Genomic DNA, 57,671 nt, shown 5'->3' with positions numbered 1-57,671 from the left:
TTCACGAACGGTCATGTGTGGGAATAGACCGGTTTGTTGAATGACGTAGCCCATATGGCGTCTCAGTTCAATCGTATCCGTCTTCATGATGTCCTTCCCATTCACTAAAATCGTTCCTGAAGAGGGCTCAATCAAACGGTTGATCATCTTGAGCGATGTTGTTTTTCCACAGCCACTCGGACCGATGAATACAACGAGTTCACCCGCTTTGATTTCTAGCGTTAAGCCTTTTAAGACAACATTGTCCTTAAATTGCTTCCCGACATTTTTAAATTCGATCATCCATATTTCACTCCTTTTACTATTTCCATATATTATGTTTTCCCTATTTTTTTTGAATTCAAACAATATTTTTCGTTTTTTTGTTTAAATCTCGAAATAAACGGGAATTGTTCTGTTTTTTTGTTAAAAAAGGGTAATGATAAGTAAAGCGTTTGCGGAAGTGTCAGCGGACTGAAAAGGAGGAAATCATAATGCGAAAAAAATGGCTTCGGTTACTTGTTGTCTTGTTACTGATGTTCATTCCATTATCCAGTTATCAGCTACCAGTCGAAGCAGCTAGCTCAACATTCATCACGAAAGGTTCGACAACGAACAAAGTGGTGGCATTGACGTTCGATGACGGGGCGGATGGTACAAACATCGGTAAAATTCTCAGTATCTTAAAAAGTAACAATGTCAAAGCAACCTTCTTCCTGACCGGTGCCGGTGCCGCGAATCACCCACAGTCGATCAAAAATATCGCGAATGCAACACCGACGCATCAAATTGGAAATCACTCCTACAGTCACCCCGATTTTACGACTTTGTCTGCAAGTCAGATGACAAGTGAATTGACACGGACGGAAAGTCTGCTTAACTCATTAACGGGACAGACAACAAAACCAATTTTCCGGGCTCCATTTGGTGCAAGCAACAGTGCTGTTTTAGCAGCCGTCGGTAATGCAGGTTACACGAAAACGATTCAATGGAACATCGATACGACGGACTGGAAAGGAATCAGTTCTACCGCAATCTTGAACCGCGTCATTCCGAACATCGTTCCGGGATCGATTGTCTTAATGCATACGGGTGCCGGTGCATCCGGAACCCCAACCGCCCTTCCTTCAATGATTACGCAACTGAAAGCTAAAGGGTATACGTTCGTTACGGTTTCTGAATTACTGCAACTCCCGACTTCAGGTAGTAAAACGTATACCGTCAAGTCTGGCGATACGCTCTATAAAATCGCAAACCTCTATAACATTTCTGTCAGCGCTTTAGCTAAAGCAAATAACATCACCAACTTTAACCTGATTTCTGTCGGACAAATCTTGACGATTCCTGGTACGTCGACGACACCTCCCCCAACCTCAACGACTTCTTATACCGTCAAAAGCGGGGATACACTCTATTCTATCGCTCGGAAGTACGACGTTTCCGTCAGTGCACTCGCTTCAGCAAACAACATCACTAACCTCAATTTGATTTCTGTTGGTCAAGTGTTGAAAATTCCCGGTACGTCAACAACACCTCCCCCAACAACGACTTCTTATACCGTCAAAAGTGGAGATACGCTTTATGCGATTGCCCGTAAGTACAATGTGACAGTCAGCTCGCTCGCAGCAGCGAATAAGATTACGAATGTCAGCTTGATTTCAATCGGACAAGTATTGGTCATCCCATCCAAATAATTTGACTTGATGTTCCCTCAAAACGTTTCGAAACACCATCTTTCGGCAGATAAACCTGTCTCCTGAAATTTAAAACAGCAAGCCTTCCTCGTTTCGGTCGACGGGGAAGGCTTGCTGTTTATTAAGATCGTACGTTTTCTAGACCGAGATCACACGTAACGAGATCCGCATATGTTTGGCGCCGGACGACTTCCCGCGCTTCCCCTTGATTGACGAAGACGACTGCCGGACGTAAAAATTGATTGTAGTTGCTCGCCATCGAGAAATTATAGGCACCCGTCCCGAAGACCGCCAGCGTATCCCCGCTAGCCGGTTCCGCCAATTGCGCTTTTTCTGCGACTAAATCGCCGGATTCGCAAGCAGCACCAACGACCGTCACTTCGCGCAGCGTTCCTGTCACCCGATTGGCGATGACTGTTTCGTAGACTGCACCGTACAGCGCAGGACGGATATTGTCTGCCATGCCGCCATCAACAGACAGATACGTCCGAACCCCTTGGACTTCTTTAATCGCCCCGACCGTATAGAGTGTCGTCCCGGCATTCGCGACAACCCACCGCCCTGGTTCAATCCCAATCCGTGGACGTTCGATTCCAAGTCGTGTCGACTCTTCCTCGATGATTGCCATGACGTGCTCCATCGTTTGCTCAAAGTTAAGCGGGACATCGTCTTTCGTATATGCAATCCCGAATCCACCGCCGACGTTGACTTCGCTCGCCGTGAATTCCGTTTCTTGACGAATCGTTTCGACAAACCCCATCATCGTCCGCGCCGTCCGCTCGAACAACGAAAGATCTTGGATTTGTGATCCAACGTGACAATGAATACCGAGCAGGACAAGATGTTCCGACGCTAAGATTGCCCGAACGGCTTCAAGATACGATTCATCATGGGTCGAGAATCCAAATTTCGTATCAACGCCGCCCGTCTGAATTTTAGTATGTGCCCCACCGATGACCTGGGGGACGATTCGAATCAATACGTTTACCGTCTGACAAGCATCTGCTGCAATTTGTTCGAGCTGTGCAATCTCACCGTAATGGTCGATGACGATTTTTCCGACGCCTTCTTCGACGGCATACCGTAAATCCTGCGTCGATTTGTTCGAGCCGTGGAAATAGATCCGTTCTGCCGGTACACCCGCTTGACGCGCGATGTAAAGCTCGCCCCCCGTCACGACATCGATTCCGAGTCCGTGACGTACGACTTGCTGATAGACGGCACCAATCGTCAACGCTTTTGAAGCAAAGGAAGCATACGTATTCGGATATTTCGTTAAGAAACCATCTCGTACGGTCGCTAAACGGTCTGTCAGTTCACGCTCTGCCATCACGTAAAGGGGTGTTCCATATTGTGCTGCTAAATCTGTTGCTGCGACACCATCGATTTGAAGCGTGTTGTCTTGTTCCGTCAAATACGAGCTTCCGTACATAAATAGTTCCTCCTTATAGATAACGGTGTGCCAATCGCCATGAGCGTGCACACATCTGTTCCGAATTATTTGCCGTTCCCGTCCGTGTGATGTCGTCGATTTCAATTCCGTCCCCGTACAAGACGACTTCATCCCCGACTTCGACTGTCGAATCAACGGCAACGAACGTATGGCTCATGAATAATTTACTAATGATTGAATACGGTTTCCCGTGAATCAATACAGGTAAAGCGGACCGCCCTCGGACGACACCATCACCATAACCGACCGGTAAGACGGCGACACGAAGCGGTTGATCCGTCGTGTAAGACGTACCGTATCCGACGTGTTCGTCCGCCCCAACTTCACGGATTTCAACGACTTCTGTCGTCATCCGTAATGTAGGGACTAACCAGTCCATCTTTTCAATCGGTGAATAACCGAACAAAAAGATACCGGGACGAACATAGTTACAAAAGGCGAGGCGCTCGTCATGTTTGACGATCGTCGCACTATTTTCAGCATGCATGTACGTAAATTCATGTTGTGTCTGGACGACGTTCGCAATCGCTAAGAAACGCTCGACTTGTCCATCATGGTCCGCTCCCGGCTCGTCTGCGAGCGGAAAATGTGTATATAGCCCTGTCAAACAGAGCTGTTGCTCCTGCACTACTTCAAGGACTGCTTGCGCTTCTTCAAGTGAACTGACACCAAAACGGTTCATCCCGACATTGACCTTTAAATGGAGTTCGATGTTCGAAAGGTCTGCTTGATACCGCTTCAACCAATCTACCGACGGGATTCCAAGCGCGATGCCATAGTCTCGAGCCGCCTCGAACTGAGTCGCTGGATTCATCGCTAAGACATAACTGTCTGGAAAATTCGTTTTAATTTCAATTGCCTCATAAACTTCAGCGACAGCGAAATGATGCACGCCCGCTTCCATCAATGTCCCGACCATTTCAAGCATACCTAAGTTATAGGCATTATTCTTCACCACGGCGAAAATCTGTTTTTGCGATCGAGCGAAGACCGATGCGACATTTTGTCGCACCGCTTCCCGATCGATTGTTACGCGTGTACGTGTATTCATTCAGCTACCGCTGGTGTGACGTGTGTCAACCAGTCTGCATATTGCGGGAGTTGTCCTGAGACCGTTTGTCGGTAAAGCTCGAGTAATTCATCCGCGACAGCCCGTGTTCCGCCGTTGATTGTAATATGGTCGATTTCACCAACACTCGTGATTTCTGCCGCTGTCCCTGTTAAGAAAATCTCGTCTGCGACATACAGCTCGTCACGCCCGATATGACGTTCGACGACCGGGTACCCTTGATCTTGCGCGAGGCGCATGATGACTTGACGCGTGATGCCGTCAAGGACAGAACAGTCTAGTGACGGCGTGTAGATTGTCCCGTTTTTCAACATGAATAAGTTCGCGACACTTGCCTCACTGACATTACCGTTCATATCGAGTGCGATTGCTTCGTCAAATCCATCACGAAGGGCTTCGCCTTTTAAGAGTTGTGAGTTCATATAGTTCGCAGCGGCTTTCGCTTGCATCGGCATCATCGTTGACGATACCCGACGGTAAGAGGCGACTTTCGCACGAATGCCGACACCTTTATCGAAGTATTCACCAAGTTCCCAACATGAGATGCCGACGTGAACCGTCGTATCTTTTGCCATCAAGGCTTGCCACGGTGTACCGAGGAAAACGAATGGACGGATGTAACAAGACTCAAAGCCATTTTTCGCAACGAGATCAATCGTTGCCTGGACAAGTTCTTCCACTGTATATGGAATCGTGACGTGATAGAACGCGCAACTCCGGAAGAGACGTTCGATGTGTTCCGTCAATTGAAAAATTGCCGGACCGTCAGGCGTCGCGTAAGCACGAATCCCTTCGAAAAAACCACTTCCGTAATGAATCGCGTGTGACATGACGCTCGTATTCGCTTCTTTTGGATCATGAAAAATCCCGTCTAACCAAATCGCTTCACCATACTGTGTATCCACTGCCATGTGTTTTCCTCCTCTTCGACGTCAATCAGAGTGAACGTAAATCATCCACTAGTTGCGTCTTCTCTGCTGTTTTTTCGTCTTTCTGTTTGATGACGCGTGCTGGTGTTCCAGCAACGACGCTACCTGCAGGGACGTCTTCTGTGACGACACTGCCTGCTGCAACGACTGCATCTTTTCCGACACGGACGCCTTCCAAGATGACGGCGTTCGCTCCGATCAAGACACCATCTTCGATGATGACCGGTGTTTTTGAAGGTGGCTCAAGGACACCTGCGACCACGGCACCTGCGCCGACATGAACGTTTTTCCCAATCGTGCCACGTGCTCCGACGACGGCGTTCATATCAATCATTGTACCATCTCCGATCGATGCACCGATATTGATGATTGCACCCATCATGATGACGGCGTTATCGCCGATGACGACATGATCCCGAATCCACGAACCCGGTTCGATTCGCGCATTCAAGTGACGTGTGTCAAGCATCGGTACAGCACTGTTCCGACGATCGTATTCGACGTGGACGTCCGTGATTCGGTCTGAATACTTTTCTAAGAAAGTCGCAGCAAGTCCTGCATCTGCAAAGAAAATTTTTGATTCATCCGATCCGAAAGCTGTCGCCCCTTCAATCGTCAAGCCCGCTAAATCGCCATTGACGTAAAGTTTGACCGGTGTCTGTTTTTTAGCATCTTTAATGAATTTCGCAATTTCGTAAGCATCAGTTAGTAACATGTGAATCCTCCTGTGAGTAGAGCGTCTCTAACGTGTAGAGTCCCGCCGATTTTTGAATGAGTGCTTCGGCTGCTTTAATCGCACCTGAAGCAAATACTTTTTTTGATAATGCCGTGTGCTTGATTTCAATCAATTCATCGACCCCGGCGAACAACACTTCATGTTCACCGAAAATTGTTCCACCACGCATCGAGTGCATGCCGATCTCAGACGCTTGGCGTTTTTCCCGTGTCGATTCACGTTCATAGACCGGCTGGACGTCACGAAGTTCTTGAATCGTCCGCAATAAGAGTTCTGCCGTCCCGCTTGGTGCATCGACCTTTTGATTGTGGTGCTTTTCTAATAGTTCGATATCGAACGAACTGGCGAGTGGTACGAGCACCTGTAACAATTGCTGCATCATCGCGATCCCGAACGACATGTTGTACGACTGAAAAATTGGAATTTCAGTCGAAGCGTCTTTTATCGTTTGTAACTCCGCTTCCGAAAATCCGGTCGTCGCGATGACGAGCGGTGTTTTCGTTTTGAGGCCATACGCCAGTAAATCCGGCAACAAGCTCGGGTGAGAGAAATCGATGATGGCATCGACTTCTTCTGTTAGCTCGGACACCGTTTGATACGAAGGAATTTTCTCCGCTGACTTCGTCTGATCGATAACGGCGACAACTTCAGCGGGTGCCAATTCCTCGACATAATGCCCTGTCGCACCATATCCATGAATGGCAAGCTTCATCGAACCACTCCTTTATAAGCACGCATCGTCTCGAGTAAGTGTGCATGCCCGGCTTCGGATTGGCGAACGAGCGGCAAGCGTGGTGCACCGACTGCAAACCCGACTTCTTCGAGTGCTGCTTTAACAGGAATCGGGTTGACGTCACTAAAGATGGCTGCGATGACAGGCATTAAATCACTTTGAATGCGTCGTGCCGTCACTAAGTCGTTTGCGAGCACGGCTTCAGCAAGCGCTTGTGTTTCTGCCGGGTACGGGTTCGACAGGACCGAGATGACACCTTGTGCTCCCCATGCCATGTACGGCAGGATTTGATCGTCGTTGCCACAGAAGACTGCAAAACCTTCGGGGAGTGCCGTCATCAATTCACCCATGAAACTGACATCCCCGCTCGCTTCTTTGAATGCTTGAATGTTCGGATGCTCCGCGAGTGTTACAGCTGTCTCAACTGCAATCGCGACACCCGTCCGTGAAGGTACGTTGTATAACATGATGGGTAATTCGACAGCATCCGCGACTGCGGTAAAGTGAGCAATCAAACCGGCTTGTGACGTTTTATTGTAATACGGTGTCACGAGCATCGCTGCATCCGCTCCGAGCCGCTGAGCCGTTTTCGTTTTTTCAATCGTCTGTGCCGTATTGTTCGTTCCCGTACCGGCAATGACCGGAACACGACCTGCCGTGACACGGACTGCTGTCTCAAGTAACGTTTCGAACTCTTCGCTCGAAAGCGTCGATCCTTCACCTGTCGTCCCGGCGACGACGAGCGCTTGGATATTGGCTGCAAGTTGCTGTTCAATCAACTGTTCAAAAACGACTAAGTCGAGTTCACCTGCTGAATTGAACGGTGTCGCTAGTGCTGTTCCTGCTCCTTTGAACATGTTAAATTCCTCCTTAGTATGATTAAGAATGGATGCCGTTTTCTAAAGCATGACGCGCGACCTGGACTGCATTTGACGCCGCGCCTTTTCGAATGTTATCCGCGACACACCACAGATGGAATGTGTTCGCGAGCGTTTGATCTTGACGAATCCGCCCGACGTACACTTCGTCCGTCCCGCTTGCATCAAGCGGCATCGGGTACTGATTTCGCGAAACATCATCAACCAGTACGACGCCTGGCGCGTCAGCAAGTGCTGTGCGAATCGCTTCGACCGTCGTCTCGTTTGAAAACGTCACGTTGATTGCAACCGAATGCGAATTTGTGACGGGAACACGGACACACGTCGCACTGACCGGTAAGTTCGGTTGGTTAAAAATCTTCCGTGTCTCGTCAATCATTTTTTGCTCTTCTTTCGTGTACCCGTCTTCTAAGAAGACATCGATATGCGGCAAGATATTATCATGGATCGGGTGCGGATAGTTGACCGGTTCTTCACCGCGGCTGCCTCGCGCCAAGTCCTCAATTCCTTTTTGACCGGAACCGGAGACTGCTTGATACGTCGTATACGTGATTCGTTCAAAACCTAAGTGTTTGAGTGGTGCCAGGGCAACGACGGATTGAATCGTCGAGCAGTTCGGATTAGCGATCAGTCGGTCGGTGCTGCTGACCGCTTCCGGATTGACTTCTGGTACGACGAGCGGAATCGTCTCTTGCATCCGGAAAGCACTTGAATTATCGACGACAAGTGTTCCGTGTTCTGCCAGCAAGGGGGCATACTGTTCACTGATTGCTCCACCGGCTGCGAATAATGCGACGTCGATCCCGTGATGGATGATGTCTTCCGATAAAGCTGTAATCGTCACGTCCGTTCCATTAAACGAAACGACTTTTCCTGCTGATCGTTCTGAAGCATACGCCGACAGTTGACCGACTGGAAAATCGAGTTCCTTCAAGACTTGTAACATCTTTTGTCCGACGGCGCCTGTCGCACCGATGACTGCTACGTGGTACATGTTCATTCCTCCTTACAGGCTAAACGCGTTCGCGATCGCCGCGACCGTTCGTTCGATATCTGCTTGTGCGATTGTATACGAGATACTGATTTCTGATGTCGTGACTTGATAAAACGTGATGTTCTCGGCACGGAACGTCGCAAATAATTTTGATGCGACGCCCGTTGCGTCACGCATTCCGATTCCGACGACCGATAACTTGGCATGCTCGTTATGACGATCGACTTTAACGGTCGGAAAACGATCGATGATATCTTTCAGTGCCTCTTCGAGAAACTCTTCTTCATCGAGTGGACAAGAGAACGAGAGGAACACGTCACTATCAAAGGTCGTTTGACTGATCATGTCGATATTGACATGGCGATTCGATAACAATTCAAAAATGTCGGCGACTGCTGAATTGGTTTGTGGAACGTGTTTGATTGAAACCGTCAAAACATTTTTCGTTACACTGACGCTCGTGACTGCTTTTTGTTCCATCGTTTCTGTTGCCTCCATGATCCAAGTCCCTCTTTCCGATTCAAGTGTTTTCCCAACAAAGATATGCACGCCGTATTTTTTCCCGAGTTCGACGCTGCGCATCTCCATTACCTTCGACCCCAGTGCACTCATTTCCATCATTTCATCATATGAAATTTGTGGAATCGGCTGTGCCGCTTGATGAATCCGCGGATCCGCCGTATAGACACCGTCGACATCCGTATAGATTTCACAGCGCTTATCAAGGACGGCCGCTAAGGCGACAGCCGTTGTGTCTGACCCACCACGACCGAGTGTTGTAACATCCCCAAGCTCGTTGACACCTTGGAATCCGGCGACGATGACGACATCATAGGTTTCGAGTTTCTTTCGTAACAAGTCCCCGTCAATTTGTTTAATCTTACTTTTCGTATGAACCCCCATCGTGCTGATTCCTGCCTGCGCACCTGTTTGTGATAAGGCTTTTACTCCGACGGAATTTAAGGCGATGCTGAGTAACGAAATCGTTTGTTCTTCGCCGATTGCGAGCAATCGATCGAGTTCACGTCGTTCAGGACGATCCGTGATTGCTTGCGCTTGTGCGATGAGCGAGTCTGTCATCTTCCCCATCGCAGAGACGACGACCACTAATTTTTCACCTTGTTCTGTCCGATTTTTTAAATAATTCGCAATTGACTGAATCTGTTCGACAGTCGCGACCGAGCTACCACCAAATTTAAGTACAGTTGTCACAATCCTATCTCCTTTGTCCCGAAACAGAAAAAAACGACGGGCCGGTAGGAGCGTTCCTACGGCCCGTCGTTATCACGATCGGACAAACGAAGACAAAGTCTTTCGTTCTTTTACGTAAGATAGCGCTCCGAAACATCGGTTTCGGCAGTACAACGGATCTTAACCGTTGTACCAGCAAATGAGAAGAAGCATCTTTCTCATTCACTTCGGCGGATTTCCCCTTTCACATCACTCAGCATGCTCGCTTCAATAAATGATGTTACTGATGTCATCCGCGCCTCTATCTGTCGGTTGTTAGTTACAGTTATAGCAAACATTTTTTGTTAAATCCAGTCATTCGCTAAAATTTTTTCATTTTTCCGTTAATCCGCGAGTTTTTTCTTCGCTTGATCGAGTTGTACAGAAACAGCAGCAAAACCTGTCCCGCCGTAACTTCCTCTTCTTGCTACTGCTTGCACCGGGTCGAGGAGCGGATAAACATCTTCCGCGATGACGGAGTGGAACGTTTGATACGTTTCAAGCGTTAAATCTTTTAAGAAACAATTCGTCTGAACACAATGGAGGACCGCTTTTCCGACGATTTCATGCGCTTCCCGGAAAGGAACACCTTTTGTGACGAGATAATCTGCTAGTTCCGTCGCATTCGAGAAGTCTTGCATTGTCGCCTTCTTGAGCGCTTCTGTCTTAAACGTTGCTGATTCGAGCATTCCCGTAAAGATTTGAACGGATTGTAAAACGGTATCTGCCGTATCGAAGACACCTTCTTTATCTTCTTGCATGTCTTTATTGTAAGCGAGCGGTAATGCTTTCATCGTCGTCAGGAACCCCATCAGGTTTCCATAGACACGCCCTGTTTTTCCGCGAATCAATTCAGCGAAGTCCGGGTTTTTCTTTTGTGGCATCATGCTCGAACCCGTTGAAAATGCATCTGACAATTCGATGAATGAAAATTCTTGCGACGCCCAGATGATGATTTCTTCACAAAAGCGTGAGAGGTGCATCATGACCGTCGAAGCAATCCCGAGATATTCAATGACGAAGTCACGGTCCGATACAGCATCGAGGCTGTTCGGATAGACGTGCTCAAATCCGAGCAGTTCCGCTGACTTGAAACGGTCAATCGGGAATGTCGTCCCGGCGAGTGCCCCAGCACCGAGCGGCGAAATCCGAATCCGTTTCAAATTATCTGTCAGACGATCTACGTCACGGTCGAACATCCAAAAATACGCGAGTAGATGGTGTGCAAGTGAAATCGGTTGTGCCCGCTGTAAGTGGGTATACCCCGGCATGACGGTTTCGATGTGTACATCCGCCTGTTCCGTAATCACCGTCTGCAAGTTGCGGAGGCTTTCGATTAAATCAAGCACATGTTGTTCCATCCATAAATGTAAATCCGTCGCAACCTGGTCATTCCGACTTCTCGCTGTATGCAACTTCCCTGCGACCGGTCCGATTTGTTCCGTCAGCAACCGTTCGAGATTCATGTGGATGTCTTCGTCAGCAAGCGAATAGACATGTGTTCCAATCGAAGCTTGTAACGTCTTGAGACCCGCTTCGATTTTTTTCCATTCCGTCTCTTCTAGGATACCTTGTTGATACAACATATTGGCATGGGCGAGACTTCCTTCTAAATCAACTGCCGCAAGCTTTTGGTCGAATGAAATCGATGCCCCAAACGCTTCAGCCTGAGCGGAAGCCCCTTCTGTAAACCGTCCGCCCCAAAGTTTCGTCATTTTGTCACGCCTTCCTGCCGATGAACACTTGCGTGTGTCGCAATCGCAAGACCGTGCAATTTAATGAATCCTTTCGCTGCTTCATGATCGAACGCATCTTCTTTCGTATACGTCGCAAGCTTCTCGTCATAAAGTGACACCGGTGACTGACGTCCTGTGACCGTCGCATTCCCTTTGTAGAGTTTGACCCGTACTTCGCCCGTGACGTCTTGTTGCGTCGCTTTTAAGAATGCTTTCAGACCTTTCGTTAACGGTGCGTGGAACAAACCGTTGTAGATTGTTTCTGCATATTGTTGACTTAAAATCGGTTTGAAGTGAGCGACGTCTTTCGTCAATGTGATGGTCTCGAGTGCGGCATGGGCTTTTAGCAAGACCGTTGCTCCCGGGCATTCATACACTTCCCGCGATTTGATTCCGACGAGACGGTTCTCGACGTGGTCAATCCGTCCGACACCATGTGCTCCGGCGATGATGTTGAGTTCTGTAATCAACTTCGCCAGTGGGTAGACTGTTCCGTTGATTGAAGTCGGAACACCCGCTTCAAAACCGATAATGACTTCTTCTGCTTGATCCGGTGCTTCTTCCGGTGCGACCGTCAGTGCATAAGCATCTTGCGGCGGTTCTGTCCAAGGGTTTTCAAGGACACCACATTCGTTACTCCGTCCCCAAAGGTTCATATCGATTGAATATGGGCTGTCGAGATTGATTGGAATCGGGACATTGTTGTCTTTTGCATAAGCGATTTCCTCTTCACGTGACCATTTCCATTCCCGTACAGGGGCGATGACTTCCAGTGAAGGATCGAGTGCTGCGACCGAAACTTCAAACCGGACTTGGTCATTTCCTTTTCCTGTACAACCATGTGCAACGGCCGTTGCGCCATGTTGATGCGCAACTTCGACGAGCTTTTCAGCAATCAGCGGGCGAGACAGTGCCGAAATCAGTGGATACGCGCCTTCGTAGTGGGCGCCGTATTGAAGTGCTGGTAAGACGAATTCATTTGCGAATTCTTCTTTGACATCAAGAACAATCGATTCGACGGCTCCGACGAGCAACGCTTTTTCTTTGATGACAGTCAAATCTTTTCCTTCGCCGACGTCCATACATAAAGCGACGACATCATAATCCTTACTCAACCATTTGATTGCCACCGATGTATCAAGTCCCCCAGAATACGCTAAAATTAATTTTTGTTTCGTCATTATTAATTCCTCCCTGATTTCGAATTCATCTGTCTGTATAAAAATTCATTATTAATTATATATATACATAGACTTTCAAAAAAAGAAACCCTTTTTACAGGATTTCTTTAAAATTTCTCAATTAAACTTTCTTTTCCATCGTTCGGTGTGGGATGCCGGCATCATCAAATTCGTCGGACATGATGTTGTATCCTAAGCCTTGATAAAAAGGAATCGCTTGAACTTGAGCACCAAGCGTCAAGATGCTCCGACCCTCTCGTCTCGCCACGCGTTCCATTGCTCGCATCAGCTCACCGCCGTAGCCTTTCCCACGTGTCGCAGCTAGCGTCGCAACACGTTCGACCTTCATCCGTTGATCGTCGTAGGGACGTGTCCGTCCTGTCGCGACAGGGCGATTTTGTTCGTCAAGGACAAGCAAGTGAATCGCTGTTTCGTCATGGGTATCATATTCAAGATTACGAGGAACCCCTTGTTCTTCGACGAAGACCCGTTCGCGAATCATTCGGACTGCTTGGTGCTGCTCTGCTGTTTTTACTTGAATCACTGTCATGTTACTTGTTCCTCCTTCAATCGTTCTATGTAAGCAACTGCATCCTCATGCGTGTTGAACATCGCCTGTGCGACGTGCTCGCTACCACCACCACGTCCATTGAACGTCTTCAAATGGACTTTGGCAAATTTCCCAAGGTGGACCGGACTTGATCCTTGCATCAATAATTTTTTAGCTGATTCGTTCCAAATGAGTCCGAGACGTCCTGCTTCCGCAATCGCTTTGACTAGTCTTTCAGAGAATGGCAATGCCTCGTCAGCATGGTTTACGAAAATCCAATCCTCCGTCGACGCCAGTAGTTTATTGAGTTCCGTACGGACATGTGCGGCTTGAACTGTTTCAATCATCCGATTCAAGCGAACGACATCTTGTTTTAATTCTTCGACGGCTTGCGGCAGCTGCTCTTTTTTAGCCGATAACAATTGAGCGGCTTCACGCAAGGCACGTCTTTCCTTCGTTAACAACTCAAATGCGCGCCCTTTCGCGACGTACATCAGTCGAATATTCCCCCGAACCCGCTCCTGCCCTGTCAAGATAATCAATTCTAAATCAGCTGTCGATTCGAGGTGTGTTCCTCCACAGGCGCTATAGTCCAGTTCACCGATTTGGACGACACGAATCTTTCCTGTCACTTGGGGTGTTTTACGTAAAGGCAGTGCGAGTGCCGCCGCCTCGTCGTACTCGTTCGCCGTAATCGGTAACGCCGATGTAATGACGTGGCGCAATCTTTTTTCAAGACGCGCTTGCAAGGCATCATTCCATTCACCTGCTTCAATATCTAGTGTCGATTCTTCAGAGCCCGTCCGAAAACTTAATGTCTTGATATTGAACTCGTCCTGCAAAATCGCTGAGATTACGTGTTGCGCCGTATGTTGTGCCGCATGATCCGTCCGAACGGCGTCATCGATGACGCCCGTAACAGTACCTTCGATTTTTTGATCAACTTGATGCCACACGATGCCGGCTTTAAGTTGAACGTCACGAACCTTCAAATCGTTTAATGTCCCTCGATCCGCCGGCTGTCCGCCACTCTCCGGATAAAAATAACTTTCTTCTAAAGCAACCCAGTATCCGTGTTCTTCTTTAACATCCGTCACGCGTGTCACGAACTTTCGGACCGCAGGATAAATTTGCTCCAGTCGCATGTCTACCCCACCTTTCTCAATCTATTCATTTGCTATTATGCCATATTTCGCCTAGTATCGTTTGTCGACTTGTCCATTTCCTAGTACACTAGATGAAAGACTATCGACCGCGAAGGGACGAAATGCCGTGATTCAGCACATCAATAAAAATTCACCACTCCCCATCTACTATCAAATTGAAGCTGCATTAAAACAACAAATCGAAGGCGGGGTGTTGCAACCCGGCGATTTAATTCCTTCTGAACGCGAATTTGCTGAAGCCCATCAAATTAGCCGGATGACCGTCCGCCAAGCCATCACGAATCTTGTCAACGCCGGCTATTTGATTCGTCAAAAAGGACGCGGCACATTCGTTGCGAATAAAAAAATCGTCATGCAATTATCTGGACTGACAAGCTTTTCGGAAGAAATGGAACATTTAGGGCTCGAACCTGCAAGCGAATTGTTGTCGTATCAGATGATTGCTGCCGAAATGACGATTGCCAATAAACTCGGAATTCGTGAAGGCGCGACCGTGTATGAATTGAAGCGACTCCGGATCGCTGATGAACAAGCGCTTGCGCTCGAGACCGTCTATATTCCGGAACAGTTGTTACCTGGATTGAATCAGGATGTTGCGACGGCGTCACTCTATGCTTTTGCTGAAGCAAGCGGACTCAACCTCGGTCGTGCAAGCCAGACGTTCGAATCACGCCTCGCGACAAAAGAAGAAGCGCAACATCTCGGACTGACGACAGCTGCGCCCGTCTTGTCGGTTGAACAATTGACTTTCCTCGCGACGGATCAACCGTTCGAGTATGTCATTTCTGCTTATCGGGGCGATCGCTATACGTTTACTGTTGAAATGGAACGCCGCCGCTAATGTTTAATATCACAAAAAGACCCTGCCGCAAAAGCCGGCAGGGTCTTTTAAATCGTTATCGAGAATCAAACTTACACTTATTGAATCGTCGAATCGGTTTCTGTCGTTTGGTCCGTTTCCGCCGGTAACTCTGTTTCCTCTTTAATCGGCGCAACTTCTTGCCCCTGCATGGCTTGCGCTAAATTATTTTTGACGAGTTCTAATTGATTCGGATCCAGATGGTACTCCCATTTCCCACTGATTCCGATATAGCCTTCTCCAGCAAGCTGGTATTCCGTCGTATTTTGTAAAGCTGTCGTGTAGTCCGCGAGGCGCGTGTAGTCATTTGGACCTAAGTTTGTCTCAACATTATCTCCGACTGCGTTCAAAATATCACGGTATGCACCGAGTGAGCGGAAGCTTGCGGCTTCTTTTGCAACGGCTTGGATGACTTGCATTTGCTTTTGTCCACGACCGATGTCACCGAGTGGATCATCATGTCGGTTACGAACATAAGCGAGTGCTTGTTCTCCCGTCAGGTGCTGCATCCCTTTTTCCACGGTAATCGTATCTGCCTTACGTGCAGAATCTTGTTCTTTAAATGCATAACGGACGTCAAGATCGACACCGTTTAATGCATCGATCAATTGAACGAATCCTTGGAAATTTACTTTGACGACATGATCAATTTGAATCCCGAGAAGATTCTCCGTTGTCTCACGCGCTAACTTAATCCCGTTGTATGAGTTCGATTGATCCATCGAACCAAAATAATGCGCGTGGGTAATCTTATCTTGTTCGACCCCTGTTTTTCCATAAGGTACATCATAGTTCGAGTAGTCGATGTTGACGAGTGAATCACGCGGAATACTCGTTAAAACGAGTTGCTCCGACTCTTTATTCAAGATACCGACAATCATGACGTCAGAACGTGCCGGTTCATTCCGATCTTTACTTGCTTTTGTTTCATCGGTTCCTAAAATCAAGAAGGATTCGGACGGGACATCATCATATTTCGAACTCACTTTTGAGCCGGGGATTGTAATCTGTGTTTTTGCTAAAGTTTCTTGTGTTTTTATAAAAACCGCTCCAGCATAACCAGAACCAATCACTGTTAGAAGTAATAAAAGTGCTGCTACCACTTTTATGAACATCTTACCAGCGCTCGGTTGCCTCTTTCTTGCTGATCTCGTTTGCATGTTCAAGCCCTCATTTTCACGTAAATTTTCTGTAAAGTGCGCTAATCTCCATTATCCCTACATTTACTGAAATGTCAATTTACGATTCGATTAAACTATTTACGATTCGATTAAACTATGACGCTTGCAACAGCATGCACTAAAGACATCGTATCTCCTAGCGAAAAAAGATGTCCAGGAAACCGCATAGCGGAATCACGTACCTCCTGTAGTCAATCATTTTTTGAACTACCTCCACCTACGCTTCACTTAGAGGTGGAGGATTCCTGAGTGATCCGACCTAACGGTCGAAACCTGATCAGGCTAACCCCGTCGTCCCGACGGTTGAAGAAGCTAAGAGGCGCTCTGCTTCTTGTTTGAGGTTCAATCCTGCGTTCACATCCCGGTCGTGATGAATCCCGCAACTCGGGCATGTCCATTCACGCAAGCCAAGATGCTTCACGTCTTTGTGTTGATGTCCGCAACTGGAGCACAGTTGACTAGAGGCGAAGGTCTTGCCGACTTTCACGACGGTCTTCCCGTACCATTCCGCCTTGTATCCGAGCATGCGGAAGAACTCCGACCAACTGACCTCGGAGATGAACTTGCTTAACTTGCGATTCTTCTGCATGTTCTTCACTTGCAAAGTCTCGATGCCGATGACGTCGTGGTTTTTGACGATTTCGGTCGATACCTTGTGCAGGAAATCGGTTCGCTTGTTGGCGATCTTCTCGTAGATGCGGGCGACCTTCCGCTTCTGCTTCTGATAGTTCTTCGCCTCGGAAAGTTTTCCTTTCTTGTCCAAGGCCAACCGTTGACGACGAGAAAGCTTGCGTTGCTCGCGCGCCAGCTTTTTCTCAAGCGAACGGAAGTAACGGTCATTCTTGTACACCGTGCCGTCCGACAGGATGGCGAAGTGCTTCAACCCGACATCGACGCCGACGGATGAGCCCGTCTTCGGCATTTCGTTGCTCTCCTGCTCGACGAGCAGGGAGACGAAGTATTTTCCTGAAGCGTTACGCCGGATGGTCGCGTTCAAGATGCGTCCGACGACCTGCCTCGAGTTAGCGAAACGCACCCACTTCAGCTTTGGAATTTTGATTTTGGCGCCGACGATCGAGACTTCTGGAAGTTGAGACTTGCCTTGAATGTTCGTCTTGTACGATTGAACGGGATTGCTCTTCGACTTGAAGCGAGGACGTTCGTTCTGTTTCTTGAAGAAGCGGTCAAAGGCATCAGCAAGATGTTTGACGCTCGTCTGCACAGACGTGCTATCGACTTCCTTCAGCCAGTCGAACGCCTGCTTCAACGACGGGAGTTCTTTCGAACAAGACCCGAAGGACAGTCCTTTACCTGTCGCTTTATACGTCTCATCCCACTTCGCTAAGAAATGGTTGAAGACGAAGCGCGAACAACCGATCGTCTTCGCAATCAGGATTTCCTGCTCTTTTGTCGGATAGATTCTGAATGTGTAGGCCTTGTGTGTCGGCATGATGTTCACCTCCTTACAACGGATATACCTGAAAGAGAGGGTGGCGATTCATCTCCCACTTTCACTAGGGCTTCACCCTGATCGTTTAGAAGTGGGCGTATTCTCGCCTGATTTAGATAAAATTCGTATAGGCTGCGCGTCCAGTACGTTTCGCTTCTTCAGACAATAAGGCGGCAGCTTCCTCGTCCAGGACAATCATCACGTCAGCATGACGTTGTAGAATCGTCGCCGGACAATCGGGCGTCGCCGGACCTTCCATCATATCGCGCACGGCTTCTGCTTTTCTGGCACTAGAGGCTACGAGCAAGATTTTTTTCGCTTCCATGATCGTACCGAGCCCCATCGTGATTGCATGTGACGGAACATCTTCTAACTTTTCGAAGAACCGCTGATTCGCTTCACGCGTCGATTCTGTCAACTTCGTTACGTGAGTCGTCGCGTCAAATGAGGTGCCGGGTTCGTTGAAGGCAATATGTCCGTTCGAACCGATTCCAAGCAATTGAAGATCGACACCAAGCTTACGAACCAGGTGTTCATAACGTTCACTTTCTGCATGGGCATCTTCCGTATCTCCGAATGGAAGATATGATTTCTTGAAGGCAACTGCATTAAACAGATGTTCCTTCATGAACGTGTGATAACTTTGCGGATGCGTCGGACTAAGTCCGACATATTCATCAAGATTGACCGTCGTCACGTGCGAACAGTCTAATGTATCTTGACACCACTCTTCATAGACGCCGACAGGCGAACTCCCTGTCGCCAGCCCAATCGTCAACCCCTCCTCTTGCCGTTGAATTTCATTTTTGAGAAGTTGATACGTGACTTGTGCCAATTCTTCAGCCTTTTCGACAATCATCCATTTCATAAAAATAGACTCCCTTCATTTTTTAAATGTATGGACTGCTCCACGATGAATCGTCCGCTCGACAAATAATGATTCATCTAACACAACGAAATCAGCATCTTTACCAATCTCGAGCACCCCTTTTTTCGTCAGACCAAATTCTTCTGCCTGATTGATTGAAGTCATCCGTACCGCTTCTTCAAGGGAACACCCTGTAAAGGCAATAATATTCCGGAGCGCTTGATCCATCGTCAGGACACTTCCGGCTAAATTTCCGCTCGCTAGTCGCGCTGCTCCATCTTTTACGTCGACCGCTTGGCCACCGAGCTCATACTGACCTTCTGGTAAGCCTTTTGCCCGCATCGCGTCCGTGATGACGGTCAACCGGCTTGCTCCTTTCATCCGGTACGCAAAATCAACCATTTCTTTTGCACTATGAATCCCGTCCGGAATGATTTCCGCACGAACCGCTGGATTGAGTAGACAGTATCCGACTGTTCCCGGCTCGCGATGATGCAGTGCCCGCATCTGATTGTACAAGTGTGTCCCGTGGACGACGTTCCCTTGCTCATTCTGCTCGTATGTTGCGTCGGTATGGCCGGCTGACGGAACTGCCCCCGTCAGACGGACCGCTTCTTCAAATGCCCGCGCTCCCGGTCGTTCGGGTGCATAGGTGACGAGTTTAATCTGACCACCTGCTGCCTGCTGCCACTTTAAAAATTGTTCGACGTCCGGCTCAACGATATAGTCGAGTGGTTGGGCACCCGCATAATCCGGATTAATAAACGGTCCCTCGAGATGAATGCCTTCAATCGTCGTTGTCTCGGTTTCCATCACTTGCCGCGCCGCCTCGAGTGCGCGCGTAATTTGACTCCAGTCTTGTGTGATCGTCGTCGCAAAAAAGGACGTGACACCTTCCGCTAACATCGCTTGACTAAGACGCATTAAGCCTTTTTTATCGGCGTCCATCGTATCGACGTCATATCCCCCATGAATATGAACATCGATCATTCCTGGAATCAATTGCTTCCCTTCTAAATCAAGTACCCCTTCTTCCGCCACTGGTACATACTTCGTCATATCGCCTAGCTCGCTGATCGTCTCTTCAAACCGAATGAATCCCTTCTCTATCACGGTCTGACCCGTATAGATGTTCGCATTGATGATGACAGTCATATCTTCGCTTCCTTTCTTGCTTTGCCTCAAGAGTCGTTTCTCTCTGTTTAGTATAACGCCTCTATTTCTAGTTGTATAGACCTTTATACATTTGTTTGATTAAAAAAGAAGATTCCATACATTCATTGGAATCTTCCCTGATTGATAAACGCGTAATCCTCACCGTCATGGCAATAACACACGGTCCTTCTTTTTAGAAATGAGACGTGTCACTTTTAAAATCGCAATCGTCAACGATTGACGTTTGCGATACGCCAAGTAACGTCCTTCCCACTTTGGATCATATTTTTCTTTGTAGCGTCTTAGGCCTGTAAAGCTATACATGTAACGAATGTTATTGAAGACGTCAGCCGCGACACGTTCTTGCCAAAATGACGTTTCGTCTTCTCCAACAGCAGATAGTGGTGCCATTCCCATATTGAACGTATGATAGCCTGCTTCTTTTGCATACTCAAACAAACGGATGAACATCGCATCCATAATCCCATTCGGTCCATCAGGACGGAAGCGCATCAAATCGATTGATAAGACACCGTCTTGATAAGCAGGCATGAACGTCATGAAGCCAAGCAAGTCGCCTGCCGCGTCACGCATGATTCCCACGGGTGCTTGATTTAAATAGTCTGACTGAAAGTATCCGAGTGAAAATCCTTTTTCTACTTTGTTCCCTAACCAGTCATCTGATACGTCACGTAACGATGTAAGTAAGGCATTTGAAAATGGTGGTTTTACAACTTCAAACGTCATGCCTTCTCGTTCAAAACGATTTTTAATGGAACGTAGTCCAGCTCGCTTCTTACCAGAAACCGTAAACGTCGTAATATCAACAATTGCTTCTTCACCTAACTTAAAAAAGTTAAAACCAAAATCATGATACAGGGACATGTTTTGCGCCTGAATCTGATAGATGTTCGGAATGTAGCCCAAATCCTCGACGCGGCGTAGAAACGTACCAATCAATTGCGAATGTTCATCCGGGTTCCCACTCGGGTCACCCAACACAATAATCCGATTTCCCGTCTGACTGAATTGAAGAAATGCCCGACCCGATTCTGAGAAGAAAAATCGTTTATCTCCTAAAAAAGCCAAATGACTCAAGTAGTTTCCGCCTTCTTCCGTCAACGTCTGACGGACTTTCGTTTCATCAAAAGCCTCTCCGAGGACCGGATGGTTAAACGTGTTGAACAGGCGAATGAACACTAACAAGTAAACAAGTGCAAAAATCGTTGCACTTGCTGCAAACATCGAAATTTCATGAGACGGATACACTTCCGTTCCGTCTGCAGACCCTAACGTATAAAACGTATACCCGAAGAAAACAAATCCACCGAGGTAAAGTATCCCGGCCAACGATGCACGCATTAACCGCATCGTCGTAATCAGCGTCCGCTCGCGGTGGAAAGATTTTGCCGAAACCGTCAGCAAAATGAGCACAACGAGAACCGCAGAAAGCGAGATTAAGTTGAATCCTCGTAAGGCCATCCCAATCAGTGCGAAGAATGATGCCCCGTATACCATATAGAGCGAACGTTTCGTCCGTCGATATAACGAGGGTGCCAGTAAGACGAATAATAACCCGCCCATCAAGAAGAAACTGTTCCCAAGTAGTAATAATTCATGCGGTAAACGGGCTTCTAGAAAATCGTATTGTGACGAGACCGGCGGTAAAATCGCAAGTCCCCAAATCGCAATACCTGCGAGCAACGTGATCAAGGCTAACGCAAAATGACGGACCTTACTTAAAAAGCGCAGTTGCAAGCGCCAAATGACTCCACCGACTTCGACGGATGGTCCGACGATCGGCTTATCTTCAATCATTTTGACAACAGGTCCACTAAATTCGCGTGCTGAGAACACCAGCCCAATCACAAAGGGCACTATGTAATAGACCAGACGGTAAATCAACAGTCCCGTCAAGACGCTTCCTTCCGCTACACCAGCGCGTTGCATACCAATCAAAAAAACCAAGTCAAACGAACCAAAACCCCCGGGAACCATCGAAATCAATCCGGCCGTCGCCGCGATGATGAATACACCGATGACTTTCGCAAAACTGACGTCCGTTCCGAGTGCCTGTAAAATTAAATAGACGACGACACCGGCACTGAACCATTCTACGAGCGAGACGAGTGAATACAGTACGATCGACGATGGTCGAATGCTACTCGCCCCGCGTCTGAACGTAAACAGGAGATATAAAGGGAAGAAAAGTGCGACACCAATGATAACGGGCCAAAGCCATTTTTTAAAATCGAGCACTTCGAACGCCGGGAAAATATTTAATAAAGACAATGCAGATAAAATCGATAGTCCACTAATCAACGTCGGCGCCATCCAGCCGATAGCCTTCAGGAGACGACTTCCTTCAACGAAAGGCCGATAAAGCGCCGTCCGAACCCCCATACCGGCAAGACCACCAAATCCGATGATTCCGTTAAACGAATTCGCAATCCACGAAGCCCGGAAGACGAGTCCGAGCGGCGCTTTGACCTCCAAAGAACGTAACAGGATGACGTCATAAAAGAACATCGTCGCGACGGCAAGGAGACCGGCACCGACTAAAAGAATGAACTTCCATGATGGGATTTGCTGAATGGCTTGAATCGATTCATTTAAAGATAAATTTTTCAATTCACTTTGTCCTTGATACAAGATAAAGAGAATTAAAGCAATCGGTAAAATAATTTTCGCGATCGTAACGATTCGTTGTTTATTGAGCTTCATTCAACAACCTCCTTTGACTTCTTGACGAGATAGACCAATCGTAAGAGCAATAACGTTGCTCCGACCGCAAGACCAATAATGAGTCCCCACCAGTAACCGTCCGGTCCAAGTGTCGTAAACCGTTCGAAATAAAAACCGAGCGGTAAGCCAATCACCCAGTACGCCGAAATCGTCAAAATGAATGTGGCATTGACATCTTTAAAACCACGTAACGCGCCTTGAGTCGGTGCTGCGACCGCATCGGATAACTGAAAGAAAATCGCGAGAATCATGAAATGTGCGGCTAGATTGATTACTTCCGGATCATTGCTATAGAGTGCCGCGACCCGTTCATTTTGTAAGTACAAGAGTCCGCCGGAGAAGAGCGAGACAGCAATACATAATAACAGCCCAATCCAAATGTACTGGACGGCATCCTTGACGCGTTTCGCCCCAACTTCGTACCCGACAGTGATCGTCAAAGCTGACGCAGCTGACAGGGGGAGCATGTAGACGAAGGATGCAAAGTTGATTGCAGCTTGATACGCACCGATTACGACATCCCCATACGCACCGAGTAACAACGTCACGGCTGAGAAAATACTGACCTCGGAAAAAATTGCTAGTCCAATCGGCGCCCCTAAAAAGACCAGTTCCTTAATCCGAGTAAAATCCGGTTTGTAGAATCGCCGTAAAATACCGAGGCGCTGGAACAGTTCCCCTTTTAGAACGATCCCGGTAATGGCGATACACAATAACCAATATGTGATTGCCGTCGCGACCCCTGCCCCGACACCCCCCAACTCCGGAAAACCAAACTTTCCGAAGATAAAGAGATAATTGAAAGCAACATTAATGGGTAAAGAGAATAATAATAATACCATCGTGATGTTTGACTTCCCGAGAGAATCGACTAATGTGCGAAGGACAAAAAAGATAAACATCGGAATGATACCAAATCCGAGCATGATGAGATAGACACGTGCGACACGTCTTGCTTCACCCGATAATTCCATCTGATTCAAAATCGGATTGACGAACAGTAAACCGAGTACTAATGTGACAACGATGATGAGTACTGAAACGTAAAGTGCCTGAACGACGATTCGTTTGACTTCACGCTCCTTCCTTGCACCCATTGCTTGCGAGACGAGCGGCGCGACGGCTAATAAAATACCCGTCAGACCTGTGTAGACAGGCGCCCAAAGACTTGCTCCGACACCGACACCAGCTAAATCAGCTGAGCCGTATCGTCCAGCCATGACCGTGTCAAAAAAGCTAATCAAATAAAAAGCGACTTGCGTCACTAAGATTGGAAAGAAAATTTTCATGAATTGTTGAATCTTTCCAGACAACGTAAACGTTTCTAACATGACTTCACCACATTCCAGAGCTAAGAAACGGCTCTATTTTAATCATTATTTCTGTCTATTAGCTTGTTCTACGTAAAAATTGTGAGGAGGGATTCATATGAATCATCGCGATACTGAAAACTTAACGTTCGAACTACTTGAAACGTGGGCGACATTCAACCACTATGCAAAAGAAGCCCAACAATTTAAAAATCCGGAAGATGTCCACCAAGCAAGAATCCGTCTTCGGAAGTTGATTACGTTCGCTACACTTGTCGGTGAGACGGATGAACCTGTTTATCTGATTTGGAGACGACTGATGCGCGCATTTGGCGAGGTCCGTGATTTAGACGTCCAACTCGAACAACAATCTGTCACGTCACCCGTCGAGCAACTATTCGCCGAACACCTCGCGCTCCAACTCCAAGGAAAACGAGCAACGCTACTTGAAACGATGCATCTGCTCATCTCAAGTGAACTCGATAAATCCGTCCGTCGTTTCTTAGCAGGACCGCTGACAAAACGATTAAAACGGATGGATGAAAACGATTTGATTCACGCGGCAAAAAAACAATTTGATAAAAAAGCACAAAAATACGAAAAAGTGCACCATACAGAAGGACAAAAAAGAATCCAAAAGATGCACGAATTACGTCTTGCGACAAAGTACTACCGCTATACATTAGAATACTTGCGTCCTTATACCACTCTTCCGAAGTCGACCGTCGATCGTCTAAAACGCGTTCAGACCCAGCTTGGCCAAATCAATGATACCTACAACCGGCTCGAACGGTGGCGCGCGTTTACACCACCGGATGAATACCAATTGAAACGCGCAAAAGAAGTTGCACGACTCGAACAAGCCTTAGTGACGGCACTGGACGACTTTTCACTCGCTTAAGGGTGACGCTGGACGAGCAGCTCGAGCATTTTTGTGCCCGCAATTGAGTTTCCTTTTAAATCGAGGGCTGGTCCAAAAATACCGATTCCGAGATCTGCCATATCGAAATCACTACGTCCACAGGCCACGATGGCACCCGAGACACCACTTTTCCCGGGAAGTCCGACTTGAACAGAAAACTCACCAGAAGCATCATACATGCCGCACGTCGTCATGATCGCACGAATGATTCGCGCATTACGACGAGAGATGACTTGATGGCCGGATGGTGTTTTTCCTGACTGGCTTAAAATTTTACCCATCATCGCGAGTCCTTTACAGTTCGTCAAGATTGCGCATTGTTTTGTGTAGACATCGATGATTTCTTCGACGTTTCCTTCAATGACTCCGTGATAGCGCATGAAGTACAGCAATGCCCGGTTCAAATCCGTCGTTTCGAATTCGGATTTTGCGACTTCCGCGTCGTACTTGACCATCTCGACTTCGATGTCGAGCAGACTCGCGATGAACTCGCGCAGTTTGAGCAGTTTATCTGCCGCATCTTCCCCAGGTAACATACTCGTCACAGCAAGCGCTCCTGCATTGATCATCGGGTTGAGCGGTTTTGTTGGAATCGTCTCCTCAAGCTTCGCGATCGAGTTGAAGGCATCCCCCGTCGGCTCCATTCCAACTTTTGAAAAGACATAATCCTCACCAAATGTTTCGAGAACAAAAGCAAGTGTGATAATTTTAGAGACACTTTGTAACGTAAATAAAGTGTCCGCCTCACCAGCAGACACAAATGTCCCGTCGGCATTGCAAACTGCGATTCCAAGTTGCGTCGGTTCTGACTTCGCAAGCTCCGGAATATAACTCGCAACTTGTCCGAGTACTGCATAAGGACGGCATTCATCAATTAATTCTTCTAGTTGTTGTTGTGTAACGTTCATGTACTTCCCTCTTCCTGTTTTTTTATAGCTTATCATGCTTTGTCAGAACGAGATATGGCAAGACGTAGTTTTGTCTGTGAAAGCAAAAAGCTCGGGAAAAGTTACTGTAAAAACAACAAAAAAATCTGAACATCATCGAGATTCATACTTTGAATGTCGACGACGTTCAGATTTTTTAACAAGCAGACGTTCCATCAACGAATGACGAGTTCTGAACCGTCTGCGTCGATCGCGACGTGCGACCCATCCTGGATTTCCCCGCTGATCAGTGCACGGGCCAGTTTTGTCTCGATCGTCCGCTGGATATAACGATTGATTGGACGGGCACCGTACTGAGGTTCGAAGGCTTCATCGAAGATTAACGTTTTGGCGGCTTCTGTCACATCAATCGTAATTTCCCGACCTGATAAACGATCTGCCATCTTCGCGACCGCTTTATCGATGATCCGCTCGATTTCTGCGCGGTGCAATGGATGGAATAAAATCGTGTCATCAATCCGGTTCAAGAATTCGGGCCGGAAATGATTTTTCAGTTCTTGACGGACAGCTTCTTCTTCGGCTGGATCAATGTAACCATCTTTGGCTGCTTCTAACAAAATGTTCGCTCCAATATTCGAGGTCATGATGACAATCGTGTTTTTAAAGTCAACGACACGTCCTTGTGCGTCCGTCAAGCGGCCATCATCAAGCAGTTGAAGCAGGATATTGAACACATCGCCATGTGCTTTCTCGATTTCATCAAATAAGAGAACCGAGTACGGACTGCGACGGACCGCTTCTGTCAGTTGTCCGCCTTCTTCGTATCCGACATAACCCGGAGGCGCACCGACGAGACGGGACACATTGTGTTTTTCCATATATTCCGACATGTCAATCCGAATGATGTGATCTTCACTGTCGAACATCGCTGCCGCAAGTGCTTTCGCAAGCTCGGTTTTCCCGACACCGGTCGGACCGAGGAAGAGGAACGAACCGATCGGCCGGTTCGGGTCTTTGATTCCGGCCCGAGCCCGGATGACGGCGTCTGATACAAGGCGGACGGCTTCGTCCTGACCGAAGACCCGTGTATGCAGCGTATCTTCGAGATGGAGCAACTTCTCCCGTTCACCTTGCGCAAGACGTGTAACCGGAATCCCCGTCCATTTCGAAACGATATCTGAAATTTCTTCGTCTGTTACGGCTTCGCGGACTAACTCATGAGAGACGTGTTCTGCTGATTCTTCTGCTACATATAACCGATTTTCGAGTTCCGGAATCTGTCCGTATTTGATTTCAGAAGCCGTATTTAAATCATACCGGCCTTCTGCTTCTTGTAAGGCAAGTTTTGCTTTTTCGAGATCTGCCCGCAGCTGCTGGACACCTTGCGAACTTTCTTTTTCATGTTCCCACCGTGTCCGAAGCGCACTCTCATCTTCACGCGCTGAACTTAATTCTTGTTGAAGCGTCTCAAGGCGTTTACGCGAGGCCTCGTCCGTTTCTTTTTTAAGAGCTGCCTCTTCGATTTCAAGTTGCATGACCCGGCGAACGAGTGAATCAAGTTCTGCTGGCATCGATTCCATATCCGTCCGAATCATCGCGCACGCTTCATCGACTAAGTCGATCGCTTTGTCCGGCATGAACCGATCCGTAATATAGCGATCGGAGAGAATGGCCGCTGCGACTAGGGCATTATCATGGATTCTGACACCATGGTGAATTTCGAACCGTTCTTTTAATCCGCGCAAAATCGAAATCGTATCTTCGACGTCCGGTTCTGCGACGAGGACTTGTTGGAACCGGCGTTCGAGTGCAGGGTCTTTTTCAATATATTTTCGATATTCATCGAGTGTCGTCGCCCCGATACAGTGCAACTCACCACGGGCGAGCATCGGCTTGAGCATGTTACCGGCGTCCATCGCCCCTTCTGTTTTTCCGGCTCCGACAATCGTATGCAGCTCATCGATGAAGAGAAGGATTTGCCCTTCCGCTTCCTTGACCTCATTTAAGACGGCTTGCAAACGTTCCTCAAATTCACCCCTGTATTTTGCACCTGCAACGAGCGTACTCATATCCAGGCTAAACAACTGTTTGTTTTTTAAGCTCTCCGGTACATCACCACGCACGATACGTTGGGCGAGTCCTTCAACGATTGCCGTCTTCCCGACACCGGGTTCCCCGATCAGAACGGGATTGTTTTTTGTTTTTCGGCTGAGTATCCGGATGACGCGACGGATTTCATCGTCCCGACCGATGACGGGGTCTGTTTTCCCTGACCGAAAATCAGCGACAAGATCCCGTCCATATTTTTTTAAGACATCAAATGTCGCTTCAGGATTTTTAGTCGTCACTTTCCGATTACCACGCATCGCTATGATGGCTTCGCGTAATGTTTCTTCCGTCACACCTTGCCCCCGTAAATATTGTGTTGCAGGACTCGTTTGTTTCGAGAGTGCGAGTAAGAGGTGTTCGACCGAAACATACTCATCTTGCATCAAACGGGCTTCTGTTTCCGCTTCCGTCAACACGTTCAATAAAGAACTACTGATCCGTGGTGTCGAGACTTGCGCGAGCGCCGGTAATTTTTCAATCGCTTGATTGATGGCTTGTTCCATCTGATCCATCCGCTGATCGAGTTTTTCAAAGACGATCCGAGCGATTCCTTCTTCCTGTGCGATTAAAGCGAGTAATAAATGCCACTCTGTGATTTCACTATGCCGACGTTGTTTCGCAATCGCTTGCGCTGATACGATTGCCTCATGAGCACGATCCGTTAATTTCTCAAAGTCCATGTCGCATTACTCCTTTACTGATAATTGATTTTCCCATTCTTCATAAAACGTTGCATCCATCTCAGGCAACTTCACTTCTAATTGAACAAGTAAAGCACCCCGATGCCCGTCTTGATTACTTAAGCCACGATTTGGAATGCGTAGTCTTGCACCTGGTTTCGTCCCCGGCTTGACCTTTAACTTGACACGTTTTCCTTCAAGCGTATCGGCAATCACTTCGCCACCCAAGACAAACGTCGTCGGATACACACGCACCGTTGAAATGACATCCTGTTCGTGTCGACGGAACCGGTCGTCATCTTTGAGATGAATCGTCACGTAGACGTCACCCGCCACTCCACTTCGGTTACGCAATGAACTTTTTCCGCGCAAACGAACTTTCTTCCCTTCGTAGACGTCTTTCGGAAGACTCATCTGAATCGTCCCTGAAGTTAGACGAATCGTTACTTTTTCATTTGTACTGAGGTGACTGAGTGGTACCGTCAGTTCAAGTTCTTCATCCGTCGATTCTTCTTCTTGGTTAAAAAACGAACCGAACATGTCTTCAAAACCAAAGGATTGACCGCCACCGGTCGGTCGAGACTGTCGTCCATTGTATTGACGGAAGATGTCCTCGTAGTCTGCTGATTGCCCCGGACCCGCGCCAGCCATGCGTTCAAAATCACTTCCATAACGATCATACTGCGTCCGTTTTTCTTCATCCCCGAGGACATCAAAAGCCTCCTGAATATCTTTAAAACGGCGATCTGCACTCGCCTCTTTATTGACGTCCGGGTGAAACTGTTTCGCAAGTTTCCGATACGCTCGTTTGATGTCTTGATTCGTTGCCGACTTTTCGACACCAAGCGTCCGGTAATAATCTTTTGCCATCTCACTTCACTCCTTCACTTATTAACTCTGTATCTTAATTATAAAATCGAATCGTCAATTGGTCAAATATAGTCAAACTTTTTTGTCACGGCTTCTCTTCATCTTTTCACTTTACGGTTTTTCTTCAAACAAGTTTCATGAACCGACTCATGCTATACTGATACCCATAGTTATTCACAAGAAGGAGCGATAAACAAATGGATGGAAAAAAACGTGCAGACGTCAAGCCTGGACTACGTGTCAGCATCGTCTTAAAACAAGATCAGCGTACGGGGAAACGGACGGAAGGAATCGTCAAAGACTTATTGACGAAATCACCGAACCACCCGCACGGCATTAAAGTACGCCTTGAAGATGGTCAAGTCGGTCGTGTTCAGGAAATTCTTTAAGTAGATAAAAAGGCGTTCCCGTCGTGGAACGCCTTTTTCGATTACCGTGTCGCTAAATAACGTAATGTCGCTTCGACTAATATCTTCGCTGCATCGACCATCGCCGGCTCTTCAAAGTCAAATCGTGGATGATGATGCGGATAATGTGATGCATCACCTGCACCGGTAAAGAAGAACGTCCCCGGAACTTCCTTTAAATAATAGGCAAAGTCTTCCCCGCCCATTGTCGGATCAATTTCAAATACACTTGTATCCCCGATCACGTCGCGGGCGACAGCTTCTAAAAAACGTGTCTCAACCAAGTCATTGATGACAGCCGGATACCCTGTTTCATAGTGAAACGTATACGTCGCACCCGCTGCATCACAAATCCCTTTAATCGTCCGCTCCATCTCCGAGACGATTTTTTGAGCAACCGTCTCATCAAACGTCCGGACGGTCCCCGTCAATTGTGCCCGGTCAGCAATGACGTTGAACGTATTCCCGGCATGAAGCGTCCCGATCGTCAAGACGGCTTGCTGCAATGGATCGAGACGACGGCTGACGATACTTTGAAGTTCTTTGACGATGGTCGCCCCGAGTAGTACGGCATCAATCGTTTCGTGCGGTTTTGCCCCGTGTCCGCCTCGGCCGAACAACGTTAACTCGAATTTATCCGCCGCTGCCATGACGGGACCGACCCGTGTTCCGATCGTCCCCAGCTGGGTCGTCGACCAAAGGTGCGTTCCGAAGATGACATCGACTCCGTCAAGACAGCCGTCAGCAATCATCTCACGCGCTCCCCCCGGTACCACTTCTTCTGCATGCTGGTGAATCAAGACGACATTTCCCGTCAGCTGTTCTTTTTGACTGGCGAGAACTTCCGCAACGGCGAGTAATGTCGCGGTATGACCATCATGACCACACGCGTGCATGACTCCTGGAACAGTCGAACGATAATCAACCGTTTTTTCATCTTGAATCGGTAACGCATCAAAATCTGCCCGTAATGCGACCGTTTTCCCCGGTTTTCCTCCTCGAATCGTTCCGACGACACCACGTCCTCCGACATTTCGTCGGACTTCGATTCCAAGTTCTTCGAGACGACTTGCGATATAATTCGGTGTCTCAACCTCGTGAAAAGAAAGTTCAGGATGTTGATGTAAATATCGTCGGCGTTCAACCATTTCCGGAAATAGCTGTTCGATCCGGCTCGCTATCGACTGATCCACTAAGTAGCCCCCTTATTTTTTTCCGTGCAACATCTTTACACTTTCACGTGTGTACTGAAGTCGTTCAATCGTATCCGTATAGTGAATTGCTGCATAAGACAAGAAGAGCACATCAATCGCAAACAATTGTGCCAAGCGCGAACTGAGTGCCGCACTTCGAAGCGGTGCTTCCGGTGCACGCGATGTCCACAATGCGATATCTGCCAGCTGACTGATTCGGTTATCACCAAATCGGGTTAGACTAATCATTTTTAAACCGCGAATTTTTGCCAGTCGCATCAGTTCGACGACTTCTTCTGTTTCCCCGCTGTAAGAAATCGCGAAGAAGACATCATCCGGACTCGCATTTGCAAGGAGTGTCGCTAAAAGATGCTGATCCGATTCTTGAATCGCTAACTTCCCGACGCGCGTCCACTTTTGAGCTGCATCAAGTGCGACGACGTTCGAAGCACCGATTCCATAAAAATAGATAGCACGTGCTTGATCGAGCGCTTTTGTCGCTTCTGCGATTCGGACATCGTTCAATTGTTTGGCTGTATCTTGTAGGGCTTGCATACTGTTACTAAGCGTTTTTTCGATTAAATCTGCTGGACGTTCGTTTTCTTCGATATCGTGATATCCTGTCAAATCCGTTCGTGCCGTATCAGCAGAAATCCGCATCCGCAGTTCCGGATACCCCTTTAATCCAAGCGCACGACAAAATCGGACGACGGCTGCAGCACTCGTATTCGATTCTTCTGCCAAATGATGAATCGTCATCCCGGCGATTTCGTTTGCGTGGGATAAAACAAAATCAGCTACTTTTCGTGACGAGGACGGCAACTCCTCGCGTACTGCTTCAATTTGTGAAAAGATACCACCCTTCATTCAATCCGCTCCTTTGACTTGACGTTCTTTTAGAATTCGTTTTCATGTTATACATTTAGTGTACATTTTATGAAACTTAATTTCAATTCAATTATTGTATTCCAAAATTTAATCATAATAAAAAGGACCCATGTGCATGGATCCTTCAGCTTACAGGAAAAACTTTATCAACGAATTTTAACGATTGGTTTTTTCGTATCGGGTTCGAGGAATAACATCGCTTCCGTATCTCCGTTTAAGTTCGTGACGGTAATCGTCGTCGGAACATTCCGGTTATACTCCCACCGGTTTTCAAGCAGATACGTCACGTATTGGATGAAGGCGACAAGTTCTGCTTTTCCGTAAAATTGAACCGGGATTTTAATTTCAAGCTTCTTCAATTCACCCTCTTGATAGAATCCTTCACCCATCATCCCCGTGTAGTTCGGGAAGTAGTCTTCGAGGCGGTCCTTGAACAAGTCGAATTTCGCCGCGTCATCACGAACGTCATTCGTTGCTGCTGAAGAAGGATAGTAGTAATACTTCTCATCATAATTTTTCCAGTCATTCGCACTAATTTGGTTCCCGCGACCGATGAAGGCCGATGAAAGGTAGTGACCTGAAACCGGTGAACCCTCTTTCTCTTGTAAATAGAGGGCAACGTGGATCGGTGTCGTCTTCATCCCGTCCGTCTTCCGCATCTTTTGGACGAGTTCGTTTGCCATTTTCTTGCCTTGCTCGATGACTTTTTTCTCATCTAATTTCACAGTATATGTCGGCCCATAGTTTTCATCTTGGAAAACGTACTCACTATTTAAGACTAACGCAATCGATGTCCCACCCAGTTCGAGTTTTTTATCTTCTTCGAGCATGTAGTCTTGTTCTAAGATGTGCGATAAAATCAAAGGAGACTTCTGATTTTTCTCTTTATATGATTTTCCAGTCGTGTACGCCGGGTTTAATCCTTCTGGATCACTCCCACTCGTATCTGCTTTTCCTGTTCGAAGCAACCACTTTGCGATTTGGTCCGCTTCCAGCAGTTGACCTTCTTGGTAATAGTATTTTTCCGGGTCAAAAAACTGTGTTGAATGGCGCATCAGCCCGGTCTCAATCTCATCCAGTTCAAGCCGTGAGCTGACCCGCTTTTGTGTCATCCCGCGGGCGACGCTTGGCCGAAACGGAAGTACCGTTCGATAGTACGAATCGGTCGTATCGATTGCCGGACTGACAACTGCTTGGACTTCTTTACCTTGTTCGCTCTCAGTAATGACTTCTTTCGTATCGCTGTCTTGTGATAGATCCATCGAACAAGCACCTAAAAATAGTGTGCTCGTCAATGTCAATGCTATCATTTTTCTATATCTCATCATCATTGCACCCCATGTTTTAAAATCGTTCTCTTTATCATAACAGAATCGTTTTCAATCGGGGAAGCACTAGTTTTCCCCTACTTTTCAAAAAGCACTGCGTGACTTTTAATCGCGCGAAAGGACAATCTTATATGAAACAACGACAAGTCATCGGGCTCCTTCTCTTATCAGCAGGCATTTTATTCATGCTTTGGCCCATTTGGAATACCTATCAAAAACAAGCAACAACGACTGATTTAAAGCAACAATGGAAAAAAAGCTTACAAACGGTTGATGCAAAAGAAACGACAAAACCACTGGCGACAAAAGGTGACGGACTCTTAACAATCCCTTCACTTGATTTCGAACAAGTCATCTTAGAAGGAGCTTCGACCGATGTTCTTGATCGCAGTATCGGGCACATCAAAGAAACCGGTGCCCCGGGAAAAGGAAACTATGCTTTAGCAGGACACCGAAGTTTTACGAAAGGACTTCATTTCAACAAGTTACCGCAACTGAAAACAGGAGCCGATGTCATCGTCACCACAAAAGACCATCGTTATACGTACCGCATGGAAAGTTCAAAACTCGTCAAGCCGACGGATCTCTCCGTTCTCGATCAAAACGTCAAACAACCGATGATTACACTCATCACTTGTGATCCACCGGAAACCGCGACAAACCGCTTAATCAAACAAGGTGTGTTGATTAAAACAGAAACACTTGATTGAGTCTAGCACTTCATCTGCTTTCAAACACAAACAAAAATCCGAGTGATTCTTTTCAAAAGAAGAATCGCTCGGATTTTTTTAAGGCGTAGACCCTACTCTGAATCGCTTATTTTAAATCACGCCTCGTGTCGTGCCAATTCTTCCAGCAATCGTGCCTCATCCCAAATCTCAATTCCGAGTGATTCAGCCTTCGTCAACTTCGACCCCGCCTTTTCACCTGCGACTAAGATATCGGTTTTCTTACTCACACTCCCGGTCACGTCTGCACCGAGTACCTCAAGACGCTTTCCAGCTTCCGAACGTTTTAGCGATTCCAGTGTCCCGGTCAAAACAATCGTTTTCCCGGAGAACGGTGCATTCGATTGATCGATCCGTTGACCAAGAAACTGTTGGTTCAGTCCAAGCGCTGCTAAATCCTGAATTAGTGCCTGTGCTTCCGGATGCTCGAAGTACTGCGTAATCGAGTCAGCAATTTTACTGCCGACTCCGTCGATCGCCACAATTTCATCGTAACTTGCTTGCGCGATTCCGGTTAACGTATCAAAACGTTCTGCGAGCAGATACGCTGCTTTTTGACCGACGAGACGGATCCCAAGACCAAAGACGAGGCGTTCGAGCGAATTTTGTTTCGACGCCTCGATTGCCGCCAGTAACTTATCGACTGACGTTTCTCCCATCCGTTCATAGGTCAAGAGTTCATCACGATCGAGACGATACAAGTCAGCAAGCGTCCGAATTGCTTGATGTTCATACAGTTGACGGACAACTTTTTCACCAAGCCCATCGATGTTCATCGCTTGGCGCGAGACGAAGTGGATGATGCCTTCCGTCAACTGGGCTGGACATTCCGGACTGACGCAGCGCACGTCGACTTCACCTTCGAGGCGGACGAGCTCCGACTGACAGGCAGGACATTGTTTCGGGAATTCAATCGGTTGTTCCGCCCCCGTTCGTTCTGAAACGACGACACTGACGACAGCCGGAATAACGTCCCCCGCTTTTTTAATGATGACTTGATCGTGCAGGCGGATATCTTTTTCCGTGATGAAGTCCGCGTTGTGTAACGTCGCATAACTGACGGTCGAACCAGCAACGACGACGGGTGCGAACCTTGCGCGTGGTGTCACTTTCCCGGTCCGTCCGACACTAAAGTCAACTTCTTCGACGGTCGTCATCACTTCTTCAGCAGCAAATTTATAGGCGGTCGCAAACCGTGGACTCTTCGCCGTAAAACCTAATTCTTCTTGATCGTCATAGCGGTCGACCTTGAGCACGATGCCATCGATTTCATACGGCAATGTCGCACGCTCTGCCGTCCAGTACGTGATGAACGCTAAAATATCTTCTACCGTCTGACATGTTTTCATTTCTTTGTTCGTCGGTAAACCGAGCTGTGCCAGTTGTTCCATCGCTTCACTATGAGAGCGCGCCGTCAGCGTATTGACGCCGACACCGTAGACGAATAACGATAAATTGCGTGACGCCGTTATCGACGAGTCGAGTTGCCGTAAGCTACCGGCTGCGGCATTTCGTGGATTGGCGAATAATGCTTCTTCGCGTGCCGTCCGTTCCTCGTTTAAGCGCTCGAACGATTGTTTCGGCATGTAGGCTTCGCCGCGAACTTCAACCGTCTCCTGCTCACGCAGACGTAACGGTAACGCTTTAATCGTCCGTAAGTTTTGGGTAATGTTCTCCCCGACCGTTCCGTCACCTCGTGTCGCCCCACGAACGAGTAGTCCGTCTTCATACTTTAAAGAAATCGCGAGTCCGTCGAACTTCAGCTCCGCGACATATGTCGTTGCACGACCGAGCGACCGTTCAATCCGCTCGACCCATTCCCGGATCTCCGTTTCATCGAAGACGTTGCCAAGTGAGAGCATCGGTAAGTCATGCGTCACCTTTTCGAATGCTTCGAGTGGCGCTGCTCCGACACGTTGGGTCGGAGAATCCGCCGTAATCAGTTCCGGATGGGCCGTTTCCAGTTCAGTCAGTTCCCGTAGCAATTGATCGTACGTGCTATCCGGTACGGTCGGCTGATCTTTTACGTAATATTCATAGCTGTACTGATTTAGTTTTTGGCGCAATGCTTCGATGCGTGCTTGGTCTTCCATTTTGACGCCTCCACTCATACCTTTTTAATTGGTGCGAATTTTGCAAGCAGCCGTTTAATCCCGACTGCCGGGAACGCGATATCAATCTCAAGACTATCGCCAGACCCACGTGTTTGGACGACCGTTCCTTGCCCCCACTTACCATGCTCTGCCTTGTCCCCGACATTCCAGCCAAGTGACTCGGCGCCGGATGTTTTCATCGCTGTCGGTTTCGTGACCGAACGACCGATAACAGCTTTCCCTTGCGGAACCGGACGATCTTCCCATGGGAGTGGTTTGGGTTTTTTACCAGTCCGTTCGATAACTTCTTCCGGTAACTCGGCTAAGAAACGCGATTCTTGGTTCGCATTTGTCCGTCCGTATAACGAGCGCATCCGCGCATGCGAGAGATAAAGTCGTTTTTCTGCTCGCGTGATGCCGACGTAGGCCAGGCGGCGTTCTTCTTCCATCTCGTCTTCATCTTGCAGCGAACGGCTGTGCGGGAACAAACCTTCTTCCATTCCAATCAGGAAGACGACCGGGAACTCAAGCCCTTTCGCCGAGTGCAACGTCATCAACGTGACTTGCTCACCTGGATCCGTTTCATCAAGCGAATCAACATCGGCGACGAGTGTCAAGTCGGTCAAGAAGGCAATGATCGTCCGGTCTTCCGGATCTTCTCCTTCTGTCTCCTTCTCGAAGTTTTGCGCGACAGTGATGAACTCGTTGATGTTCTCAAGACGACTTTGTGCTTCAAGCGTCTTGTCTTCCTTTAAGACTTGACGATAGCCTGATTTTTCAAGAACTTCCTCGACGAGCTCCGAGATGCTGATAAATTCCTGCATCTGACGTAACCCCATGATCATCGTCCGGAAATCCGTCAATTTAGCTGCCGTCTTTGGTGCGATATTCGACAATTCGATATCACGGATGGCATCCATCAAGGACACACCCTGAAGATCAGCGAAGTCACGTAATTTATCAATCGTTGTCGCCCCGATTCCACGTTTCGGTTCATTGACGATTCGGGCAAAGGATAAATCCTCGTTCGGGTTCGAAATCAGGCGGAGATAGGCAAGAACGTCTTTGATTTCTTTTCGATCGTAGAACTTTGTTCCGCCAATCATTTTGTACGGTACGTTTGACTTCAGTAACGTTTCCTCGATTGCACGCGATTGAGCGTTCGTCCGGTACAAAATTGCGATGTCGTTAAGCTTCATCCCGTAACGTAGCGAATTGCGAATTTCTTGGACGATGTAAAAGGCCTCTTCCCGCTCGTTTTCCGCCGTATGGATAATCAATTTTTCCCCTTCGAGATTTTCCGTCCAAAGCTTTTTATCTTTTCGTGTACTGTTGTTTTTGATGACATGGTTTGCCGCATCAAGAATTCGTTTGGACGAACGATAGTTTTGTTCGAGCAAGATGACGCGGGCTGTCGGATAATCCTCTTCAAACGACAAGATGTTCGCGATATCCGCACCACGCCAGCGATAAATCGACTGATCGGAGTCACCGACGACACAGAGGTTTTGATGTGCGGCTGCTAATAAGTTAACGAGATCGTATTGGGCTTTGTTCGTATCTTGATACTCATCGACATGGATGTAACGGAATTTTTTTTGATAAAAGGCGAGTACGTCCGGTGCTTGTTTGAATAACTCTGTTGTCTTGCCAATCAAGTCATCGAAATCGAGCGCATTATTGCGGCGTAAGACGGATTCGTATCCTTTATAAATTTCAGCGACTGTTTTTTCATATGGATTCGTCACGATTGACGCATAGAACTCAGCACTCCGTAATTCATTTTTTTGACTTGAAATAATAGAGAGCATCGACCGTGGATCCCATTTCTTCGGATCAAGGTTCTGTTCTTTCAAGACCAATTTAAGTGCCGACTGCTGATCGCTTGAATCAAGGATTGTAAAGTTCCGGTCGTAACCAAGCTTATCGATATCACGACGTAACATCCGGACACACATCGAGTGGAAGGTCGAGACCCAGATGTCGTTTGCGACCCCGCCGACTAAACGACCGATTCGGTCACGCATTTCCCGTGCGGCTTTATTCGTAAAGGTAATCGCTAAGATGTTCCATGGTGCGACTTGTTTTTCCGCCATCAAATAGGCGACACGATGCGTCAAAACACGTGTTTTCCCTGAACCGGCTCCTGCCATGATCAGCAAGGGACCGTCCGTATGTTTGACCGCTTTCGCCTGCTCCGGATTCAATCCGCTCACGAGCTGTTCACTTAAATTAAACATGTAATAGCCTCATTTCTTTTTTCCGAACTTTTGTTCTTATATTTTATCGTGTTGCTTCTACTGTCGCAAGTGCTGCTTTTAAATCCTCATAAATGATATTTCCGACGACAATTGTATCAGCATACCGGAACATTTCCCGAGCCCGCTCGACGGAATCGATTCCGCCCCCATAAAACAGCCGCGCCTGCCGGACGACGTCCTTGACGGCTGCGACGACTTCCGGATTGCCATAGACGCCGCTGTACTCAAGATAGACGATCGGCAGACGGAACACACTGTCCGCGAGTTGAGCGTAGGCGACGACTTCTTCGTCCTGTAATACTTTTGCTTTTGTGACGTGCGCGACCTTCGCCTCCGGATTCAAGACGATGTAGCCTTCTCCGACCAGGTCGGCATGGGCCAGCATATGCCCGACTTCCTGTAAGGCTTCGACCTGTTTTTCGACCAGATATTCTAGCGTACCACTATTTAAGACGCTCGGAGTCAAATACGTATCAAACCCCATCGTCGCCGCTTCGAGCTCAGAAATTTCAAGTGCGACCGCGACCGGATATCTTCGCAGACGCATCAGTAAGTCGAGCGTCGCATCCAGCGTAATGTCGTCCGTCCCCCCGACGATGATTGCATCTGTTCCAGAGGTTGCGATTGCTGCGAGGGTCGTCTCCTCGATTTCTTTTGCTGGATCTAATTTAAAGACATGCCGCCATTCATCATACGGTAGTAACACGTTCGTCCCATCCTTCCTATCTTGTTCATCTCTAATTAGTATAAAACAAAAACCCATCTCGCGCAGGGCGAGATAGGTCAAGTAGTCGCGCGTCGTTTCGTTAAGAGTGCTGCGAGTCCGAGCGCTAAAAATCCGTAAAGGACGGCGAATGCCCATGGCTCAGCGAGAAAAAAACCGAGCACCGGGACGTCGAGTAACGATGATTCAGGCGAGCAGAGTGCCCGTCCATTGACGATTGCCAGAAATGGCAAGGCCGGAACAGCAAAGATGTAACCAAAATTAATCCAAAATGTACGATTCATGCAATCGTCTCCTTAACCGATAATGACGGATTCCTTCGGATAATTGTATTTTCGTTTTGGCTGATTCGCTTTTAAGAGTAAGACAAACGAGATGACACCGATTCGTCCGATGAACATTAAAATCGATAATGTCCATTTTCCGACATTCGATAACTCACTCGTGATCCCGAGCGATAACCCGGTCGTTCCAAACGCGGAACATGCTTCAAAGAACAGCACAAGGAATGGTGCATCCTCGAACATGAGCAAGACAATCAATCCGATGATCGTCACTCCCGTCGAAACGACAATGACGACGAACGATTTCCAAATGTCCGATTGGTCAATTTCACGTCCGAAAATCTTGATTCCATATTCTCCACGGATGAAGGCGACAACACTAAGTAATGCAACAGCAAACGTCGTTGTCCTGATCCCCCCACCGACGGATGATGGAGAAGCACCGATGAACATTAAAATGGATAAGACGAAGACGGAAGCTTGTGAAAATGTCGTAATATCAACCGTCGTCAATCCACCATTTCGTGTCGTAACCGACTGGAACAGCGCATCGACAATTTTTTCATCAATCGGTAATCCTTTAAAGGACTGGTTCCATTCAAACAGCAACAGACTGCCCGTCCCGAACAGGACGAGGATGAAGAACGTCGAGGCTGTCAGTTTCGTAAATAACGAAAAGTGATACGGTTGTCGTGTCGATTGACGTGTTGCCCGGTAGGCAAAGTATCGTCGCACTTCAACAAGTACAGGGAAACCAATCGCACCGAGTGTCAATAAGACGATTTGCATAAAGACGACAAATAAGTCTCCTCGAAACGGAAGAAGCGACTCTCCTGTGATATCGAACCCCGCGTTCGTCGTCGCACTGACTGAACCGAAGACACCTTGCAACATTGCTTCACCGATCGTCGGAAAGTATTTCGTATAATAAAGGCCTAAAATAAGTGCACCGATCAATTCAATGGAAAGAATGATTAAGATGACTTCACGGATATATTTGACGACCCCTTGCATCGTCGTCTGGTTTTGATCACGAACGACGAGTTGCCGTTCTCGAAAACCGATTCGCTTCCCCAAGATGACCCACATCGCGATATGGAGCGACATCAAGCCAATTCCACTTACCTGCACCAAAATCATGATCATAAAATATCCGAACGTCGTAAACGTATCGGAGACGGAAACGGTCGTCAATCCGGTCACACTGACACAGCTAACCGCCATGAACACCAAGTCTGTAAAATCCCAGTCATAGTCTCCACGGGTCGACCACGGTAGTCCTAATAAAATGATTGCGATGATGACAGCAACGAAATAGATGATGACGAGCGACTGGATCGGCGTCAGTTTTCGAATGAAATGCTGAATCTTTTGTTGAAACGCTAAATCCATCCAGGTTCGTCCTCCTTCATCAAAGCAGCGGATAACCGATTAGTTATCCGCTACTGTTTCTTCTTTCAAACCTAAACGTGCTAACGCTAAATCGTAACCACCAGAGCCATAGTTCAAACAACGTTTCACACGTGAAATCGTCGCCGTCGACGCCCCGGTCGCCTTCTCGATTTTATGATACGTGTTTCCTTCACGTAGTTGACGTGCCACTTCGAGACGTTGCGCAAGCGCTTGAATCTCGTTGACCGTCGCTAAATCTTCAAATAAAGTGTAGCAATCTTCTAATGAATCCATCTTCATGATGGCCGTAAATAATTGGTCGAGTTCTTTCCCTCGTAATTTATCGAGTTGCATCTTGTAACTTCCTTTCCCATTCAATCACTCTTTAATAGTTTAAAGCGCGACGTTTTAAATTTCAAGCATCAGCGTAAAATCGCTGGGAAAAGAACTTTTTTCCGAAGGACTTCATAGATGCCTTGCGGCGTGATGCGGACATACGGCAAGTGCGTCGATGCAAGGAATAATAACGTATAAATCGGATCTTCGAATTGGTACCCCCGTGCGAACAACGCTTCACGCAATGCTGTTTCCTGAACGATTAAGTCTTCGAGCGGTAAATCAGAAGTCTGTCCCATCAACGTCAACGGAATCTCGGCAATCACTTCCCCGTCTTCGACGAGAACAATTCCCCCACCGAATGCTTTCATCCGTTCAAACGCCACCTGCATATCTTGTTTCGATTTCCCGATCATTAAGATATCACCACTGATTGAATAGGAACTGACCATCCCCCCGACGTTCGTCGCAAAGTTTTTCAAAACCGTATTAAGGCGCCATTTCCCTTGCCGATCAAGCAACATTAAAAACGACTCATTGCAATCGGCAGGTAAGACAGGCACGCTCGTATCATGTTCAACTTGATACAATTTCATGATGACCGAGTTGATCATCTCAAGACCAACCGGCATGCTGAATGAAAAATCTTGATCCGTCAATGAGACGCTGACTTCAGACTTCTGCATTAATTCCATCGCTTGATCGAGTGCTTCAACGGGGTAGCACGGAATATCGTCGCGCCGGACCCACGTCCCGCGTGCTAGGACATCGACGGGTGTCGGTTGATCGATCGCTTCTAAAATATTTAAGTGGGCAATCCGTCCAGGTGCGATACTTCCCAGGAGATGATCAAGATTAAAGTGACGTGCTGCATTGTACGAGGCAATCCGGTACGCTTCTTCTGCCGGAATTCCCGCAGCAAGCATCAAGCGGACCGTCTCGTCCATCAAACCAGACTTATAGAAGGACGGTGTCGAACCATCTGTCGTCACGAGGACCTTTTCATAATTTTGTAATCCGGCTTCGACAAGTCCTGCAAAAATGTCCGGTAAATCAGGACGAATCGATGAGTAACGAATCGTCGTCGTATATCCTAATTCAAGACGCGTCAATGCTTCCTCGACCGTCATCGCCTCATGGTCACTCGTTACGCCATAAAGTGCCATCTTTGTCAGGGTTTTCGCAGATGCTCCCGGGAAATGCCCTTCAATCGGTTTTCCGAGCTTCATCGCGTCCTGCATCCATTGAAGTAACTCATCATCGCCTTGTGAAAGACGGGGCCATCCTGTCAATTCTCCCGCCTGAATAACTTGGGGATGTTTGAGCCAGGCTTGAATCCGCTTGTTGTCAATCGAGATACTATCTGCATCAAGTTCCGTCTGTGCGTCGAGTCGTGCCCACCAATACATCGATGTCGGAATATCCGCTAACGCTTCAACTTGTGCAAACGCTTGCTCGACGGGCTCTAACAAAAGGAGCATATTATCATTGACGAGTGTCGTCGTTCCACGCTCCGCAGCAAACTTCGCGAGCGTCGCCGGATTATATAATTGGAAGGGATGGGCATGCGGTTCAATGTATCCTGGTACGATGAATTTCCCTGTTGCATCGTAGACCTCGTCCGCCTGGTCCGGCATATCCGGTCCGACATAGATAATCCGGTCTCCGCTAACCCAGATATTCGCCGTGCGCCATGCTTTCAACCCATGATTTAAGTACGTCGCATTTTCAAGTACGAGTGTAGGTGCAAGCTGTCCGCTGATGACCGCTTGGTGACCACGTACTTCAGTTTTCGTCCAAGGGGACCTTCCACAATTCTTTTTCACGAAAGCTCGACCTCCTTTTATTTTCTGAAAACGCTTTCTTATACTTCTTATACTAAAATGTTATCAAAAAAGTTTCAAGGTAATTTCATGTATATCCGACCTATTTCGACAAAATAACACAAAACTATCAAGGAAGACAATCAACTTTTGCTTATTCCTTCGGTTAAACGTCTGCTCTTCTCACATTTTTTCCGGTGTTGGACTGTATCGAACCTGATGCTTATCATGCCAGCCGCTCCTCTCCTTTTCGAATCGTCTTGCTCTTTCAGGTATTTCAGGCCGTATGCGAATTAGACAAATTCCTGATGCTCGTCATGTCAGCCGCTCCTCTCCTTCTCGAATCGTCTTCTAGCGGCAATCCTTCGCGCCGCTTCGCTACGCTGCAGGGTCGCTCTTGATTGCTTTTCGCTAAGAAGCGATTCAAGTCGGAAGTCGCGTCCTGACACAGCTGTTTTTTAGAGCAGTATTCAAAAAAACGGCACCCTGACAAAAGTTTCGCTTCTCGTGACTCCTACGGGAAAAAGCGCGGTTCGCGCTGTCAGAGGCAAGCGAGACCCTGCTACTTGTTCGTAGAATCAAGGAGCAACGGCTCGCGCCTCGCCCGAGGAAAGCACGAGAAGGAAGAATCTTTTGTCAAAAAACATCCTCTCAAAAAACTATGCTGTTTAAAAAGAAATCTCATTCAAAAAACGGCACCCTGACAAAAGTTTCGCTTCTCGTGACTCCTGCGGGGAAAAGCGCGATTCGCGCTGTCAGAGGCAAGCGAGACCCTGCTACTTGTTCGTAGAATCAAGGAGCAACGGCTCGCGTCTCGCCCGAGGAAAGCACGAGAAGGAAGAATCTTTTGTCAAAAAACATCCTCTCAAAAAACTATACTGTTTAAAAAGAGATCTCATTCAAAAAACGGCGTCGTGACAAAAGTTTCGCTTCTCGTGACTCCTGCGGGAAAAAGCGCGGTTCGCGCTGTCAGAGGCAGGCGAGACCCTGCTACTTGTTCGTAGAATCAAGGAGCAACGGCTCGCGCCTCGCCCGAGGAAAGCACGAGAAGAAAGAATCTTTTTGTCAAAACCAACCTCTCAAAAAACGACATCCCGACACAGCTTTCGTTTCTCGTGACTCTTACAAGGAAAAGCACAAGAAGGAAAAACCTTTTGTCAAAACCCTTCTTTTAAAAAAAAGCCAAGCGAAATCGCTTGGCTTTTTACATAACAGTTTCCTTTAAATTCATGTTGTCCGAAACGCCTTTTTCGCAATATCCGTCCGGTAAAAGAAACCGGTTTGATCAAACGAAGCTAACCCTTGATAAATATCAGCGACTGCTGCTTCCATCGTCGCGGCTTGACTGACACAGACGAGGACACGCCCGCCTGCTGAAACGAGTGTATCGTCCTTTTCTGTCGTCCCGGCATGAAAAACTAAGACTTTCGAATCGATTGATGTAAGATCAATCGGTTGTCCTGTCTGCGGTCGTTCCGGATATCCGTCTGCCGCGATGACGACACCGACCGTCGCAGCATCAGACCACAGGACTTCAGGCTCCTCACCTGCTGTGAGCGGGATGATGACATCGAGCAAGGGGGTTTCGAGACGCGGTAAGATGACTTCTGTTTCCGGATCCCCGAACCGCGCATTAAACTCGATGACGGACGGTCCGCGGTTCGTCAACATCAGACCCGCGTATAAGAATCCTGTAAAGGGAATCCCTTCGCTTGCCATCTGCTCGACAAGGGGACGCAAGATCCGTGTCATCGCTTCATCCGTGACGGCTTGTTCATCGAATTGAGGCAACGGGCTGTAAGCACCCATTCCACCGGTATTCGGTCCGGCATCACCGTCGAAGGCACGCTTATGATCTTGCGACAAGACCATCGGGATGACGGTCTCTTCATGGACGAATGCCATCAAGGAACACTCTTCTCCGACGAGACATTCTTCGATGACAACGCTACTTTGGTCACCGAAGTCACCGGCGAAGATGTCTTCAATTGCGCGAACTGCTTCATCAAGCGTCGTCGCCACCGTGACGCCTTTACCTGCTGCGAGACCATCTGCTTTGATGACGATCGGTGCCCCTTGACGGGAGACATACGCTTTCGCTTCTTCTGCCGATGTAAAGACAGCGAATGCTGCCGTCGGAATCCCTGCCCGTTCCATCAATCCTTTGGCGAACTGTTTACTTCCTTCAAGTGCCGCCGCTTCACGCGAAGGACCAAAAATCTTAAGACCCGCTGCTTCGAAGGCATTGACGACACCGAGGACAAGTGGGCCCTCTGGTCCGACAATCGTCCAATCAATCTGTTCGTCTTTAGCAAATTGGACAAGCTCACTGATGGCATCTTCCCGAATCGGGACACATGTGGCTTCCGTCATCCCGACATTTCCCGGCGCGGCATAAATCGTTTTGACTCGTTCATCTTGTGCTAGCTTCCAGACGAGCGCGTGTTCACGCCCGCCTTTTCCGATTACTAATACCTTCATGCAAGTCGCCTCCACTCAGTGTTTGAAATGACGGACATTCGTAAAGATCATCGTGACGCCGTGTTCGTTACACGCATCAATCGACTCTTGGTCACGAATCGACCCACCCGGTTGGATGATTGCCGTAATCCCGGCTGCCGCCGCGGCTTCGACCGTATCGCGCATCGGGAAGAAGGCGTCAGATGCGAGAGATGCACCAATCGCCTTGTCACCGGCTTGCGCGATGGCGATGCTCGCCGACCCGACACGGTTCATCTGCCCTGCCCCGACACCGACCGTCACTTCATCTTTCGCTAAAACAATCGCGTTCGACTTGACGTGTTTGACAGCACGCCATGCGAGCTTCAAGTCTTCCCATTCGGCTGCTGTCGGTTTACGGTCCGTGACGACACGTGCTGCTGCATCATCTAATGTCTCATCGTCGCTATCTTGGACAAGCATACCGCCAGCGACGGCTGTATAGCGAATCGCTTGGACACGTTTGACATCCAGTTCAAGCAAACGCAGGTTTTTCTTCGCTGCCAACAGCTCGAACGCTTCTGTCGTAAACGATGGGGCGATGATGATTTCAAGGAAGATGCCACTGAGCTGCTCCGCTGTCGCGAGATCGACTTCACGGTTCAGAGCGACGATGCCGCCAAAGATCGAGACCGGATCTGCTGCATGCGCCCGGCGGAAGGCTTCGTCGATTGTCGGACCGACAGCGACGCCACACGGGTTCATGTGTTTGACGACGACGGCTGCTGCTTCGCGGAACTCATCAAGGATTTCAAGTGCGGCATTGGCATCTTGAATATTGTTGTATGACAATTCTTTTCCGTGCAGTTGGTTCGCTGATGCAAGAGACGCCCCACGATAGATCGGTGTTTTATAAAACGCCGCTTCCTGATGCGGATTTTCTCCATAGCGTAAGTCTTGTACCTTCTCGAGCGTAATCGTTAATTGCTCCGGGAATTTTTCTCCCGTTTGTGTCAAGAAGTAGTCCGCAATCAAGGCGTCGTAGGCTGCCGTATGACGGAAGGCTTTCGCTGCTAATTTTTGGCGTGTTTCAAACGTCGTTCCACCGAGGTTGATTTCTTTGATGATTTCGCTGTAGTCTGCTGGATCAACGACAACCGTCACGGCTGCATGGTTTTTCGCAGCAGAACGAATCATGCTCGGTCCACCGATATCGATGTTTTCAATTGCGTCTGCGTAAGGAACGTCCTCTTTCATAACCGTTTCCTTAAATGGATACAGATTGACGACAACGAAATCGATTGGTTTGATGTGTTGCTCTGCCATTTGTTCGCGGTGCGTCTCTAAATCACGACGTCCAAGTAAACCTCCATGGACCATTGGATGTAACGTTTTCACACGACCGTCAAGCATCTCCGGGAATTGTGTGACTTCACTGATACCGATGACCGGAAGTCCTGCTGCCTCAAGTGCTTGATGGGTCCCGCCTGTCGATACAAGTTCAATCCCTGCTTCGTGAAAGGCTTGTCCCAGTTCTACGACTCCTGTTTTATCCGATACACTAATTAACGCTCTCATACGTTTGCCCCCTCTTTAATCCACTCTTCGATGACTTGCGGATACAATCTGTGCTCTACTTGCTGAATCGCTTTCTGTAGCGTTTCCCGCGTCATATCCTCAGTGATACGGACCGCTTCCTGTGCCATGATTGGTCCCGTATCCATTCCTTCATCGACTATATGAATTGTAACACCTGTGATTTTAACTCCGCCACGAAATGCTTGCCCGATGGCATCTTTTCCTGGAAATGCCGGAAGCAGCGACGGATGGATGTTGACGATTCGTCCGGCATACCGTGCGAGAAGGACATCACCGACGAGACGCATATATCCGGCTAGGATAATCCGTTCCACGTCTCGCCGCTCTAGTTCCGCAACGATTTCGCGTTCAAAAGACGGTTTATCCGGGTAGTCCTTGGCTGTAAAAACAAACACATCACAGCCACGTCTTCGTGCCCGCTCGATGACGAGCGCCTCTTTTTGATCGCAGACGACGAGTTCAATCGTCGCCTGTAAACGTCCTGCCTCAATCGCTTCAAATAACGCTTCAACATTACTCCCGCTTCCGGAAGCAAAACAGGCAAGCCTCATTGGTCGACTCCTTTGATGCGAATCCCGTCTTGATCTGTCACCGTCCCGATCGTATAGGCCGTTTCATTTTCGCGCGCCAGGCGTGCCGTCACTTCGGTCACGTGTTCCGGCTTGACGATCATCATGTAGCCGATCCCCATGTTGAAAACGTTATACATCTCGTCACGCGGAATGTTTCCGGCTTGTTCAAGCCAATCGAAGACCGGTAACGTCGGCCATTTTTTCGGATCAAACGTCGCTCCGCAACCTTCCGGAAGGACACGTGGTACGTTTTCATAGAAACCGCCACCCGTGATATGGACCATCGCTTGAATCTTCTCTGTTTCGAGCGCTGCTTTGACAGCTTCGACATAAATCCGTGTCGGCATCAACAAGGCATTGCCGATCGTGTTACCGAGCATCATCAATTCATCTTCATACTGAAGACCACTTTCTTCGACGATTTTTCGGACGAGTGAAAATCCGTTCGAGTGAACCCCTGACGACGCGAGCCCTAAAATGACATCACCGGGTGTAACACCTTCACCAGTAATCAATTTTTGTTTTTCGACGGCACCGACGGCAAAGCCGGCAATATCATACTCACCGTCTGCATACATCCCCGGCATCTCTGCCGTCTCGCCACCGATTAACGTACACCCCGACTGGACACAGCCTTCGGCGACACCGGCGACAATCCGTTCGATTTTCGACGGAATGGCTTTACCGAGTGCGATGTAGTCGAGGAAATAGAGCGGTTCTGCACCCTGGACGATAATGTCGTTGACACACATCGCGACACAATCAATCCCAATCGTATCGTGTTGGTCGAGGGCGAAGGCAAGTTTTAACTTCGTTCCGACGCCATCTGTCCCGCTGACGAGCACCGGTTCTTTTAGATTCAATTGACTGAGGTCGAACATTGCACCGAAACTTCCGAGTCCCGTCATGACTTCCTTCCGCATCGAACGGGCGACGTGTTTTTTCATCCGGGATACGGATTCGTACCCTGCGGTCAGGCTAACACCTGCTGCTTCGTATTGTTTACTCATGCTTTGTTCCCCCATCTATTCAAAGTTTGGCTTCTAGTTCAAGTGCACCGATCGGTGTCGGATATTCGCCTGTGAAGCAGGCCGTACATTGTCCTTTCAGTGGACCATCGAACGGACGGTCAATCGCATTGACCATTCCGTTGACTGTCAGAAACTCCAGTGAGTCAGCACCGATTTCTTGGCAAATCTCACTGGGTGTCAGGCGGGCGGAAATCAGTTCGTCTTTTGACGACGTATCGATGCCGTAATAACACGGATTCGTGATGGGCGGCGCCGTGATGCGGACATGAACTTCCGTTGCCCCGGCTTCGCGTAACAGTCCAACGATGCGGCGGCTTGTCGTCCCACGCACGATGGAATCATCAACCATGATGACCCGTTTGCCGTTGACGACACCCCGTAGTGCCGACAGTTTCATTTTAACGCCGCGTTCCCGTAATTCTTGCGACGGCTGAATGAACGTCCGTCCGACGTAACGGTTTTTAATCAATCCCATCTCGTAGGGAATCCCGCTCGCTTCCGCATAACCAATCGCAGCGGAGATACTTGAATCCGGAACACCTGTGACGACATCTGCCTCGACCGGTGCTTCTTCGAACATTTTTTTGCCAAGTGCTTTTCGTGCCGTATGGACATTGACCCCATCAATCATCGAATCGGGACGGGAAAAGTAGATGTATTCCATCGAACACATCGCCCGCTCATGCGGTTCCATATACTGCCGTGATGACATGCCGGACGTCGTGATCGTCACGAGCTCTCCCGGCTCGATGTCACGAATGAACTCGGCCCCGACGATATCAAAAGCACACGTTTCCGATGAAAAGACGATGCCGCCATCTGGTGTTTTCCCGAGTGATAACGGGCGCAGACCATGTGGATCGACGGCGACGTACAACGTATCTTCCGTTAAAAAAAGAAAGGCGAATGCACCGACAAGCCGCGCCAGACTATCGGCAATCCGGTCTTCGAGTGTCGGTAATTTACTCCGTTTGACGAGGTGGGCGACGACTTCCGTATCGCTTGTCGTCTGGAAAATCGCCCCTTCCGCCTCAAGTAAATGTTTTAACGAATCGGCATTGACGAGATTCCCGTTATGGGCAAGTGCCAAGTCACCCGTCCGTGATTTGAAGTGAAGCGGTTGTGTGTTCTCGAGCGTGTTGCCACCAGCTGTCGAGTAACGGACGTGTCCGATCGCATGCTGTCCGGCTAACGAATCGAGTGTCTCTTGTGAAAAAACTTCCGTCACAAGTCCTTGTCCCCGGTGTGGAAGAAGCAGGTTGCCGTCACTCGCGACGATTCCTGCGCCCTCCTGCCCCCGGTGTTGCAGACTGTGGAGACCATAATAAGCAAGTTGTGCCGCTTCCGGTTGTCCGAAAATCCCGAATACCCCACACTCTTCATTTAATCCTTTGATGTCATATAACACGCGATCGCCCCTTCCCAGTCGGCTTGCAGTGTTGAACGTGTTGCTTCGATGAGTGTGTCCGTTGTCTTGATTTGAATCGAATCCTCTGCTGTGACGTGACCTAGTTTTTCAGCACCTGTCTGTTCGACGAAGGCTGCCTCGTGCTCCGGCTTCACCGATACGACGAACCGGGATTGTGATTCACTGAAGAGATGTAACGCCGGTCCTTCAAATGTCACGTCGAGACCGAGCGTCGTTCCGAATGTCATTTCTGCCAAGGCGACGGCGAGTCCACCTTCCGCGACATCATGGATGGCTGTGACGAGCCCTGCCTGAACGGCTGTTTGTAAGGCACGTAAACGGGTTTGTTCGACGTTCAAATCGATGCGTGGTGCTTTCCCGAATGATTTTTCGAATTGCATGTATTGGAGTTCACTGCCACCGAACTCCGGTAACGTCTCACCGAGCACGTAGATTGCGTCGCCTGCTTGCTTGACGTGTTGTGTCGTGATCCAGTCGGTCTGGTCATGTAACCCGACCATTCCGACGACCGGCGTCGGGTGGACGGCTTTGCCGGCTGATTCATTGTAGAGCGAAACGTTTCCGCCAATGACCGGTGTCTCGAGCACGCGGCAGGCTTCAGCCATCCCGGCCGTCGCTTGTTCGAGTTGCCAGAAGCCTTCCGGTTTATCCGGATTCCCGAAATTGAGGCAATCGGTGATCGCAAGTGGTGTTGCACCACTTGCAACAATATTGCGGGCGGCTTCAGCGACGGCGATCTGACCACCGACGAACGGATCGAGGTAAACGAAACGACTGTTACAGTCTGTCGTCATCGCGAGTGCTTTGTTCGTGCCACGGACACGGATGACGGCTGCATCGGAACCCGGTGCAACGACGGTTGACGTTTGAACCATATGATCATACTGGTCGTAGACCCAACGTTTTGACGCGATCGTCGGTTGTTTGAGCAGGGCACGCCATGTTTCGACGACATCCTCGACGACCGGCAACGTCTCTTCCATTGCTTGGAACTCTTCATAATAAGCCGGAACGCGCGATGGCTTTTGATAGACCGGTGCTTCTTCCGCAAGGGCATCGACCGGTACTTCAGCGACGATCGTTCCGTGCTGGACAAGGCGAAGGACTTTTTCTTCGATGACTTCGCCGACATGAACGGCATGTAAGCCCCATTTGCTGACGATGGCTTCGATTTCCGCTTCCCGTCCGCGCTCGACGACGAGCAACATCCGCTCCTGCGACTCCGATAACATCATTTCATAAGCGGTCATGCCGGTTTCACGTTGCGGCACATCATCAAGGTGCATTTCAATCCCCATGCCGGCTTTCGAAGCCATCTCGGCTGACGACGAGGTCAGTCCGGCAGCGCCCATATCCTGCATCCCGACGAGTGCCGGATGGCCGACGATTTCGAGACAGGCTTCAATCAATAACTTCTCCATGAAGGGGTCACCGACTTGGACGGCCGGACGTTTTGCTTCCGTATCCTCCCCGAGATCTTCTGAAGCGAAGGTAGCACCGTGGATGCCGTCACGCCCTGTTGCCGCACCGACGTACATGACCGAGTTCCCGGCACCTTTCGCAAGACCTTTTTGAATATCTTCATGATTGATCAGTCCGATACACATCGCATTGACGAGTGGGTTTCCTTCATACGAACGGTCGAAACCGACTTCTCCGCCAATCGTCGGAATCCCGACGCAGTTGCCGTATCCGGCAATCCCGGCGACGACTTGTTCAAACAACTGATTGACGCGTGGTGTCCCGAGATGTCCGAAACGAAGCGAGTTCATCAACGCGACAGGACGGGCTCCCATTGAAAAGATATCGCGGATGATCCCACCGACACCCGTTGCTGCCCCTTGGTAGGGTTCGACGGCTGACGGATGATTATGACTTTCGATCTTAAAGACGACCGCTTGATTATCACCGATATCGACGACACCTGCGCCTTCACCTGGTCCTTGCAAGACACGGGGACCGGTCGTCGGAAACTGGCGTAAGACCGGTTTTGATGTTTTGTACGAACAGTGTTCTGACCACATGACGGAGAAGAGTCCTGTTTCCGTGTAGTTCGGTTGACGACCGAGTAAGTCGACGACCATCTGGTACTCCGCGTCGCTAAGTCCCATCGTCGCATAAATCCGTTGCTCCTGAATTTGCTCAATCGTTGGTTCAGACTGTTGTTTTAACATGGTGGGCCCCCTGTTTGACGAGTGAAGTGAATAACTTAAGTCCATCTGTTCCGCCTGTCAGCATCTCGACAGCACGCTCCGGGTGTGGCATCATCCCGAGCACATTCCCTGCTTTATTCGTAATCCCCGCGATATCGCCGCGCGATCCGTTCGGATTGTCGACGTATGTGAAGGCAATTTGTTGATTCGTCTGCAACATCGCGTACGTGGCGTCGTCACAGTAGTAGTTTCCTTCACCGTGGGCGATTGGAATCGAAATCGTTTCACCCGGTGCATAATCTGACGTGAAACGTGTCTCGTGATTTTCGACCTTCAGTTCGACTGTCCGGCACATGAACTTCAGTCCGGTATTGCGGTGCAAGACACCCGGGAGAAGACCCGCTTCGACAAGGATCTGGAAGCCGTTACAGACACCAAGAACGGTTTTCCCTTCTGCTGCAAATCGTTTCACTTCCTCCATGATTGGTGAAAACTGGGCGATTGCGCCGCAGCGGAGATAGTCCCCGTATGAGAAACCGCCCGGAAGCAGGACACCATCGTATCCTTCAAGTGACGTTTCGGTATGGAAGACATAGTCCGCTTCCTCACCGAGCGCATCCTTAACGGCGTGGTACATATCTAAATCACAGTTCGATCCTGGAAAGACGATGACCGCAAACTTCATGCCGTCGTCACCTCTTCTACTTCAAAACGATAGTCTTCCATCACCGTGTTGACGAGGAGCTTTTGGCACATGTCATGAATCATCTTGTCCGTCGTTTCATCCGAGACGAGCAGTTCGATTCGTTTTCCGATCCGGACTTCTTCGACACCCGTAAAACCGAGTTGCGCAAGACCACCTTTGACAGCGACTCCTTGTGGATCTAAAATGCTTTCCCGTAATGCGATCGATACGATGACTTTTTTCATTGTGTGTTTCCCCCTAGGCGATTGAATAGTGTTTGGTACGTGTCGATGAGTGATCCGATGTTGCGACGGAAGACATCTTTATCGAGGTGCTCCCCCGTTTCTTTATCCCACAGACGGCATGTATCCGGTGAAATTTCGTCAGCCAGCAGAATCTCGCCTGTCGGTGTTTTGCCGTATTCGAGTTTGAAATCGACGAGCGTGATCCCCTTTTCGTCAAAGTACGGACGTAAGACGGCATTGACGCGGTTCGCTTCTTGTTCAAGTAAATCGAGCTCTTCCGTAGTCGCAATCTTCAGTAAATTAATGTGTGCACGGGTGACGAGCGGATCGCCTAAGCTATCATCTTTATAGTAAAACTCAACGATTGGTGTTTCGAGCACTGTTCCTTCTTCGATCCCAAGCCGTTTGCTGAGGCTTCCGGCGACGACATTGCGGACGACGACTTCGAGTGGAATGATGGTGACACGGCGTACGAGCTGTTCGCGCTCGGAAATGCGTTCAATGAAATGGGTCGGAATGTCGGCCGCTTCAAGTACTTCAAAGAAGTGACTCGTCAAGCGGTTGTTCAGTTCACCTTTACCTGCGAACTCTGCTTTTTTCTCTCCATTAAATGCTGTCGCTTCGTCCTTGTAGACGATGCGGAGCACGTCCTGCTCCTGCGTCGTGTATAATCGTTTGGCCTTACCTTCATAAAGTGGTTGCATTGCTTTCGTCCCCCAGGATCCTAAGATGTAGACGGGGACAATGCCCCGTCTCAGGTTGATTAGTTCAAGCCACACCGTTCAAAAATTTCATCGACCCGGCTCGTATGATACGTTGGATCAAAACAAGCATCGAGTTCTGCTTCTGTAAAGAGTTGTTGAATCTCTTGTTCCTGCCATAACAAGTCACGGAACATGATTTGTTCTTCCCATGCTTGCATCGCCCGTGGTTGGACGAAGTCGTACGCGGCTTCACGCGACCAGCCTTTTTCAATCAAAGCGAGTAAGACGTGTCCGGAGAAGATGACACCATACGTCCGGTCCATGTTGCGTTTCATGTTTTCCGGGAAGACCGTCAAGTTTTTGACGATATTACCGAACCGGTTCAACATGTAGTTGAGTAAGCCGGTTGCGTCCGGCAGAATGATCCGTTCCGCAGACGAATGGGAAATGTCCCGTTCGTGCCAAAGCGAGACGTTTTCGTAAGCCGTCACCATGTGTCCACGAATGACCCGGGCAAGCCCTGTCATGTTTTCTGAACCGATCGGGTTACGTTTATGTGGCATCGCGGATGATCCTTTTTGACCTTTCGCGAAGAATTCTTCGACTTCTCGTGTTTCGGTTTTTTGAAGACCACGAATTTCCGTCGCCATCTTCTCAATCGATGTCGCGATTAACGCGATCGTCGACATGTAATGGGCATGACGATCACGCTGCAGGGTTTGCGTCGAGACCGGCGCCGGTTTCGTTCCAAGCTTCTCACAGACATATTTTTCGATGAACGGGTCGATGTTCGCAAACGTTCCGACCGCACCTGACATTTTTCCGTATTCGACGGTCTCACGTGCAGCGTCGAAGCGGACTTTGTTCCGTTTCATCTCTTCGTACCAGAGGGCAAGCTTCAGACCGAATGTCGTCGGTTCGGCATGGACACCGTGTGTCCGTCCCATCATGACCGTGTATTTATGTTCGTTCGCTTTGACTTTCAAAATCTCGATGAAGCGGTCAAGATCCGCTGCGAGAATATCGTTTGCTTGCTTCAAGAGATACGAGAGTGCCGTATCGACGACATCCGTTGACGTCAGTCCGTAATGGACCCATTTACGTTCTTCACCAAGCGTCTCCGATACAGCGCGTGTAAAGGCGATGACGTCATGGCGTGTCTCTTGTTCGATTTCATTGATGCGGCTCACATCAAACGAGGCATTGTCCCAAAGGAGTTTCACATCTTCTTTTGGAATGACACCAAGCTCGCTCCACGCTTCACAAGCTAAGATTTCGACTTTCAACCAAGCCTCAAATTTATTCTGTTCTGTCCAAATCGCTTTCATCTCAGGTCGTGTATACCGTTCGATCATCTAACCGTCTCCTTCCAGATTTGCAGGCGCTCGACTTCGGCTAATGCTTCTTCGACTGAATCCGCTAAGATGTTCAAGTGCCCCATCTTCCGTCCTGTCTTCGCTTCCTGCTTTCCATATAAGTGAACTTTCGTCCGTGCCGATAATGTATGTTGTTCCTCGGATAATGCTGTGACATGTTGACCTAGGATGTTCGCCATGACGACCGGTGTCGTCAGACGGGTATCACCGAGCGGGAGCCCACAGATGGCACGGATGTGCTGTTCAAACTGTGACGTCTCACACGCATCGATGGAATAATGCCCCGAGTTATGTGGGCGTGGCGCCAGTTCATTGACGATGATTTCTGAACCGACAACAAAGAGTTCGATTGCGAGCGTCCCAATCAAGCCGACTGCTTCGGCAATGTTCGTTGCCAAATCAATTGCCTGTTGTGACAGCTCACTTGAAATGCGGGCCGGAACGATTGACAGATGGAGTATGTTATCCCGGTGAATGTTTTCGCTGACTGGAAAGACACGCGTTTCCCGTTCGCTCCGTGTGACAATGACGGAGATTTCTTGATCGAACGGTAACCATTTTTCAGCGACGTATTCGGTCGGTTCGAACGTTTCAATGGCACCTGCTAAATCAGCTGCCGTCCGAATGACCGTCTGCCCTTTTCCGTCATAACCGAAGCGAGCCGTCTTTAGGACGAAAGGTAATCCTAACCGTTCGCTTGCTTCTTTCAAGTCTGCAACGGTATGGACAGCATGATACGGTGCGACCTGATAACCATGTCGTTCAATCATCTCTTTTTCCCGAATCCGGTGTTGCGTCTGAAACAACAACTCTGTCCCGTGGACCAACTTATCACCGATTGCCATCGCGACTTCGTGCGAGATGTTCTCAAATTCGTATGTGACGACATCTGATTCTTGCGCTAGACGCTTTGCTGCTTCGACGTCCGTAAAGTCTGCGACAATTTGTTGATCCGTGATTTGCGCGCAAGGTGCATTTTCCGTCGGATCCAGTGTCAGGAGTTCGTATCCCATTTCGCGTGCCGATAATGCCATCATCCGTCCGAGCTGGCCGCCACCTAAGATTCCAATCTTCGTCATGTCAGATGCACCTCGGAAGCGATGACTTGTCCTTCTAGTTCAACGCGCATATGGTCGAGTGCTCTCGCAATCCGCTCGTCTACTGTTCCAAGAATTTGTGCTGCCAGTAATCCGGCGTTCTTTGCACCCGCCTCACCGATCGCAACCGTAGCGACAGGCACACCACCCGGCATCTGGACGATCGAGAGTAAGGAATCGATGCCTTGAAGAGCTTTGCTTTTAATCGGAACCCCGATGACGGGGAGTGTTGTTTTGGCTGCCACCATTCCTGGCAAGTGGGCTGCCCCACCCGCTCCTGCAACAATGACCTTCAGTCCTCGTTCGCGCGCTGTTTCTGCGTAACGGAACATTAAGTCCGGTGTTCGGTGGGCCGAGACCACTTTCTTTTCGTACCGAATGTTCAGCTGATCGAGTACATCACATGTCGCTTTCATTGTTGACCAGTCAGACTGGCTTCCCATAATAACGCCAATTTCCACATTACTCATCTTCGTCTCCTCCTTTTTGCATAAAAAAAGCCCAAACCACGACTAAAAGGGTGGCTTAGGGTATAAAAAGGTACGCCAAAGAACGATCGACGAACATCCATATACCCCATAGTCCAACGATTTAGGGTCGTCGGGTAGAAACTTGCAAGCCATATCCCTGCTATTATACGAGGTGTTATATTCAATCTTCCTATCACGCCTTCATCTTAACAAGACAAGGAAGCATCCGTCAACCAAAGGCGAACAATTTAATTATCTGAAAATTTATTGTTCGTCTTTATACACAATTAGCTCATGCTTTTTTTAATTGCATTCGGAATTTTTACTATTGGTTGTACAAAAAAAGGCAAAGTATCACGGTTACGTGAACTTCACCTTAGCCTGTATTCAAAAAATGTAGTTTGCTGAACTGGGATGATTGACGTTGCACGGCCTGACTCAGACGTTGCTCCAACCTCTATTTGAGGAACGGACGGTTCATTTTTGTAAGCAAAAACGCCGATGACCCCGTTTTTCATACGGATTCATCGGCGTTTTCTATACCTGTTCTTCTCGGTCGTGACGTCCTGATACATATCCTGAGCTACGCACCTCTGTCAGAGACAAATAATCCGGAGGCGAGCGTCTAAAGGAATCAGTCAGATTCTGTTTTCGCTTTACAGTCAAAAATGATCTGTTGGCGAATCGGATACGGTTCTTCATTCGCATCTAATCCAAAAATCGGTTCTTCACGTCGAACAGTCGGACGATAACCCATGGCATCAATCCGATCGAGGCAGTCGCTGATTGTTTCATTCTCTTCAACAGCCACTCGAAGTTTTTGTTTTTTTGCCATGTGTGTCACGTTCCTTCCTTATTATATAAGTCATGCATCTTTGAAAAAACATCAAGATACAAAAAAAGTCCATAAAAAAGCGGCGGCCCTTGAGCGTATGCTCCAGAACCACCGTTTGCCTGGCAACGTCCTATCCTCACAGGGGGAAGCCCCCAACTACTTTCGGCGTTCAAGTGCTTAACTTCCGTGTTCGGCATGGGAACGGGTGTGACCAC

At 48.5% G+C, this 57,671-nt stretch carries 50 protein-coding genes, 1 rRNA gene and 2 riboswitches (1 of these 53 running past the window's edge); of the genes, 5 read left to right on the top strand and 46 right to left on the bottom strand.

Going from position 1 to position 57,671, the window contains the following annotated elements; genetic code table 11:
* On the bottom strand, window positions 1–282 hold the start of the coding sequence (locus tag KNQ05_RS11210; RefSeq protein WP_088836311.1) for an ABC transporter ATP-binding protein. Its footprint begins 846 nt before the window's first position; the window shows 282 of its 1,128 coding nt (coding positions 1–282); its start codon is at window positions 280–282; its stop codon lies beyond the left edge, outside the window.
* Window positions 283–473: 191 nt separating this feature from the next.
* Between KNQ05_RS11210 and KNQ05_RS11205 the strand changes: the two genes are divergently transcribed.
* A complete protein-coding gene (locus KNQ05_RS11205; RefSeq protein WP_214805405.1) occupies window positions 474–1,673 on the top strand; it encodes a LysM peptidoglycan-binding domain-containing protein in 1,200 nt (399 codons plus the stop codon).
* Window positions 1,674–1,794: 121 nt separating this feature from the next.
* On the opposite strand, the gene lysA is transcribed toward KNQ05_RS11205, so the two are convergent.
* The 12 genes from lysA to KNQ05_RS11145 form a co-directional block, all read right to left on the bottom strand.
* Entirely contained in the window at window positions 1,795–3,105 is a 1,311-nt protein-coding gene (lysA, locus tag KNQ05_RS11200; protein WP_214805403.1) for a diaminopimelate decarboxylase, read from the bottom strand.
* Window positions 3,106–3,118: 13 nt separating this feature from the next.
* Entirely contained in the window at window positions 3,119–4,177 is a 1,059-nt protein-coding gene (gene alr / locus KNQ05_RS11195; RefSeq protein WP_088836308.1) for an alanine racemase, read from the bottom strand.
* Window positions 4,174–5,106, bottom strand: coding sequence for a branched-chain amino acid transaminase (locus tag KNQ05_RS11190; RefSeq protein WP_029332625.1), 933 nt, complete (start codon window positions 5,104–5,106; stop codon window positions 4,174–4,176). The genes alr and KNQ05_RS11190 overlap by 4 nt, the downstream gene beginning before the upstream one ends.
* 25 nt (window positions 5,107–5,131) lie before the next feature.
* Window positions 5,132–5,839, bottom strand: a complete 708-nt coding sequence (gene dapD, locus KNQ05_RS11185) for a 2,3,4,5-tetrahydropyridine-2,6-dicarboxylate N-acetyltransferase (RefSeq protein ID WP_088836307.1) — start codon at window positions 5,837–5,839, stop codon at window positions 5,132–5,134.
* Window positions 5,826–6,572 (bottom strand): 4-hydroxy-tetrahydrodipicolinate reductase, encoded by a 747-nt coding sequence (dapB, locus tag KNQ05_RS11180; protein ID WP_088836306.1) that lies wholly within the window; start codon window positions 6,570–6,572, stop codon window positions 5,826–5,828. Before dapB ends, dapD begins: the two co-directional genes overlap by 14 nt.
* Window positions 6,569–7,450: a 4-hydroxy-tetrahydrodipicolinate synthase gene (gene dapA / locus KNQ05_RS11175; RefSeq protein ID WP_088836305.1), complete on the bottom strand. Its 882-nt coding sequence runs from the start codon at window positions 7,448–7,450 to the stop codon at window positions 6,569–6,571. The genes dapB and dapA overlap by 4 nt, the downstream gene beginning before the upstream one ends.
* Before the next feature lie 22 nt (window positions 7,451–7,472).
* The gene (locus KNQ05_RS11170; protein ID WP_088836304.1) at window positions 7,473–8,465 is read right to left on the bottom strand and encodes an aspartate-semialdehyde dehydrogenase; all 993 of its coding nucleotides are present in this window, start codon (window positions 8,463–8,465) and stop codon (window positions 7,473–7,475) included.
* Window positions 8,466–8,477: 12 nt separating this feature from the next.
* Window positions 8,478–9,677 carry an aspartate kinase gene (locus KNQ05_RS11165; protein ID WP_029332620.1) on the bottom strand — a complete coding sequence of 400 codons (1,200 nt, stop codon included), beginning with the start codon at window positions 9,675–9,677 and terminating at the stop codon, window positions 8,478–8,480.
* Window positions 9,678–9,789: 112 nt separating this feature from the next.
* Window positions 9,790–9,968: riboswitch (Lysine riboswitch) on the bottom strand.
* 71 nt (window positions 9,969–10,039) lie between these two features.
* Window positions 10,040–11,410 carry an argininosuccinate lyase gene (gene argH, locus KNQ05_RS11160; RefSeq protein WP_214766737.1) on the bottom strand — a complete coding sequence of 457 codons (1,371 nt, stop codon included), beginning with the start codon at window positions 11,408–11,410 and terminating at the stop codon, window positions 10,040–10,042.
* Window positions 11,407–12,612, bottom strand: coding sequence for an argininosuccinate synthase (locus KNQ05_RS11155; protein ID WP_088836302.1), 1,206 nt, complete (start codon window positions 12,610–12,612; stop codon window positions 11,407–11,409). The genes argH and KNQ05_RS11155 overlap by 4 nt, the downstream gene beginning before the upstream one ends.
* A gap of 121 nt (window positions 12,613–12,733) precedes the next feature.
* Complete coding sequence (locus KNQ05_RS11150; protein ID WP_088836301.1) at window positions 12,734–13,162, bottom strand: GNAT family N-acetyltransferase; 429 nt, start codon at window positions 13,160–13,162, stop codon at window positions 12,734–12,736.
* Entirely contained in the window at window positions 13,159–14,307 is a 1,149-nt protein-coding gene (locus tag KNQ05_RS11145; protein WP_214805401.1) for an alanine--tRNA ligase-related protein, read from the bottom strand. Before KNQ05_RS11145 ends, KNQ05_RS11150 begins: the two co-directional genes overlap by 4 nt.
* A gap of 127 nt (window positions 14,308–14,434) precedes the next feature.
* Between KNQ05_RS11145 and phnF the strand changes: the two genes are divergently transcribed.
* Entirely contained in the window at window positions 14,435–15,169 is a 735-nt protein-coding gene (gene phnF, locus KNQ05_RS11140; protein WP_088836299.1) for a phosphonate metabolism transcriptional regulator PhnF, read from the top strand.
* A gap of 77 nt (window positions 15,170–15,246) precedes the next feature.
* On the opposite strand, the gene KNQ05_RS11135 is transcribed toward phnF, so the two are convergent.
* From KNQ05_RS11135 to KNQ05_RS11110, 6 genes are all read right to left on the bottom strand, one after another.
* Window positions 15,247–16,347, bottom strand: coding sequence for an LCP family protein (locus KNQ05_RS11135; protein WP_088836298.1), 1,101 nt, complete (start codon window positions 16,345–16,347; stop codon window positions 15,247–15,249).
* 298 nt (window positions 16,348–16,645) lie between these two features.
* Entirely contained in the window at window positions 16,646–17,818 is a 1,173-nt protein-coding gene (gene tnpB / locus KNQ05_RS11130) for an IS200/IS605 family element RNA-guided endonuclease TnpB (RefSeq protein WP_214805399.1), read from the bottom strand.
* 112 nt (window positions 17,819–17,930) lie between these two features.
* The gene (nagB, locus tag KNQ05_RS11125; protein ID WP_088836296.1) at window positions 17,931–18,686 is read right to left on the bottom strand and encodes a glucosamine-6-phosphate deaminase; all 756 of its coding nucleotides are present in this window, start codon (window positions 18,684–18,686) and stop codon (window positions 17,931–17,933) included.
* Between the two features lie 15 nt (window positions 18,687–18,701).
* Window positions 18,702–19,841 (bottom strand): N-acetylglucosamine-6-phosphate deacetylase, encoded by a 1,140-nt coding sequence (gene nagA / locus KNQ05_RS11120; protein WP_088836295.1) that lies wholly within the window; start codon window positions 19,839–19,841, stop codon window positions 18,702–18,704.
* Window positions 19,842–20,006: 165 nt separating this feature from the next.
* A complete protein-coding gene (mprF, locus tag KNQ05_RS11115) occupies window positions 20,007–22,565 on the bottom strand; it encodes a bifunctional lysylphosphatidylglycerol flippase/synthetase MprF (protein ID WP_214770094.1) in 2,559 nt (852 codons plus the stop codon).
* Window positions 22,562–23,917 carry an MATE family efflux transporter gene (locus KNQ05_RS11110; protein WP_214805397.1) on the bottom strand — a complete coding sequence of 452 codons (1,356 nt, stop codon included), beginning with the start codon at window positions 23,915–23,917 and terminating at the stop codon, window positions 22,562–22,564. The genes mprF and KNQ05_RS11110 overlap by 4 nt, the downstream gene beginning before the upstream one ends.
* A 97-nt stretch (window positions 23,918–24,014) precedes the next feature.
* Here KNQ05_RS11110 and KNQ05_RS11105 point away from each other — a divergent pair, with 97 nt between their 5' ends.
* Window positions 24,015–24,797: a CHAD domain-containing protein gene (locus KNQ05_RS11105; RefSeq protein ID WP_088836292.1), complete on the top strand. Its 783-nt coding sequence runs from the start codon at window positions 24,015–24,017 to the stop codon at window positions 24,795–24,797.
* Here the strand turns inward: KNQ05_RS11105 and glsA are convergent.
* From glsA to KNQ05_RS11090, 3 genes are all read right to left on the bottom strand, one after another.
* On the bottom strand, window positions 24,794–25,726 hold the full coding sequence (gene glsA, locus KNQ05_RS11100; protein WP_088836291.1) for a glutaminase A: 933 nt from the start codon (window positions 25,724–25,726) through the stop codon (window positions 24,794–24,796). The two genes, KNQ05_RS11105 and glsA, sit on opposite strands and share 4 nt — an antisense overlap.
* Before the next feature lie 194 nt (window positions 25,727–25,920).
* The gene (gene clpB, locus KNQ05_RS11095; RefSeq protein WP_214766749.1) at window positions 25,921–28,494 is read right to left on the bottom strand and encodes an ATP-dependent chaperone ClpB; all 2,574 of its coding nucleotides are present in this window, start codon (window positions 28,492–28,494) and stop codon (window positions 25,921–25,923) included.
* Window positions 28,495–28,500: 6 nt separating this feature from the next.
* The gene (locus KNQ05_RS11090) at window positions 28,501–29,364 is read right to left on the bottom strand and encodes a DnaJ C-terminal domain-containing protein (protein WP_214805395.1); all 864 of its coding nucleotides are present in this window, start codon (window positions 29,362–29,364) and stop codon (window positions 28,501–28,503) included.
* A gap of 197 nt (window positions 29,365–29,561) precedes the next feature.
* On the opposite strand from KNQ05_RS11090, the gene KNQ05_RS11085 reads away from it, so the two are divergent.
* The gene (locus KNQ05_RS11085) at window positions 29,562–29,753 is read left to right on the top strand and encodes a YwbE family protein (protein ID WP_029332605.1); all 192 of its coding nucleotides are present in this window, start codon (window positions 29,562–29,564) and stop codon (window positions 29,751–29,753) included.
* A gap of 41 nt (window positions 29,754–29,794) precedes the next feature.
* Here KNQ05_RS11085 and KNQ05_RS11080 read toward each other — a convergent pair whose 3' ends face one another.
* The 3 genes from KNQ05_RS11080 to KNQ05_RS11070 form a co-directional block, all read right to left on the bottom strand.
* Window positions 29,795–30,919, bottom strand: a complete 1,125-nt coding sequence (locus KNQ05_RS11080; RefSeq protein WP_088838420.1) for a M20 family metallopeptidase — start codon at window positions 30,917–30,919, stop codon at window positions 29,795–29,797.
* A 57-nt stretch (window positions 30,920–30,976) separates the two neighbouring features.
* A complete protein-coding gene (locus tag KNQ05_RS11075; RefSeq protein WP_088836288.1) occupies window positions 30,977–31,831 on the bottom strand; it encodes a MurR/RpiR family transcriptional regulator in 855 nt (284 codons plus the stop codon).
* A 167-nt stretch (window positions 31,832–31,998) separates the two neighbouring features.
* The gene (locus tag KNQ05_RS11070; RefSeq protein WP_251132505.1) at window positions 31,999–33,162 is read right to left on the bottom strand and encodes a CamS family sex pheromone protein; all 1,164 of its coding nucleotides are present in this window, start codon (window positions 33,160–33,162) and stop codon (window positions 31,999–32,001) included.
* Window positions 33,163–33,311: 149 nt separating this feature from the next.
* Between KNQ05_RS11070 and KNQ05_RS11065 the strand changes: the two genes are divergently transcribed.
* The gene (locus tag KNQ05_RS11065) at window positions 33,312–33,890 is read left to right on the top strand and encodes a class D sortase (RefSeq protein ID WP_214766752.1); all 579 of its coding nucleotides are present in this window, start codon (window positions 33,312–33,314) and stop codon (window positions 33,888–33,890) included.
* A 116-nt stretch (window positions 33,891–34,006) separates the two neighbouring features.
* Here KNQ05_RS11065 and ligA read toward each other — a convergent pair whose 3' ends face one another.
* The 21 genes from ligA to rrf all read right to left on the bottom strand — a co-directional run.
* Window positions 34,007–36,001, bottom strand: a complete 1,995-nt coding sequence (gene ligA / locus KNQ05_RS11060) for an NAD-dependent DNA ligase LigA (protein ID WP_214805391.1) — start codon at window positions 35,999–36,001, stop codon at window positions 34,007–34,009.
* A 14-nt stretch (window positions 36,002–36,015) separates the two neighbouring features.
* Window positions 36,016–38,241 carry a DNA helicase PcrA gene (gene pcrA, locus KNQ05_RS11055; RefSeq protein ID WP_088836285.1) on the bottom strand — a complete coding sequence of 742 codons (2,226 nt, stop codon included), beginning with the start codon at window positions 38,239–38,241 and terminating at the stop codon, window positions 36,016–36,018.
* A gap of 43 nt (window positions 38,242–38,284) precedes the next feature.
* Window positions 38,285–38,968, bottom strand: coding sequence for a heptaprenylglyceryl phosphate synthase (gene pcrB, locus KNQ05_RS11050; protein ID WP_353048337.1), 684 nt, complete (start codon window positions 38,966–38,968; stop codon window positions 38,285–38,287).
* A 77-nt stretch (window positions 38,969–39,045) separates the two neighbouring features.
* Window positions 39,046–39,270, bottom strand: a complete 225-nt coding sequence (locus KNQ05_RS11045; RefSeq protein ID WP_214770103.1) for a hypothetical protein — start codon at window positions 39,268–39,270, stop codon at window positions 39,046–39,048.
* 12 nt (window positions 39,271–39,282) lie between these two features.
* Window positions 39,283–40,662 (bottom strand): TrkH family potassium uptake protein, encoded by a 1,380-nt coding sequence (locus KNQ05_RS11040; protein ID WP_088836282.1) that lies wholly within the window; start codon window positions 40,660–40,662, stop codon window positions 39,283–39,285.
* 39 nt (window positions 40,663–40,701) lie between these two features.
* Complete coding sequence (locus KNQ05_RS11035; RefSeq protein WP_029332595.1) at window positions 40,702–41,016, bottom strand: YerC/YecD family TrpR-related protein; 315 nt, start codon at window positions 41,014–41,016, stop codon at window positions 40,702–40,704.
* A gap of 68 nt (window positions 41,017–41,084) precedes the next feature.
* On the bottom strand, window positions 41,085–42,824 hold the full coding sequence (locus tag KNQ05_RS11030; protein WP_088836281.1) for an adenine deaminase C-terminal domain-containing protein: 1,740 nt from the start codon (window positions 42,822–42,824) through the stop codon (window positions 41,085–41,087).
* Window positions 42,825–44,048: 1,224 nt separating this feature from the next.
* Window positions 44,049–45,302: a phosphoribosylamine--glycine ligase gene (gene purD, locus KNQ05_RS11025; RefSeq protein ID WP_214805388.1), complete on the bottom strand. Its 1,254-nt coding sequence runs from the start codon at window positions 45,300–45,302 to the stop codon at window positions 44,049–44,051.
* A gap of 15 nt (window positions 45,303–45,317) precedes the next feature.
* Window positions 45,318–46,838 carry a bifunctional phosphoribosylaminoimidazolecarboxamide formyltransferase/IMP cyclohydrolase gene (gene purH, locus KNQ05_RS11020; protein ID WP_088836279.1) on the bottom strand — a complete coding sequence of 507 codons (1,521 nt, stop codon included), beginning with the start codon at window positions 46,836–46,838 and terminating at the stop codon, window positions 45,318–45,320.
* A complete protein-coding gene (gene purN, locus KNQ05_RS11015; RefSeq protein WP_214766759.1) occupies window positions 46,835–47,410 on the bottom strand; it encodes a phosphoribosylglycinamide formyltransferase in 576 nt (191 codons plus the stop codon). The genes purH and purN overlap by 4 nt, the downstream gene beginning before the upstream one ends.
* Window positions 47,407–48,441, bottom strand: coding sequence for a phosphoribosylformylglycinamidine cyclo-ligase (gene purM, locus KNQ05_RS11010; protein WP_214770109.1), 1,035 nt, complete (start codon window positions 48,439–48,441; stop codon window positions 47,407–47,409). Before purM ends, purN begins: the two co-directional genes overlap by 4 nt.
* A 19-nt stretch (window positions 48,442–48,460) precedes the next feature.
* Window positions 48,461–49,870, bottom strand: a complete 1,410-nt coding sequence (gene purF / locus KNQ05_RS11005; RefSeq protein WP_088836274.1) for an amidophosphoribosyltransferase — start codon at window positions 49,868–49,870, stop codon at window positions 48,461–48,463.
* A complete protein-coding gene (gene purL / locus KNQ05_RS11000) occupies window positions 49,846–52,065 on the bottom strand; it encodes a phosphoribosylformylglycinamidine synthase subunit PurL (RefSeq protein WP_088836272.1) in 2,220 nt (739 codons plus the stop codon). The genes purF and purL overlap by 25 nt, the downstream gene beginning before the upstream one ends.
* Window positions 52,046–52,729, bottom strand: coding sequence for a phosphoribosylformylglycinamidine synthase subunit PurQ (gene purQ, locus KNQ05_RS10995; RefSeq protein ID WP_214770117.1), 684 nt, complete (start codon window positions 52,727–52,729; stop codon window positions 52,046–52,048). The genes purL and purQ overlap by 20 nt, the downstream gene beginning before the upstream one ends.
* The gene (gene purS / locus KNQ05_RS10990; protein WP_214805386.1) at window positions 52,726–52,974 is read right to left on the bottom strand and encodes a phosphoribosylformylglycinamidine synthase subunit PurS; all 249 of its coding nucleotides are present in this window, start codon (window positions 52,972–52,974) and stop codon (window positions 52,726–52,728) included. The genes purQ and purS overlap by 4 nt, the downstream gene beginning before the upstream one ends.
* Window positions 52,971–53,678, bottom strand: coding sequence for a phosphoribosylaminoimidazolesuccinocarboxamide synthase (gene purC, locus KNQ05_RS10985; RefSeq protein ID WP_029332585.1), 708 nt, complete (start codon window positions 53,676–53,678; stop codon window positions 52,971–52,973). Before purC ends, purS begins: the two co-directional genes overlap by 4 nt.
* A gap of 59 nt (window positions 53,679–53,737) precedes the next feature.
* Window positions 53,738–55,033, bottom strand: a complete 1,296-nt coding sequence (purB, locus tag KNQ05_RS10980; RefSeq protein ID WP_088836267.1) for an adenylosuccinate lyase — start codon at window positions 55,031–55,033, stop codon at window positions 53,738–53,740.
* A complete protein-coding gene (gene purK / locus KNQ05_RS10975; protein ID WP_088836266.1) occupies window positions 55,030–56,133 on the bottom strand; it encodes a 5-(carboxyamino)imidazole ribonucleotide synthase in 1,104 nt (367 codons plus the stop codon). Before purK ends, purB begins: the two co-directional genes overlap by 4 nt.
* The gene (gene purE, locus KNQ05_RS10970) at window positions 56,130–56,621 is read right to left on the bottom strand and encodes a 5-(carboxyamino)imidazole ribonucleotide mutase (protein ID WP_088836265.1); all 492 of its coding nucleotides are present in this window, start codon (window positions 56,619–56,621) and stop codon (window positions 56,130–56,132) included. Before purE ends, purK begins: the two co-directional genes overlap by 4 nt.
* 89 nt (window positions 56,622–56,710) lie before the next feature.
* A riboswitch (purine riboswitch) is annotated at window positions 56,711–56,812 on the bottom strand.
* 443 nt (window positions 56,813–57,255) lie between these two features.
* Entirely contained in the window at window positions 57,256–57,456 is a 201-nt protein-coding gene (locus tag KNQ05_RS10965) for an NETI motif-containing protein (RefSeq protein WP_029332581.1), read from the bottom strand.
* A 117-nt stretch (window positions 57,457–57,573) separates the two neighbouring features.
* A 5S ribosomal RNA gene (gene rrf, locus KNQ05_RS10960) occupies window positions 57,574–57,671 on the bottom strand; the annotation flags it as partial.

Source organism: Exiguobacterium sp. s125 (assembly GCF_018618605.1).
GTDB classification, from domain to species: domain Bacteria; phylum Bacillota; class Bacilli; order Exiguobacteriales; family Exiguobacteriaceae; genus Exiguobacterium_A; species Exiguobacterium_A oxidotolerans.
This window is presented reverse-complemented; position numbering and strand designations above follow the sequence as displayed.

Excerpts from the sequence above, each read along its gene's own strand:
- KNQ05_RS11075 (WP_088836288.1), bottom strand. The coding sequence starts at position 31,831 with ATGAAGGGTGGTATCTTTTCACAAATTGAAGCAGTACGCGAGGAGTTG.
- KNQ05_RS11105 (WP_088836292.1), top strand. The coding sequence starts at position 24,015 with ATGAATCATCGCGATACTGAAAACTTAACGTTCGAACTACTTGAAACG.
- nagA (WP_088836295.1), bottom strand. The coding sequence starts at position 19,841 with ATGACTGTCATCATCAATGCGAACATCTATACGGGTCAGACCGTGATA.
- ligA (WP_214805391.1), bottom strand. The coding sequence starts at position 36,001 with ATGGAAGACCAAGCACGCATCGAAGCATTGCGCCAAAAACTAAATCAG.
- KNQ05_RS11155 (WP_088836302.1), bottom strand. The coding sequence starts at position 12,612 with ATGACGAAACAAAAATTAATTTTAGCGTATTCTGGGGGACTTGATACA.
- purH (WP_088836279.1), bottom strand. The coding sequence starts at position 46,838 with ATGAGAGCGTTAATTAGTGTATCGGATAAAACAGGAGTCGTAGAACTG.
- pcrA (WP_088836285.1), bottom strand. The coding sequence starts at position 38,241 with ATGTTTAATTTAAGTGAACAGCTCGTGAGCGGATTGAATCCGGAGCAG.
- argH (WP_214766737.1), bottom strand. The coding sequence starts at position 11,410 with ATGACGAAACTTTGGGGCGGACGGTTTACAGAAGGGGCTTCCGCTCAG.
- purD (WP_214805388.1), bottom strand. The coding sequence starts at position 45,302 with ATGAAGGTATTAGTAATCGGAAAAGGCGGGCGTGAACACGCGCTCGTC.
- KNQ05_RS11110 (WP_214805397.1), bottom strand. The coding sequence starts at position 23,917 with ATGTTAGAAACGTTTACGTTGTCTGGAAAGATTCAACAATTCATGAAA.
- purS (WP_214805386.1), bottom strand. The coding sequence starts at position 52,974 with ATGAAAAAAGTCATCGTATCGATCGCATTACGGGAAAGCATTTTAGAT.
- lysA (WP_214805403.1), bottom strand. The coding sequence starts at position 3,105 with ATGTACGGAAGCTCGTATTTGACGGAACAAGACAACACGCTTCAAATC.
- clpB (WP_214766749.1), bottom strand. The coding sequence starts at position 28,494 with ATGGACTTTGAGAAATTAACGGATCGTGCTCATGAGGCAATCGTATCA.
- dapB (WP_088836306.1), bottom strand. The coding sequence starts at position 6,572 with ATGAAGCTTGCCATTCATGGATATGGTGCGACAGGGCATTATGTCGAG.
- mprF (WP_214770094.1), bottom strand. The coding sequence starts at position 22,565 with ATGAAGCTCAATAAACAACGAATCGTTACGATCGCGAAAATTATTTTA.
- purC (WP_029332585.1), bottom strand. The coding sequence starts at position 53,678 with ATGCAACCACTTTATGAAGGTAAGGCCAAACGATTATACACGACGCAG.
- purQ (WP_214770117.1), bottom strand. The coding sequence starts at position 52,729 with ATGAAGTTTGCGGTCATCGTCTTTCCAGGATCGAACTGTGATTTAGAT.
- tnpB (WP_214805399.1), bottom strand. The coding sequence starts at position 17,818 with ATGCCGACACACAAGGCCTACACATTCAGAATCTATCCGACAAAAGAG.
- KNQ05_RS11085 (WP_029332605.1), top strand. The coding sequence starts at position 29,562 with ATGGATGGAAAAAAACGTGCAGACGTCAAGCCTGGACTACGTGTCAGC.
- dapA (WP_088836305.1), bottom strand. The coding sequence starts at position 7,450 with ATGTTCAAAGGAGCAGGAACAGCACTAGCGACACCGTTCAATTCAGCA.
- KNQ05_RS11035 (WP_029332595.1), bottom strand. The coding sequence starts at position 41,016 with ATGCAACTCGATAAATTACGAGGGAAAGAACTCGACCAATTATTTACG.
- purL (WP_088836272.1), bottom strand. The coding sequence starts at position 52,065 with ATGTTAAAACAACAGTCTGAACCAACGATTGAGCAAATTCAGGAGCAA.
- KNQ05_RS11080 (WP_088838420.1), bottom strand. The coding sequence starts at position 30,919 with ATGGTTGAACGCCGACGATATTTACATCAACATCCTGAACTTTCTTTT.
- purM (WP_214770109.1), bottom strand. The coding sequence starts at position 48,441 with ATGAGTAAACAATACGAAGCAGCAGGTGTTAGCCTGACCGCAGGGTAC.
- purN (WP_214766759.1), bottom strand. The coding sequence starts at position 47,410 with ATGAGGCTTGCCTGTTTTGCTTCCGGAAGCGGGAGTAATGTTGAAGCG.
- KNQ05_RS11040 (WP_088836282.1), bottom strand. The coding sequence starts at position 40,662 with ATGGATTTAGCGTTTCAACAAAAGATTCAGCATTTCATTCGAAAACTG.
- purB (WP_088836267.1), bottom strand. The coding sequence starts at position 55,033 with ATGATCGAACGGTATACACGACCTGAGATGAAAGCGATTTGGACAGAA.
- KNQ05_RS11170 (WP_088836304.1), bottom strand. The coding sequence starts at position 8,465 with ATGTACCACGTAGCAGTCATCGGTGCGACAGGCGCCGTCGGACAAAAG.
- KNQ05_RS11145 (WP_214805401.1), bottom strand. The coding sequence starts at position 14,307 with ATGCGACTGGAGCAAATTTATCCTGCGGTCCGAAAGTTCGTGACACGC.
- dapD (WP_088836307.1), bottom strand. The coding sequence starts at position 5,839 with ATGTTACTAACTGATGCTTACGAAATTGCGAAATTCATTAAAGATGCT.
- purE (WP_088836265.1), bottom strand. The coding sequence starts at position 56,621 with ATGAGTAATGTGGAAATTGGCGTTATTATGGGAAGCCAGTCTGACTGG.
- KNQ05_RS10965 (WP_029332581.1), bottom strand. The coding sequence starts at position 57,456 with ATGGCAAAAAAACAAAAACTTCGAGTGGCTGTTGAAGAGAATGAAACA.
- KNQ05_RS11135 (WP_088836298.1), bottom strand. The coding sequence starts at position 16,347 with ATGCAAACGAGATCAGCAAGAAAGAGGCAACCGAGCGCTGGTAAGATG.
- KNQ05_RS11070 (WP_251132505.1), bottom strand. The coding sequence starts at position 33,162 with ATGATAGCATTGACATTGACGAGCACACTATTTTTAGGTGCTTGTTCG.
- KNQ05_RS11045 (WP_214770103.1), bottom strand. The coding sequence starts at position 39,270 with ATGAATCGTACATTTTGGATTAATTTTGGTTACATCTTTGCTGTTCCG.
- alr (WP_088836308.1), bottom strand. The coding sequence starts at position 4,177 with ATGAATACACGTACACGCGTAACAATCGATCGGGAAGCGGTGCGACAA.
- purK (WP_088836266.1), bottom strand. The coding sequence starts at position 56,133 with ATGACGAAGATTGGAATCTTAGGTGGCGGCCAGCTCGGACGGATGATG.
- KNQ05_RS11065 (WP_214766752.1), top strand. The coding sequence starts at position 33,312 with ATGAAACAACGACAAGTCATCGGGCTCCTTCTCTTATCAGCAGGCATT.
- KNQ05_RS11090 (WP_214805395.1), bottom strand. The coding sequence starts at position 29,364 with ATGGCAAAAGATTATTACCGGACGCTTGGTGTCGAAAAGTCGGCAACG.
- KNQ05_RS11205 (WP_214805405.1), top strand. The coding sequence starts at position 474 with ATGCGAAAAAAATGGCTTCGGTTACTTGTTGTCTTGTTACTGATGTTC.
- glsA (WP_088836291.1), bottom strand. The coding sequence starts at position 25,726 with ATGAACGTTACACAACAACAACTAGAAGAATTAATTGATGAATGCCGT.
- KNQ05_RS11150 (WP_088836301.1), bottom strand. The coding sequence starts at position 13,162 with ATGACAGTGATTCAAGTAAAAACAGCAGAGCAGCACCAAGCAGTCCGA.
- nagB (WP_088836296.1), bottom strand. The coding sequence starts at position 18,686 with ATGAAATGGATGATTGTCGAAAAGGCTGAAGAATTGGCACAAGTCACG.
- KNQ05_RS11190 (WP_029332625.1), bottom strand. The coding sequence starts at position 5,106 with ATGGCAGTGGATACACAGTATGGTGAAGCGATTTGGTTAGACGGGATT.